Origin of the sequence: Paenibacillus sp. BIHB 4019, from assembly GCF_002741035.1 — a bacterium.
Lineage (GTDB): Bacteria > Bacillota > Bacilli > Paenibacillales > Paenibacillaceae > Pristimantibacillus.
Window position 1 is genome coordinate 5,252,248 of the sequence record NZ_CP016808.1, and the last position, 57,671, is coordinate 5,309,918.

Below are 57,671 nucleotides of genomic sequence, written 5' to 3' on the forward strand. Positions count from 1 at the left end.
TGGAAGCCCATTATGCAGGCGAGGTTGCTTCCCGCTATCGCTATCAGGATGGATCGGGGGAGATCGGTTTTATTTCCTCCGTAAGCGATGCTTTTTGCAGCACCTGCACACGGGCGCGCATATCCGCCGAAGGCAAGCTGTACACCTGCCTGTTCGCCTCGAAGGGCTACGATTTAATGGAGCTGCTGCGAGCTGAAGCAACGGATGAGTCGGTTCGTGAGTCCATCGCCCGCATTTGGACAAATCGCAATGATCGTTATTCGGAGGAACGGGCTACCCGTACCCAGTCGCCAGCTAAAATCGAGATGTCCCATATCGGCGGCTGATTTCATAAAAGCACCCAGCTAAGGCGATCCAACCACGCTTCCTTCAGAAGCGTGGTTTTTTTATGGAATATAAGCATGTATAGGTTACCCCATATAATGGGCTTATATTTCATCGCGAAACGGTGGCTTTGCCTCTATAGGACGGCGGCAGCCGTTTCACCTTGCAAAAAAACATCATAATCGTCTATCACTTTTTCTAATAGAAATCATCATAATTCTTAATTTATACAGCTAAAACAGGGTGAATGACCCCCATTTTACTCGGATTTAGCTGCATTTTGCTTCTGAAACGATAAATTGGTAAAAATTAGGATATAACGTGTGCATTGCCCGATTGCACTTAATATGTTAGTTTGAATATTAATGATGGACTAAAGTGTGTACACGCAGTTTACAAGGTGAAACGGCCGATAGCCGTCCTTTGGCAGTGCGGCGCGTTTCAGTCCGAGAAATATAGAGAAAGGATGAGCAAATCATATCCTTTCCTAAATTTTAAAAACAGTATGATTTCATGTTTATGAGAGGTGGATTTTGTTGCAACTTCAGGTGACGAACAGTCCTTTTAATCAGGAGCAGGTTGAGCTTCTTAACCGCCTTCTGCCAACTTTGACGGAATCGCAGCATATATGGTTATGCGGATATTTGTCCGCAGTTCAGCGCACAGCAGCTTTTGCCCCTATTAGTGCAGAGCCGCAATTAAGCGCGGCGCTTGCTGTAGCGGAGGAAGCGCTGTCAGCACCCGCTCAGCCGGCAGGCTCGCGCGAAGTGACGATTTTATTCGGATCACAGACAGGTAACAGCCAGCGTCTGTCCGGCAAGCTTGCAAGCAAGCTGGAGGCAAACGGCTTTCAGGTTACCTTGTCCGCCATGAACAAATTCAAGCCTAATGGCTTGAAGAAGGTTGAAAATCTCTTGATTATTGCAAGTACCCATGGAGAAGGCGAACCGCCGGATAATGCAATATCGTTCCATGAGTTCCTATATAGCAAAAGAGCGCCTCAGCTGGATGAATTGTATTTCTCCGTTCTGTCGCTCGGCGATACGTCGTATGAATTCTTTTGCCAGACGGGTAAAGATTTCGACGTTCGTCTTGAAGAACTGGGCGGCAAGCGCCTGACGCCGCGTGTGGACTGCGATCTCGATTACGATGAGCTGGCAGCAGAGTGGTTCAATTCGGTTGCTGCTGCGTTAAGCGAGCGTGTGAATGGATCGGCATCTGCTCAGCCAGCAGCTGTATCTACATCCGCCTCGATTGGCATGGCTGAATCCGAATATTCGCGTACGAATCCGTTTCAAGCGGAAGTGCTCGCGAACATTAACTTGAACGGGCGCGGTTCAGACCGCGAGACGCGCCATCTTGAGCTGTCGCTTGACGGATCAAGCTTGCAATATGAGCCCGGCGATTGCCTAGGTCTTTTCCCGGAAAATCATCCGAAGCTTGTCGATGAGCTCATTTTGGCATTAGGCTGGAGCGCGGACGAGAAGGTTCCATTTAATAAAAAAGGCGAAGAAGGCTCGCTGCGCGAAGCGCTTCTGAAGCATTATGAAATTACAGTATTGACGAAGCCGCTGCTGGAGCAGGCTGCGAAGCTTTCGGCTAACAGCGGACTGCAGGAGCTTGCAGCGCCAGGCAAAGAGAAAGAGCTGAAGGATTACATCAACGGGCGCGATTTGCTTGATCTGGTGCAGGATTTTGCGCCTTGGAACTTCACGCCAGCTGCATTCGTCGGCATGTTGCGCAAGCTGCCCGCACGTCTTTATTCCATTGCAAGCAGCTTCCAGGCTAATCCGGATGAGGTGCATTTGACGATTCGCGCTGTGCGTTACGAGGCAAATGGCCGTGAGCGTTACGGCGTATGCTCGATTCATACGGCAGAGCGTTTGGAGCCAGGTGATACGGTGCCGATCTATATTCAAAACAACCCGAATTTCAAGCTGCCGGCAAGCGCCGAGACACCGATTGTTATGATCGGTCCAGGCACAGGCGTAGCCCCTTTCCGGGCATTCATGGAGGAGCGCGAGGAAACGGGAGCGGAAGGGAAATCATGGTTGTTTTACGGTGACCGCCATTTCGTGACGGACTTCCTGTATCAAACGGACTGGCAGCGCATGCTGAAGGACGGCGTTCTGACGAAGCTGGACGTTGCATTCTCGCGCGACTCGGAAGAGAAGGTGTACGTACAGCACCGTATTTTGGAGCAAAGCAAGGAGCTGTATGAGTGGCTACAAGCCGGCGCCCATGTTTATGTATGCGGGGACGAGAAGCATATGGCACATGATGTGCATTCTGCGCTCATTACAGTTATTGAGCAGGAAGGCGGCATCAGCCGCGAGCAAGCGGAAGCTTATCTTGCCGACATGCAGCAGCAGCAGCGCTACCAGCGCGATGTGTACTAAACGGATCGAAGCGAGTGCGAGAGGAGAAAGCAGCAATGGCAAATGATCAAATCGTAAAGCCGATCGGCGGCCCGCCGAGCGACGTTGAAGTTATTAAAATAGAGAGCAATTACTTGCGGGGAGCGCTCGTAGAAACGCTTCGCAATCCGGTTACAGGAAGCTTGCCGGAGGATGACAACCGCTTGATGAAATTCCACGGCAGCTATATGCAGGATGACCGCGACCTGCGCAATGAGCGCGAGAAGCAGAAGCTGGAGGCCGCTTACCAGTTCATGCTCCGCGTCGTTGTGCCAGGCGGCGTAGCAACTGCCGAGCAATGGCTGGCAATGGACGAATTGGCCCACAAGTATGGCAACGGCACGCTTCGTCTGACGACTCGTCAGGCTTTCCAAATGCACGGCGTGCTGAAATGGAATTTGAAAAAGACGATCCGTACGATCAACGACAAGCTTATGACGACGCTTGCCGCTTGCGGCGACGTTAACCGTAATGTGATGAGCAATCCTAATCCGCATTTGTCTGAGGCTCATGAACAGGTGAATGAATGGGCGAGGCGCATCAACAATCACCTCGCGCCGCGTACGCCTGCGTATCATGAAATTTGGCTGGATGGCGAGAAGGTAGAAAGCTCGGAAGCTGCTGGCGAAGTGGAGCCGATCTACGGACCGGTTTACTTGCCGCGTAAATTCAAAATCGGGATGGCGGTTCCGCCGTCCAATGATGTAGATGTTTATTCCCAGGATCTTGGCTATATTGCGATTTTGGAAAATGGCAAGCTTGTCGGCTTCAACGTAACCGTCGGTGGCGGCATGGGCATGACGCATGGCGATACGGCGACTTACCCGCAGCTTGGCCGCGTCATTGGCTTCTGTACGCCTGAGCAAACGATTGACATTGCCGAGAAGACCGTTATGATTCAACGCGATTACGGCAATCGCTCCGTTCGTAAAAATGCCCGTTTCAAATACACGATTGACCGCCACGGTCTGGACTGGTTTGTTGACGAGCTGCATAAAAGAATGGGCTGGAAGCTGGAAGCGCCGCGCGAATTCCACTTCGACAGCAATGGCGACCGTTATGGCTGGATTAAAGGCACCAACGGCAAATGGAATCTGACGCTTTACATTCAAAGCGGACGGATTCAAGATGATGGCGACTACAAGCTGATGACGGGTCTCCGTGAAATTGCGAAGATCCATACGGGAGACTTCCGCCTTTCGCCGAACCAAAATCTTGTTATTGCCAATATTACGACGCAGAAAAAACGCAAAATCCTGGAATTGATCGAGCAATACAAGCTGACGGATGGCTTGCATTATTCGGCCTTGCGCCGCAGCTCGATTTCCTGCGTAGCGCTGCCGACCTGTGGCCTTGCGATGGCGGAAGCGGAACGGTACTTGCCGACTTTGATCGACAAGCTCGATGTCGTTATGGATGAAGCGGGTCTGCGCGACGAGTCCATCGTTATTCGGATGACGGGCTGCCCGAATGGCTGCGGACGTCCTGCGCTTGGGGAAATTTCATTTATTGGAAAATCGCCGGGCAAATACAATATGTACATGGGAGCAAGCTTCAACGGCGACCGTTTGAATAAGATGTATAAAGAAAACATTGATGAAACGGAAATCATCAGCACGCTGACGCCTATTATTAACCGTTTCGCGAAAGAGCGCGAGCAGGGCGAGCATTTCGGCGATTTCGTCATTCGCAATGGTTATGTGAAGGCGACAACGTCAGGGCTTAATTTTCACGATTAGCGGCGCCCCTGCAAGCTAAAGCAGGGCAGGATTGGGAAAGGCGAATCACGTGCTTGATAGCCGCCCTTTTTTGCACAAAACGATAGATAGGAAAATAAGGTCTGGGGCATCTGCTCCAGGCCTTATTTCGCTTATTGCCTAATGAGCGGCTGGATGTTTATAATAATTGAGTCGACGTAGAGATAGAGAGTGGAATTGAGCGTAAGCAAAGAGAGGAGCACATCATAGCGATGATGCCAGAGAAAAAAGTAACGTGGCTGGAGCTGTTTTATGATTTATTGTTTGTCGCGGCCGTTTCCAAGGCTACCCATGTGCTGCTTCATGTGGAGCACAGCAGCATTACCTGGGAGCATTTGTCCAAATTCATTTTGATTTTTGTGCCGATTTGGTGGGCATGGGTTGGACAGACGATGTACAACAATCGCTTTGGCCAGGATACGCCCAAGCATCGATTATTTATTGTCGTACAAATGTTCTTCGTCCTGATTATGACGGCAAGCTTGAATGTTGATTTTGATGCGTATTATGTGCCCTTTTTTATTGGATATATAGGGCTTAGGATTATAACGACCGTGCAATATTTGCTGACAGCGCGTTCAGAGGTGCTGCATAAGCTGCAAACCGCACGATTTTTCGGCACCTATTTTTGGCTGGGGATAGCAATATCGTCTTGTTCCTTGTTTTTTGACTCGTGGCTGCGTTACGCGATTTTGTATGCGGGCATTATTTTGGACATTATTGTTCCGTTAATTGGCCGCAAGCATCTCGTTGTCACGCCAATCCATACCCCGCATTTACTGGAGCGTTTTTCGCTGTTTACGCTAATTTTGCTCGGTGAATCGGTCGTCAGCCTGCTTTCGATTTTGGATGCCGGAGATATGAGCTTTACTTCGATTGCATTTGTTGCGCTCTCCTTTATTCTCGTCATTGCGATTTGGTGGCAGTATTTCGAGAACATGGAGAAAAACGTGGACAAAACGAAGCGAACGGCAGGGCAGACGATTATTTACGGTCATTTGTTCATCTATTTGTCGCTTTGCATGATTGCTGCGTCAATTCAGCTGGTATTTTTGGACAAACTGGAATATGGCTTTATGCTCGGGTTTGTTTTCGGCTCTGTGTTCATTTATTTTCTATCGGTTATGTGCGTGTTATACAGCTACCGCTTTGAGCATTTGCGCCCGACCGTGAAGCATATTTCGCTGCTCTTGCTGCTTTTAATTGCTTTGTTCAGCGTGAACTTGATCGTTGTAGTGTCGCCAACGGTCGTGCTGCTGGAGCTTGTGCTGTTCTTTATCGTATTTGCCAAAACAACAGCTTAGCTTTCAAAGTATGCTCGTTAAGCTAACAGGCAAGGATAGCGTGTATGAAAGAGGGCGTCTAGGCGGGCAATGTGAATGAGCCCGCCCAGACGCCCCTATGCCTAAGGTGACTATGAAGTCATATCCGGACATGCAAGGTTCCTAATACCTACGGCTGCATATCAGTCAACATATCGACATCAATGGGCTAAGGAATATATCGATCATAGAATTCCCAAAATAAATGGATATCAGCGCCAAAAGGTAATTTTCTCACTAGGCAAACGCACCGATTCATGTCCTTCTTCTTGAGCCTTGCCGATTGAAAGGATCATGACCGGAACATACCGTTCGTCGTCCAGATCAAATGTGTGAACAACCTTATCACGTTCAAAACCTGCCATAGGGTTGGTGTCATACCCATGCGCGCGGGCTACCAGCATAAGTTGCATGGCAAATAAACTTGCATCGATTTTGGCCACCTCAATCTTTACTTCTCGAGGTAGTAGAGGAAACATACTTAATATTTGTGTTACCTGCTTGTCGCGCACCTCCTTCGGCATTTTCCCTTGTTCCACAGCTGCATTATAAATCTCTTCTACATTCCGTTCACTCTGAGTATCGCCCAAAATAATTAGCATAGCGGCTGATGTATCATTTTGTTGCGTATTGAATTGTACAAGCGGCCGAAGCTTGTTTTTCCCTTCAGGGGTATGAACTACGATAACACGCCATGGTTGTAAATTTGCAGAAGAAGGCGCTAAACTTGCTTCATTAATGATATCATGCAATTCTTCCTTTGAAATTTTGACCTGCTCATCATAATGGCGTACGGAACGCCGGCCAGTAATAATGTTGACAAAATCGTTATTTTGGATATGTTCCAGCATGTAATCTCTCCTTTTGATGTGACCAGTTTTTTTGACATAAGTGATGTCACTGGTTATCATGTTTTTATTATGAACTATGAACCTTGGTTTATAGCAAATATAAATAATTCTAGTGTTCAGAAGGGAATAGGCTATGAAAGCGAGTGAAGTGTCCAAGTTGACAGGGCTGCCAGTATCCACCTTGCGATTCTATGAACGCAAACAGTTGATTCCGGAGCAGTTTATATCAAGAGATGAAAATAATTATCGCGTATATCATGAGGGGGTGATTGGTTTTCTGGAGGATGTGAAAACTTTGCTCACCGTAAGTTTTACTATCCAGGAAATAATCCTGCTCATTAACGAAAACGAAAATTTCTATATAGAAAAGAAAGCATTGGTGATGGAAAAAATTCAACAGATTCAGGAGCTAGAAGCAAAATTGCAAACATCAAAAACATTTTTAGCTGATGTGTTAGAGGGCAAGGCGAATTTTCAGACCCCATGCAGATCTATGGATACAACTGTGTAAACCCTTTTGAAGCCATCGTTTAGCCTGCAAATCGACTTACTACTAATCATTCAATTGAAACAAATGAGTTCTGTAAATCATCACTGAGCTAACAGATACCATCGTTTATTTAATAAAGTAGCGGCAGTCTGAGACCTGTCGCTGTTTTTTATGCAAACGATTCCTGCTGCTGGAACTCAGAAGCAACCGCCTAAGTGCAAAATAGATGATAACCGCTCGTCTTATCCACCTTTTGGTAGGTATATGTATGCCTAATTGCTCATACCCAAACAAATTATTGTTGCTTAAGGGTGATTATTTCCAATTCCAATCCATGTTAAAATGGTAGAATTACGAATAGAAAGGTGCGAAATACGATGGGATCTTGGGGAACAGCAGCGCTGGAAAGCGATGAAGGTCTTGATGTTCTTGATGCTTTAGGCAAATATGCAGTGGACCGCCAGTCGATTAAATTGAAAGAGCTTCTAGCTCATTATAGAGAGCTCGGATTCCTTGCGGAAGATCCGGAAGAGGTGGATTTCCTTTACGATAATACAGCGATTGCTCTAGCAGAAATTGTGTGTGTCTATATCGAAAACGGCAAGACGCAGTACGCAGAACTGAGTGGTTTGACGGAGATCGTCTGGAATAAGGAAGATCTGCTTGAGCTAAAGCAATTGGTTCAGCAGGTGTTGGATAATAAAGGCGGGGAACGCGAGCTGTATGAACTGCGGGATGGAGATTCGGACTGGATTAACCATTTGGAAAAAGTGATTCGCATTTTAACGGAGCGGCTTTAAATAGTAAAAAAATAAATACTGGCTGCAGCCGCTTTAAGCGGTTGCAGCCTATTTGGCATTCATCATAAGCTTATATTTCCTGAAAATCCAAGATCTATCCAAGTCAGTCATTGCATTTTGGCTTATGCGCACAGGTGGTTTTTGCTCTTGTAAAACATCTGCTGTTGCTGCATGTGTCGAAAAACGAAGCGGCTTTGTCATTTTTTTAATATCTTTTGTAATTTCATTAAAAAAAGCATACGCTAACGGCTGATGCTCCCGAATATCCTCATAAAAATAATACTTTCCTTGCTCATCCGCCATATTAATTTGAAAGCCTTTAGGAAAGGAAAGCATGATGCACGGCAGCACATCCTCCGCCCATTGCCCGTAATAGGGAAAGGAGATGCCTTCATTTCTCGCAAAAAAACCGGTGCTTTCATGATCAGACTTAACAGAGATGGAATAAACAAAGAAAGGGTGATAATCCATTCTTTTTTCCTCTGCTGTAAAATATTTATAAAATGCTTCATAGTTCGCATACACCTCATCGTATTTATGCTTCGTTTGGGCATAATCGGTACGATGGAACTGCGCTTGCTTTTGCTCAAAAAGCATTAAAATGCTTTTAAATTCTTCTGGTGTTATGAAAAATTTAAGTTTATAAAAGCCGCTGTTTTTTAATTTGTCCATTTCTTTTCACTCACCACCCCAGTTGACTCCACTTATATTATCACATTTTAACAAAATGAATCTAGGATCTACCCAATTTCCGCCTCCTTTTTTGTAAATTAATATAAAAAATACAAAAGAATATTCCGATACTATAAATAGAAGAGAATAACGGAAATAAATGAATAAGATAGGGGTGCGTTAAGGATGAAAATTTACAGCTCGACCCAGTACGACTTGAATTTATACACCCATTCGAAACAGCAGGCCGATAAACCGGCCTTGGTTGCAGGCACGATACCCGGGCTTTCGCATGAGACCGATACAGTGGAGATCAGCCCGGCTGCCAGACAGTTGGCGCAATCTGATATTGTGAACCATTCGGCTAAATATTTTGGAACTGTGCAAATCAATGATTCGCTGAACCGCGTTCTCAAAGATCAGCCCGCGGAGGTGAAGGAAGCGGTTTACGGCATTATCCAATCCAATATCATTACAGATGTAGCTGGAGAAGAAGAAAGAGCAGCGCTATTAGAATTGGGACTTACCCAAGCTAAGTATATCGCGGACAACTACATGAAGGATGATGAAGCGGCGGAATTTTTGAATACGATTCGTCAAATCGGCGCCATCTCCCAAACGAGAACAGTAGACCCTGAAACGAATGAATTCCATTACGAAACCCCGCCGCAAAGACCTATTGGGGCTCCAGATGATTATATTGATTTGAACTATATGATGAAGAAATTCGAGCCGAATACGCTGGACAAGCTGCAAGATGCTATAGTGAACGGAAAAGACTGGAACAGCATCTTGCAAACCTTCGCTAAGAAAGCATCGACAAATACGGATTGGCTGAAGGCATACAGAGAGGACGCTTCCAAACCGATCGGGGACATTGCCGGTGAGAACAGATTCGACAAGGCCTCTACTGCCAGCTTGACTGCGTTCGTCAAAGATATCAAGGACATCACTGCCAATGCCGGATTTGATAATACGGGGTTTATTAAAGACAATATAGAGGCTTTTATGCGAACGTTGGAAAGTTCAAGGTCCTCACAATCCTAATTGTATCGAGTAAAAAATACCCGACTGCTTACTGCTTGGATGAACTCCAGACAGCGCAGGCGGGTATTTATATGCAAAGCCTTATGGATGAGGCTCGATTAAAACTCTTCGTCGGATTGGTTGATGAGCCATTGAATGCCGAATTTATCCTTCAGGCTGCCGTAGCCTTTAGACCAGAAGGTTTCTGCGAGTTCCATCTCGACAGTGCCGCCTTCTTTGAGCTTGTTGAAGACTGACTGCAGTTCTTCAAGGTCTTTGCTGACGACGGAGAGGCTGATGTTCGTGCCTTCAACGTAAGGCGAGTCCGGAAATACATCGGAAAACATAATCGTGCTGCCCATAATTTTCAGACGCGTATGCATAACCAATGGTTTCACTGCTTCCGGCATCTCAAACTCCGGATTTGGCGGCGAATCCCCGAATGTCATAATTTCAGGCTTGTCCGTTCCGAAAACCTCTGCATAAAACAATACCGCTTCACGACAGTTGCCATTAAAATTCAAATACGCCTGAACAGCCACTTACGTCACTCCTTCGTAGGTTTGAGTTGGGGTTAAGCTAGATCCATTACGCTCCTATTGTATCATTAAACCGCGCTTGTTCAAACTTGAAATCTGTGCAGCTAAGCTAAGGGCTTCTTTACCAGCAATTAGGGGAAAACCGTCCATAAGACTTATTGTTCCCGACATCTGCCGCAGATAAAATAAGAGGACAAGCTTCGGTTGCAGTTGACGCTGAAAGCATGCACCTGAAGATAGTCATAGCTGTGCTTAAAAGCCGGGTACCCGCAGCGGGTGCCCTTTCATTTTTTTTCAAAGCGGGCTGTTCAGGTTTAATGAAATCGGGTATTTAATGGATGGGATACATAACGGTTATTGCTTTAACATCAAATATGGAAAGTGGAAGGTGAACAGTTGGATGGAAGCAGCACAACGCGCGGCAATAGATGAAATGAAACGAGAAATTCACCAGTGGTTCGACCAATTGGAGAAGCAGGATGCAGCGGATACTGTCAAACGCACGAAGCTGCAAGTAGGCGTCTTTGATTACGCGTTAATAGACTGTACGGCGGAGCCTATACAAATTGTAGATCACGATCTGGGATTTGGTTGGCCGGATGAAAAGGATGAGCAGCCTGATTCGCATGCGCTGTTTACGATAGAGCAGATCCAGACGCTTATTAAGCCTCAGCTTGCGGAAGTAATTGGGGAGCGCTTGGACTTGCTGGCGTCTTCACCTGTTACGGATTACCGCTTTACTTTTTGCGGGAAGTTCCGGGCTGTGGAAAGCGTCATTGAGCTCGCGCTCGTACAATACGTGAATGAGGCGAAAAAGCAGGAGCTGCTGGGACATATTCAAACTTATGTGGCGCAAAAGCTGGATGCCGGCAATTTTCCGACGAAGCCGCTGGATACTTTTTTTCTGGTGCGGCATCTGCTGAGTGGGCAGCTTTTCCCGCAGCTGGACGGCGATTGGATCATTGCCAAATTCGAGAAAATTTTAGAACTCAATAAATCCCGTAAAGAAGCGCTCCAAGAACATCGCAGCTACATCATTATGATGCTGAAAGCATGGGTGGAAAACCAATTGCTGCCTATGTATTTCGCCATAGAGGAGGGCGAGGATGGACGGAAGCAGTACATATTGAAGTCTGAGGCTGCTGCCGACCCTGTACAGCCTGGGCAGATTACGCTGCTGCTTTATGCGGCTGTCGCTATTCTGCGCTTCGAGCCAAGCTATAGCAAGTCAAGAGGGCTCAGCTTTATCGATTGCGCTCGGCAGCTAGGAAGCGGCAAAGCAACACAGCTCCTTGAAGAAGGCAGCGGCGCCTATCCGAAGGAAGATAGCGATTATAGTGATGCGTTTGTACATTGTAAAGCTAATGATGTATTTTCAACGATTACGATCGTCATCAAGCAGGAGGAAGAGCAAAGCTACGGACGAGCGGTGTCGTTCATCATTCGATTGCTGCAGCAGGGCTTCCCCAAAAGTTATAAGATCAAGCTAAAATCAAGCGAAAAGCACTATTTGCCGCTGAAAGGGCTGGCCAAATCGGATACGCACCGTTTCTTTGCAAATGCACTCGCCTTTGAGGAGCTGCATCCTCAACTGGAGCAATATGCGCGCGAGGCAATGGAGGAGTTCGAATGGTACGGCGATGCGGAGGATGAGAAAAGCTGCATGCCGGGTAGCTATGCTGCTTTCGGCTTGGGCCTAGCCGATCCTCGGTATTTTTCGCTAGTCGAGCAGTATATGAAGCTGGTTGATGTAGAGCATCAATCCGTGCAAAATAAATTTGCCGCCGAGTTCGCGGCCCGCTACGGTGTTAATGCCGATTCGATCGCAACGCTCGTTGTTTGCATGCTACATAGCACGGAGGAGCTCAAGCTCAAAATCAAGCCAGCATTCGAAGAGGAAGCCAATTTGGAGCTGCTGCTGGAGCGAGTGGCGGGGCTGCATAATTATGAAGTGGAGCATCTCATTTATTTGATCTGGGGCGGGACCGACAAGCTGAAGGCAGCAGCTCGCAAAACGAAGGACACGCGCCAGCCGCTCATGGAGCAGCTGCTGCAAGCCTCCTATTAATGCAACGCGAGCAGCGCTTGCAGGAGCGGGAGCAAAAGTGCAAAAGAGCAAAAGAGCAATGAGTAATGAACAATGAGCTGAATGAAGCGTTTTTTATAAAAGGAGGCCTGCCCATGTACATCGTATCGCCTAATGGTTCACCTGTATCGGCAGCGAGGCTGCATCAGCTGGAACAGGAGCGGCAGTTGAAGCTGCCTGAAGCCTATGTGCGCTTTTTGGCTCTTAACGGGCCCGGCACTTATCGCGGCTGGTTTAATATTGAAGTGCCGGATTCTGGCGTGCTGGAGCCGTTTGCAGAGGAGGAGTTTTGGGAGCATGATGATGCCTGCCCGATTACGCAGCAGCAAATTGCCGAATGCGTGTCGATTGGCACGACCATTGATGGCGATTTTCTCGCGGTGCATTCCGGTGTAAAGGGCATCCTCTGGCTGCCGCGGCATTCGGAAATCATTGAGCTGTATGCTGAGGTTGCGAATGAGCATGCCGACTATACGGAGCTTCTGGATCGGATTTATAGCGAGAAACTGGCTCAGGCAGCGGCAGCTCCGGCTTATTTTGAGCCGTGGACTCAAACGCGCCAGCATCAATTTTTTCATTTTGCCCCGGATAAGGCCGGATATGAGTTGCCGGAATTGGCACGTGAGTGCAAGGAAAGCTTCAAGCCGGATTTTCTGATTGAAAATGCCTATACATGCACCTTGTTTTTACAGCGTTTGGGCGGATATATTCGGTTTAATTATGCTTACAGGCTGGAGGTTGCCGTTTTCTATGAGGAGGGGCAGGAGCCGCTCTTGCAACAAATAACCGCTTTTTTGGCAGCTCATAATTGCAAATTGTTAACTTAATGGAAAAGGTGGGCGTACAATGGAAACGTTAAATCGATCGGTCTGGAACGGACTGCCGAGCCAGGAGAAGGAAATCGTCCTGAAAATGCTGCTGGAAAAGCTTCCGGAAGGCTTTGAATATAAAGGATTGGAAACGTTTGAACGTTATGGCAGCCGTATGGAAACGGGAGTCTATGATTATAAGGGCTATAAGTTCGTTTATGTGCCAGGAGATAAGGCGACGCTGGGCTGGGATTGCTGGGAGCAGGGCCTGGATGCTGCAACAGCTGAAGATTTTCAAGCGACGCTGGATGAATTTGGCGTTGAGGATCGGGATGCCTTTATTCGTGATCAAATGTCGCCAGTCCGCGAGGCGGAAATGGGCGCTTTGCTCGTCGAATGCGAGACGCATTCGCTAGGCTGGTACGAGGTGGAGCTTGATGACGAGGATTTGGCGGAGGATGAGGATTTTCAGGAGGAATTGAAAAAATTCAAGCTGAGCACCTATTCCGAATATGAGCGTCACCAGAATTTTCGGTTCGTACGCGATGGAGAGGACATTATCGCTTATTTGTTCAACGATGAGCTGGACGCGGATATCGTCGCTGAGCAAATCGAGCAATCCGGCTTTAGCCTGCCTACGGAGGATGAGTGGGAATATCTTTACGGCGGCGGCTGCCGGACGTTGTATCCATGGGGCGACAGCTTTGACTATGGGATGAAGCTCAGGCATTTTGAGGAGCTCGCCGAAGGCGAGAGCAGGCCTTATGATTTGGAGCTGCCGAATGCTTTCGGCATTTGCTTCTCAGGTGATCCTTATCAATATGAAATGACGATGAAGGATGCGGAGTTTTTTCCAAAGGGCGGAGATGGCGGCAGCTTGGTATGCGGCGGAACAGGCCCGGTTGTCGGTTATTTGCCTGCGGCAGCGGTCTATTATCGCGATCCTAATGTGTTTGAGCTAGACTTCGAGGATATTGTCGGCAATTTGCGTTTTAGACGTATTATCCGTTTGTAATAGGGAGGGCGAGCAGCGTGGGATGGTTCGGATTCGGATTTGCGCGAAAAAAAGGATTAAAGCAGCAAAGGCTGGAGCAAGCCTCTCCGGCTGAAAAGGATGACCCGCAGCTTCGCAACACAGCGCTGCTGGAGCTGAGCAGACGGCTTGCCTTCGGGCAGTCGCAGATCGTGGAAGAAGTGACTGAGGCTATGCTGCATGAAGAGGACTATTTTGTGCGCTGGTTTGATCGGCTGGATGAGCGGGGAATTAGCTGCCCGATTCCTGAGCTTCCGTGGTTTGCGCTCGTTGATTCCTTGCAAGCGGAAGGACTTGCCGGAGAAATCGACTGGAAGGAGGACAGCGATGAGGTGGCTAGCGTCATTGAAGATTTGCTTGCAAGAAAGCAGCTGCTGCCTGAAGAGGAGTGGAATTGGGAAAATGAAGTGGAAGAAATGATCCCAACCTACGATTTTTTAGTGAAAATGTTCAAGCTGCTCCAAGCGCATTCCATCACGCTTGCCTGCATGGATATCAATAGTGACTGCTACGTGCTGATTACCGTCCGTTCCGAGGAGATTAGCAAGCTTCAAGCGCTCGCCGCGCGTGCAGGCTATCGAATTCATGAATTTGAATAGGGATAGCAATTGTTTGAGCATAGCCGTAAGCAGCTCCTGCCAGTTCGCTGGCGGGAGTTTTTTTCGTGAAAGGGGTTGACGATCAAAGAGATTCAATATAATATCTGATATATCAGATATCAAATATAAAGTTGCAGAGGTGAAGCGATTGGTAACCATGTCTACGCATACCGCTTTCAATTACATTGGGGGAGAGTGGGTATCTTCCTCGTCCGGCGAAGTAGAAGCGAGCTTGAATCCTTCAGCCAAAGGCGAAATTGTCGGCTGGGTGCAAAGCTCCGGCACCGATGATTTGAATGCAGCAGTGCTGGCCGCGAAAGAAGCCCAGCCCATATGGCGCAAGCTGGCCGCTCCGGCAAGAGGCGAATATTTGTTTAAGGCAGCAGCGGCGCTTGAGCGAAGGCTCGATGAAGTTGCTGAAACGATGGCACGCGAGATGGGAAAGACGCTGCCAGAGGCAAAGGGCGAGACGGCAAGAGGCGTGGCAATATTGCGGTATTACGCTGGCGAGGGCATGCGCAAGACAGGCGATGTCATTCCGTCAACGGATAGCGAAGCGCTTATGCTGACAACCCGTGTTCCGCTTGGCGTCGTCGGCGTCATTACGCCGTGGAACTTCCCAATAGCTATTCCACTTTGGAAGCTGGCTCCCGCCCTTATTTATGGCAATACGGTTGTGCTTAAGCCTGCTACGGAAACTGCTGTAACCGCTATCAAACTGATGGAGTGCTTGGCAGAAGCGGGTTTTCCAGCCGGGACGGTCAATCTCGTAACGGGCAAAGGCTCCGTCGTTGGTCAGGCGATGGCTGAGCATCCGTTCATCCAAGGAATTACGTTCACTGGCTCGAACCAGACGGGAAAACGGATTGGCATGGCGGCGCTCGCCCGGGGAGCGAAATATCAGCTGGAGATGGGCGGCAAAAATCCGCTAATCGTCGCTGCTGACGCTGATCTCGATCAGGCGGTAGAAGCGGCTGTAAACGGCGGTTTCCGCTCAACCGGTCAGAAATGCACGGCTACGAGCCGGGTTATTATCGCAAATGATATCTTCGAGCCGTTTGTGGCGAAGCTGCTGGCCCGAACGAAGGAGCTTAAAGTCGGCAGCGCGCTGGCGTCCGATACATGGATGGGGCCTTGCGCCAGCGAGCAGCAATTTAATAATGTCGCTTCTTATATTCGCCAAGGCGTAGAGGAAGGCGCGGTGCTGCTGCATGGCGGGGGGCGGCCTGAAGGGCTTGATCAGGAAGGCTATTACATGGAGCCAGCGATTTTTGATCAGGTCAATGCGGGTATGGCGATTGCGCGTGAGGAAATTTTTGGCCCGGTGCTGGCGCTTATGCGATTTGATACGATAGAGGAAGCGTTAGCGATTGCAAATGATACGGAATTTGGCTTAAGCGCTTCCATATTTACGCAAAATATCGCTCATATGCTATCCTTTATTCAGGACATGGATGCGGGCCTTATTCGAATTAATTCGGAGAGTGCGGGTGTGGAGCTGCAAGCGCCGTTTGGCGGCATGAAGCAGTCCAGCTCGCATTCGCGGGAACAAGGGCAGGCAGCGATAGAATTTTTCACCTCTATCAAAACCGTATTTATTAAATCCTGAGAAACAGGCGCGAGGCCTGCTGCAAAATTAGGGGGCGGTAATGATGAGCATACATGGTCAAGAGGAAGATATAGCTTTGCAGACGCGCTCGATTCGCGACGTCATATACGAGAAGCTGAAGGAAGCGATTTTGTCCGAGCAATATAAGGCGGGCCATCATTTGAAGGAACGGGAGCTGGCGAAGCAGTTCGGCATCAGCACAACGCCGCTGAAGGAAGCGCTGCGAAGGCTGGAGCAGGAGGGGCTTGTTACGACAAGCGCCAGACGGGGAACGTTCGTCTCCAGCGACATTATGAACTCGGTTGAGGAAATCAACTGGGCGCGATCGGCGCTGGAGGGTGTAGCTGCAAGGCTCGCGGCGCTCAAAATTACGGATGAGGAAGCCGGCGTGCTAACGGACACAACGGAGCAAATGCGCATTTATACCGAAGCGAAAGATACGGAGCAACTGATCGCGCTTAATGGGCATTTTCACAAATTGATCCGAACGTATGCGAAAAATAATTATATTTTTCAACAGATTGAAGCGATTCATTCCTTTGACCGTTCCTTCCGCAAAAAGGCGCTGTCGCATGAGGATGAGCTGGAGCGGGGCTTTCAGGAGCATTATGCCATCTATCAGGCGATTGTGGCGAAAGATGCCGATCTTGCCGAGAAGCTGATGATCGGGCATATTCGCCGGACGATTGAGTTTGTGAAGGAAAGCAAGGCGGCGGCGAAAGCGAAGAGCTAGCATGCTGGAAGTAGACGGGACAGGCATCAAGCATTAGCAACAGCAGCTTCGGCAGCGGGCGGGATGAAACGACGGCTGACCTTCATTCCGCAGGCAAACCGCTGGAGCAAACAAGCGTAGATTAAGAGAAAGGAGATGCTGAGACGATGCATGAAGGCATGAAAGCTAAACTAAGAGGCATCAATGCGATTAATGTGACACCGTTTGATGGACAGCTCGGCATTGATTGGACATCGCTGCAAGGCAACATTCGCTATTTGCTTGACCAAGGCATTAAAGCGATTTATCCATGCGGCAACACAGGCGAGTTTTATGCGCTGAGCGTGGAGGAGGCTAAGGAGGTTACGCGGTTTGTGACAGACACCGTTAACCATGAAAGTTTGGTCATTGCCGGGGTGGGCTATGATGCGAGAACAGCTTCCGAGCTAGCCGTTCATGCGGAAAAATGCGGTGCCGACGGCATTATGGTGCATCAGCCGGTTCATCCCTATTTGCTGGCGCAGGGCGTAGTCGATTATTACAAGCAAATCGCGGCTGCAACCTCGCTGCCCATGGTGCTTTATATTCGCAGTGAGCAAATTACGCATGAGGCGATTGTACAGGCTGCTGCCATACCGAATGTAGTGGGCATCAAATATGCGATTAATCATCCGCCATCCTTTAGCCGCGCAGTACAAGCTGTGGAGGACGACATTGTGTGGATATGCGGAACGGCTGAAATGTGGGCACCGACGTTTTATGCGGCGGGGGCGAAGGGCTTTACGTCGGGAATGGTCAATGTGGATACCCAAAGGTCGTTTGCGATGCTGGAGGCGCTGAATGAAGGAAACTATGACCGGGCGATGGAAATTTGGCGCGAGGTGCTTCCATTCGAGCAGCTGCGGGAAAGCCATCGAAACGGCAATAATGTAAGCGTAGTCAAGGAAGCGATGTACCAGCTGGGGCTGATAGCAACGAGAGCGGTGCGTCCGCCTATCAGCACATTAACGAGCAAGGAATGTGAAGAGGTAGCAGGCATGCTGAGGGAATGGGGCTTGCTGCAGCCCGTATAAGGGCAATTCCTTTTATAAAAATAGAGGGAGTATATGATTTTCCCATCGCCTCTCTATATTTCTCGGAATGAAACGCGCCGCCAAAAAACGGCGACAGCTATTTTACCTTTTGTAAGCGCATTAAATGGATTTTAATCAAAAAGGAGGAAAATGAATGGCGGGGAAAAACAGATCAGAACGGCAATTGCTGCTAAGTCGAACCGCTGAGCGGACGCTGGCGCTGAGCCATACCTTTTCGGATGAACCCGGAGGCATTCGCTGGCGGCGCTGGGATTGGAGCATCGGGGTTGCCTTCTATGGGGTAGTGAAGGCAGGAGAGGCAGCGGGAGATGCACCCTATGACCTGATGCTGAAAGGCTGGATTGATGGGCGAATCAAAGCGCATTTTGAGAAAGTATGCGTAAACTCCAACTCGCTGCTGCTGACGATGCTGCATTTGCGGGATCAGGACGATGAGGGCCAATATGCGAGTTTTTTTCAGACATTTGACGATTATTTGCTGAATAGCGGGCCGCGCACCGATTCTGGAGCTCTGGAGCATACGGTGCTGGACAATGACTGGTCGGATCAGGTATGGGCCGATACGCTGTTTATGAGCCTGCTTTATATGGCGCAGCGGGGGACGCTCCTCCATGATGAGCGGTTCAGGCTGGAAGCCGGAAGACAGCTTGCTCTGCATTGTAAGCTGCTGTTCGACCCTGAAGAGAAGCTATTTTATCATGGGTGGAACGATAAGCAGCGGAAGTGGATCGGCGTTCATTGGGGCCGAGGCAACGCGTGGATGACGGCGGGCATCGTTGATATTTTGGAGCTGCTGCCGTCCGAGTTTGCGGAGCGGGAGGCAATTTTGGAAACGCTCCATGCACAAGTAAAGAGGCTAGCTGAGCTGCAAGAGGCTTCAGGGCAGTGGAGAACAGTGTTGAACCGGAAGGACACATATACGGAAACGTCTGCTACCGCGGGCATTGCTTATGGCTTGCTGAAAGGGATCAGGCTCGGCCTCATTTCGGAGCAATACCGCGAGGTGGCGGAGCGTGCGCTTGATGCAGTAGTGGCAAGCATTGATGAAGAAGGTTATGTAACAGGCGGCTCGTCAGGTACCCCGGTGAAGGCGGATGCCGAAGCCTATAACCAAATCCCGTATGAAATTACGCCGTTTACGCAAGGCCTGGCATTGCTTGCCCTTCAAGAAGGACTACAGCCTAACAAAAAAGGGAGTGTTTCGATTCATGAAGCTGTCTGATTTGCGCTTAACTGTCGTTGGCGTGCCGCGTTCTACCGGCTTTGTCAGCAAGCATGTCATAGTGGAGCTAATGACCGATGAAGGCTTGACGGGCATCGGCGAAATGTCGGATTTTTCCCATCTTCCTTATTATTCGATTGATTTAAATGATCTGGCGACGGTGCTCAAGGGCATTCTGATTGGGCAAAATCCCTTCCAGCTATCGCGCATCAATATGGAGCTGAAAAGCCATTTTCCCGAAGCCAACTTTTATTATGAGAAAGGCAATTTTATCCGCAATGGCATTGATGCCGCGCTGCATGATTTGTGCGCGAAGGCACTGAATATGCCGGTGTCTGAATTTATGGGCGGGGCTATTCAGCACAAAATTAAAGTATGCTTTCCGATCTTCCGACACCGGTTTATGGAGGAGGTTGAGGAAAATATCGCTGTCGTTCGCGAGCGGCTGGCACAGGGGTTTGACGTATTCCGGCTGTATGTCGGCAAAAACCTTGATGCGGATGAGGCGTTTCTGGACGGGGTGCAGCGCGAGTTCGGATCACGGGTGAAAATTAAATCGCTCGACTTCAGCCATTTGCTGGACTGGAAGGCATCGCTTAAGGCGATACGCCGCTTATCTGCTTATGACTTTGAAATGGTCGAAAGTCCCGCTCCGCAAAATGATTTCGAAGGGCTGCGGCAAGTTCGCATGAAATCGGATTATCCCGTGAGCGAGCATGTGTGGAGCTTCCGCCAGCAGCATGAGATGCTGCGGCAGGACAGCGTAGATATTTTCAATATTTCGCCGATATTTATTGGCGGTCTGACCTCTGCCCGGAAGGCGGCAGCAGCTGCGGAAGTCGCTGGCAAAGGCTGTCTGCTGGGCACGACGCAGGAGCTGTCGATCGGCACAGCCGCCATGGCGCATCTCGGCAGCACGCTCGTCAATCTGAATTATACGTCGGACCCGACGGGACCGGAGCTATATGTCGGCGACGTGGTCAAGGAGCCGGTTCGTTATGAGGAAGGTTACCTGATTGTGCCAGGGGCTGACAAGCCAGGTCTTGGGATGGAGCTGGACCCGGATAAAATCGAGCAGTACCGTGTGCCGGATTTAAGCTGGGGAGCGGTATCCGTCCATCAGCTGCAGGACCGGACATCACAAACGAAGCAGTAAAAGGTTGTAAAGAGCAGCAGAGAACAGCAGAGGCAAGCTATGGCAAGCATTCCTATAAAAAGGGGAGACGAATCATGACAAGCAAGCCGATTCAGCCTTTAGCAAGCAGCAGCAAGCGGTGGGTGAACCTCATCTGCTCCGGCGTATTGACGCTGGGGCTCGCGGCGGGCTGTGCGGGAACAGGAGAGAAAGCAGGCAGCAGCGGGGAAAATTCTGGAGAAAACGCAGGTGCGGGCAAGCCATATAAGCTGTCGATTGCGCTGCGCCAGGTGGGCGATATTCCAGCGAAGGGCAATGAGGTGGAGCAGGCGATTGAAAAGTATACGAATACGGAGCTTGCGATTCAGTGGATTCCGCAAGCAGCGTTCGATGATAAAATCAACGTCATGATTGCTTCCAATGAGCTTCCGCAAATTTTAAAGGTCAACTATGTGCCCAATGTAATGAATGCAGCGCGCAACGGCTTGTTTTGGGAGCTGGGGCCATATTTGAAGGATTATCCGAATTTGGCGGCGCAGGATCAGCGCTACTATGACAATATAAAAATTGACGGAAAGCTGTTCGGCATCCCGAACTACCGCGACATTGGGCGGGCAGCCGTCGTCTACCGCAAAGATTGGTTTGATAAAGCCGGGCTCACACTACCCGCAACGATGGATGATTGGTATAACGTTATGAAAGCGTTTTCTGAAAGTGATCCAGATGGCAATGGCAAGCAGGATTCTTACGGCACGATGCTGTTCAAAAATTACAACGCCGGAACGCAGCCCGTCATTACGAGGCTGGCGGTCAGCATTGGCGGCGTTAATCGCTGGGGAGAGGACAATGGAAAATTCACGCCGGAGTTCAAGACACAGCCATATATGGATGTGCTCAAGCTGTTCCGCAGGCTGTATGCAGACAAGCTGATTAATCAGGATTTTGCCGTCTACGATGTAACGGAACTGGATAAGGCGATGTATGACGGCAGGGTCGGCATGCGGTTGAATGTGTCGGCGCAAAATGTACAGAGCTACTCTGTCGCCATGAAGGATACGATTCCGGCGGCAGAATGGGATATTGCCCCGTTTGCTGGGCCGGATGGTCCGCGCATCGCGGGCGAGCCGGGCAACTTTGGATTTTTGGCGATTCCCAAATCGGCAGTCAAGGATGAGGCAGAGCTAAAGCGCGTGCTGGCCTTCCTCGACAAGCTGATGGATGAGCCGATGTCCACGCTGCAAATGCGCGGCATTGAAGGCAAGCATTATGAGGTAGTGGATGGCACTAAAACGAAGTTTACGGATTTTGCCTTGTTCCAGCGAGAGGTCAAGCCATATCGTGACGGACTGCTTAACATTGAAGGCTACAATGTTCCGGAAATTGATGACACGCCAATTGCTCTGAAAGGGACAAAAATGGCAAGGGATAACGTTCAATATGCGGTGCCGAATCCCGCGCTGACGCTCAATTCGCCAACGTATAATGAACGTGGAGTAGAGCTTGATCTCATTATTCGCGATGCGGAAACGAAATATATTATGGGCCAAATTGACGATGCAGGCTTTCAGGCGGAAGTAGACAAATGGGCGAAGGCTGGCGGCGATGCAGTCGTGAAGGAATATGAGTCGTCCTTCGTAGAGCTTGGAGGCTAACAAGGGAGGGACGCGCATGAACGCACAAATCCGCACGACGGGCAGCAGCAGTAGCAGGCCAGGCGGATCAACGCTTGGCAAGGAGCGGGTCAGCAGGCGCAGCGAGTGGCTGCGGGAGCTGATTAAGGATAAATGGATGTATGCGATGCTGCTTCCAGGCGTGTTTTTTTTCATCATTTTCAAATATGTCCCGATGTACGGCGTCATTATCGCTTTTCAGGATTATCAACCCTTTCAGGGCGTGCTGGGGAGCAGCTGGGCGGGACTTAAGCATTTCGAGCGATTTTTCTCGGAGCCGCAGTTTTGGCAGCTGTTTCGCAATACGCTGCTGCTGGCGATTTACAACATCGTCTTTTTCTTCCCGCTGCCGATTGTGCTTGCTTTAATGCTGAATGAAGTACGGGTCGAGCGCTTCAAGCGGTTCGTGCAGACGATGATCTATATTCCCCATTTCGTCTCCTGGGTCGTCGTCGTCGGGGTATTCTACATTATACTGACGACGGAAGGAGGCATTATCAATGAAATGCTGTTTGCGCTGACCGGGCATAAAATCGCCTTTTTGCTGGAGCCGAGCTGGTTCCGAACGATTATTATGTCGCAGTCGATCTGGAAGGAAGTAGGCTGGGGCACGATTATTTTTCTCGCAGCGCTGTCGGGCGTTGATGTGCAGCTGTATGAAGCAGCGCGAATGGACGGAGCCAATCGGCTAAGACAGCTGTGGCATATTACACTGCCAGCTATTCGCAGCACAATCGTCATTTTGCTTATTTTGCGGCTTGGCACGTTTCTCGATTCCGGGTTCGAGCACATCTTCCTCATGCTTGCTCCAACCAATCGCGACGTCGGCGAAGTATTCGACACATATGTGTACGTGAAAGGCTTGACGCAGGCCCAGTACAGCTACAGCGCGGCAGTTGGCTTGTTCAAATCCTTTATCGGCCTCATTCTGGTGCTGGGAGCGAACTGGATGGCCAAGAAGTTTGGGCAGGAAGGGGTTTACTAGCGCCATTATGAGAGCAGGAGGAGAGGACAATGAGCCAGGATCAGTCTTATGTTCGAGTTGACAATACGCTGGGCAATAAATTGTTTGACGGCGCCAATATCATCGTGCTGACGATTATTGCTTTGGTGACGGTACTGCCGTTCATTTATATTTTGGCTGTATCTTTTACGAGTCCAGAGGAGGCGGCAAAAGGGGGCTTTATTCTATTTCCGAAGTCGTTCTCGCTGTCGGCTTATCAATATATTTTCTCGACCGATACGCTGATGCGCAGCCTGCTCGTCTCGATTTATGTGACGACGCTCGGCACGGCCATCAATCTGCTGTTGACCTGCCTGATGGCCTATCCGCTTGCAAAGCAGACGCTGCGCGGACGGCAGCCGATTTTAATGGCGGTGCTGTTCACGATGCTGTTCAGCGGCGGGCTCATTCCGACTTATTTTGTCGTAAGCGGCATGGGGCTGACGAATACGCTGTGGTCGCTGATGATCCCGAATGCCATAAGCGCGTTTAATCTGATTGTGCTGAAAAACTTTTTTCAGCAAATCCCTGATGGACTGGAGGACTCCGCACGAATTGACGGCTGTACCGACGTCGGTGTGCTGTTCCGCATTGTTATCCCGTTATCGATGCCTGCTATTGCAACGTTCGGCATGTTTTATGCGGTATCGCATTGGAACCAGTTTTTCAGCGCCATCATTTATATTAACGACAGCGATAAGTGGCCGGTACAGGTGCTGCTGCGGGAAATTGTCATTTTGGCGCAAAGCCGCATTGGCGATACCGGCTTCGATGAAACGGCGATTCAGCCGCAAACGATTCGGATGGCGGTCATCGTATTTGCCACGATTCCGATTTTGCTCGTGTATCCGTTTTTGCAAAAGCATTTCGCCAAGGGCGTTATGCTCGGATCGGTTAAAGGATAAGGACAGGAAGTCAACAGCTAAAGCAGCGGCAAGGCAGCCGCATCTTCGTCCCGCCGAATGGGATAAGGTGCGCAGCCTTGCCGCTGTTTGCATAATCGGGCAAAGGAACGCTTATAAACGCAATTGGTTGAAAAAATGAAAGTATTGCTTCTGAATCTTTATTGTAATTATTAAGATTGTATATAGAATAGGACGTGTAAATGAAAACAGCTAGAAACATCCCGTTGATATTGCTATAGAAAAGCTATTGAAATGAAGGGGGATGGAAGATGTTGAACGTTTTAGTAGTGGATGATGAACCAAAGCACAGAAGAGGATTATCCCGGATGCTTAAACATTTAAGGCCGGAATATACCATTTATGATGCGATGGATGGGGCGGAGGCGCTGCAAAGCATGAACGTTCATCCCATTGATTTGGTGTTCACAGATATTCAGATGCCGATTATGGATGGCCTCGAATTTATGGAGCATCTCATCGAACGCGGGGGAAGCGAATGCATTATTATAATGAGCGCTTATTCGGACTTCGAATACGCGCAGCGTGCTCTGCAATTAGGGGCTAGCGATTATTTGCTGAAGCCGGTTGAGGAACAAAAAATCGTCCAGCTGCTCGCGAAAACCGAAAATAAAATGCACGCCATACGCCTCGCCTCTGTAGAGCCTTCCCTTGCCGAATTGTTTGAAGGCTTGCCGGATAAGGACGATTATCAGCGGCTTGAAAGAGCCTTTCCCGCTATAAAGCAGGGTATGGTTATGGCCGCAGTGCTACACTCGAAAATCGGGACTGGCGATCGCAAATGGATGCTGAGTGAGCTCAAAGCGAGGCTGGAAGCAGCCTTGAAGGCGCAAGGATTTTCCTTCGCTTTCTACCAGTCTGATAAGGTGCTTCACACCATGATTATTAGCATGGAAAACGCACCAATCGTCACTCCCGAATGGGAAGACAGGCTGCGAATGCTCATTCGCCATTTCTCGGCCCAGCATGCTGCTGAATTAACGTTTGGCTTGGGGAGCAGCTTCGCCAGATGGGAGCATGAAGCCAGGGAATCTTTTAAACAAGCTAATCTCGCCTTGCAAACGCGATTTTACAAGGGCGGAGGCGTACTGCTCGAAGCCGAGCAAATGAATGACAGCAGCCATCGGGCGCTGCTGAAGCTTGAGGTGCGTTTTTTGACAGACGCTGTTGTATCGGGCGATAAGCCCGGCATTCGTTCGTATTTGGATTCCATCATTAATCAGGCGACCGCAAGCGGCTTCCCCCAGCCGGAGAAGCTCGTATATGCCATCGCTGCCGCTATCCATCATTTAACCTCCTGCTTAATGGAAAAAGGGCTGCTTTCTTTCAATAGCACAGCATTGGAGGAAGCGCTGCTGCAATGCCATACCGTCGAGCAATTAAAAAATGCAGCCCAGGCATGGATTTTCGAGTTGGCTGATGGTTTGGATCATCGAACCTCTTATCGCAGCGAAGCTATCATTGATGCCTGCAAAGCTTATATTGAAAACCACTATGACGAAGAATTGTCCCTCAGTACGATCGCTGCGAAATTTCATTTTAACGCTTCTTACTTTTGTTTATTATTCAAAACGCATACCCATACGACCATTAACCAATATATTATGCAAACGAGAATGAAGGCTGCCGCCGGACAATTGCTGCAAACCACGCAAAAGGTGTACCAAATAGCTGAAAACGTCGGATACAAGGATGTAAAATATTTCATCCGGCTGTTCCGCAAGGAATATGGCAGCAGTCCAGAGGAATATCGTCATTTATCTGCTTCTCGTTAAAGGAGGGGGTTTAGTTGCGTACGCCTTATTTTTTACATCGCTTTCAAAAGTATTTTAGCTTTCGGTCAAAGCTTTTGCTCACCTATGCGCTCATCGTCACGCTGCCGCTCGTCATATTGAGCTCAAAATATTTTTATTCCAGCAGGGAATTTGTTTCGGATTTTGCCCGGCAAAACCTTTATTCGATCGTGAAGCAGAACAATGAAATCATTGATGAAGAGCTTTCGCGGGTGGAAGAAAGCAGTCTGGCCATGTTCGCCGATCAGGTGCTGTATGAGCAATACTTGCATGCGGACCCAAAGGACGAATACAGCATGGTTACGATGGAGAAAAAAGTGAATCAAGTCATCAGCAAATATTTCCTCGATTTAAATCAAATCTACTCGATTCATTTGATGACGAGTTATGCGAATATCGGCACGTCTACTTTTATTCCGTATCAGGATTTTAATAAGACCGCTTTATATCAAAGGGCATGGGCAGGAAACGGAGGGATGGCATGGGTGCCGACGTTTTCATTCGATCGGATGTTTGACCGGAAAACAAGCCAAGTGAGGCCGCCAGAATATGCCCATCTATTGTCGGGTGTACGCCTGCTCAAGTTGTTTCAGATTAATAATAGCGAAGTGATCGAGCTGCAAGGGAAGGCTGAGCTGCCGGTGCTGGTCGTGACCTATAATCCTGAGATGTACGGCGCACATTTGTCGGGAGCACTTCCTGCTGATGGCGCTTCTTATTTTATTTTGAGTGCGGAAGGCGAGCTCATATCCGGCACGGATATGTTTAAGGAAGCCCGCCTCGGCAAGCCCGCATGGCTCGATGAGATCGCAGCGATGAAAAGCGGCACGATAACCGTTATGCAGGATGGAAAGCCGCTGATCGTTTGCTTTGATACGTCTAAGGTAACGGGCTGGATATCGGGCATTACGATTTCCCCAGGCAAGCTAATGGCCTCTTTTTTGCCGGAAATTAAATCCTATACGCTCTACTTGGCAGTATTTCTGCTTATTGTATCGCTTCTGCTGGCTTATATATTCGCGAGCTCTATTACGAAACCTATACATCAGCTGCTGAATGCGATAAAAAAGACAGGAGAGGGCGAATTTGATACTAGAATTCCCGTCGAGTCCTATAATGAAATGGGCTATCTGATTCATAAATACAATCAAATGAATGTGAAAATCAATCGATTAATCGAAGAAAATTACATCGTCAAGCTAAGGGAGAAAGAAACGCAAATTATGTCGCTGAATATACAGCTTAACCCTCATTTTTTGTACAACACCTTAAACATTATGAATTGGACCGCTTTGGAAAATAATCAGAAGGAATTAAGCAGCATGATCGTCAGCTTATCTGCGATGCTGCAATACACCTCTGCAAATAGCCAGGACATAGGCGATTTTAATGATGATTTAAATTGGCTCAAGCATTATATTTTTATTACGGATCAGCGTTTTGAAGGGAAATTTGCCGTTACCTATGACATTGCTCCCGAGCTTTATACATACACGGTGCCCAAGCTTTTTTTACAGCCCTTTGTTGAAAATGCCATCGTGCATGGCTTTGCCCATATTCATCGCGGCGGGCTTATTCACATTCGCGGCTGGCTGGAGGACAAGCAGCGCTGCTTCACGGTCGAAGATAACGGCATCGGCATTCCAGAGAGCCAAATTGCTTCTTTGACCGAAACGGAAAGCAGCTCGATCGGCATTCAAAATGTCGATAAACGAATAAAGCTTATCTACGGAGATTCATATGGCGTTACCATTCATTCCCAGCGCCAACAGGGCACGGTGGTGAAAATTCATTTGCCTATATAGAAAAAGCGAAGATCCTCCACCAATACAAAAATGTTCGAATTCTTTTTATAGCGGCTCTTATTTACAATAAAACTATAAACCATTTGTAAATATGATGGAGGGCGAGCCAATGAAGAAAGCTAAACGTTTAACCGCATTAGCTTTGTCGGCAGTTTTCACCATGACAGTCATACTGACAGCCTGCTCCAGCGATGAAGGGTCTCCTGAAAATCAATCCGGCGTAAAACCACCGAAAGACGGCGAGCAGGTTACGCTTAAATTTTCCTTTTGGGGCGATACGATCGAGAAGAAGACGGTTACGGAGGCGCTCAAGCGTTTTGAGCAAGAAACGGGCATCATCGTCGAGCCTATGCATGTGCCATCGGATTATTTGACGAAGCTGACGACGATGGTAGCCGGAAATGTGGCACCCGATCTCGGTTATTTGTCTTCTGGAGCGGCGCTCACCTGGGCAGAGGACGGAAAGCTGCTTAATCTCACCCCGCTCATTGAAAGCGATCCCGATTTTAAGAAGGAAGATTATTTAGATCAAATTTGGTACGATTACGCGCCTGGCAAGACGATCGGAATGAGTACGGCAGTCGAAGGCTACGGACTCATGTACAACAAGGATATGCTGCTGGACGCGGGCGTGGAGCTGCCTCCGACAGAAGCAGGCAAGGCATGGGACTGGGATACGTTTATCGAATATTCAAAAAAATTAACGCTGGATGACACGGGGAAAAATGCGCTGGACCCTGCCTTTAATCCAAATAAAATCAAACAATACGGCTTTCAATATGATCCATACAACATGATGGCAGCGGTTGTGTCCAATGGCGGCAACTTCTTAACGGAAGATGGCAAGGGCTTTGGACTAGTGGAGCCGGAAGCGATCGAAGCGATTCAAAAGCTTGCTGACCTGATGTATGTTCACCATGTTTCACCTACCCCGCTTCAAACGAAAAGCCTTCCCGATATGGCGCTGCAGACGAAAAAAGTCGCCATGACCGTATCTGGAAACTGGGCTCTGCAAGCATTCGCCGAACAGGACTTCAATCTAGGCGTAGGCGTTCTTCCCAAATTAAAAGATAGCAATACGCTGCTGGATGGCGCACCGACGGTCATATTCAGCTCAACCAAACATCCTGCGGAAGCATGGCTGCTTTATAAATATATGGCTGATCCGGAATCGGTACTGCCGCTAATCGCAGGCGGATTGTGGATGCCGCTCAAAAAAGCGTGGTACACCGATCCAGAGCTGATCAGCAAATGGGCTTCCGGAAACAAGGCGCATCCAGAGGGTTATACGGAATCCTTTATGAAGCAAACGCTGGAGAACGGCATACGGACGCCTGGCTTTGAGGTGAAAAATCTAGCTAAAATCAATGCGCTCGTCACGCCTGCCCTTGATTTGGTATGGACGGGCAAAGAAACGGCCGAGCAAGCGTTAAAAGGGGTTGAACCTAAAGTGGAGCCGCTGATTCAGGGCTATTACGGAAGGTAGCCAGGGGGATAGCCATTCGCCCGGAGAGGAGGTTTTTTTTATCACTCGTAAACGCCGTATTGCGCTTGCTGGCATCCTGTTTGCCTTGCCCAGCATTTTGGGCCTGCTCACTTTCACCATTTTGCCGATGCTATCAAGCTTATTGCTAAGCTTCACGGATTATCGCATTGTGAATACGCCGAAATTTATCGGGTTTGACAATTATACGAGGCTTTTTGATGGCACGGATCAATATTTTTACAACTCTCTAGCGGTTACTTTTAAGTACGTGATTTTAAGAGTGCCTCTCGGGCTTATGTTTTCATTTATCGTCGCCTTTTTGCTTAATATGGAGTTTATTCGCGGCAAGTCGATTTTTCGAACGATCTTTTATTTGCCCGTGATTGTGCCTGCTGTCGCTTCTTCGATGATCTGGATTTGGTTGTTCAGTCCTGACTTGGGTCTATTCAACAGCTTTCTGGAAGCGCTGGGTCTCCCAACTTTAAACTGGCTTTATTCAGAGGAGACGGTCGTTCCTTCTATTGTTCTCATGAGCCTTTGGGGGATGGGTAGCACGATTATCATTTTTCTGGCGGGCTTGCAAGGTGTGCCGAGATCGCTGTACGAGGCGGCTATCGTCGATGGTGCAGGCGCCATGCGCAAATTTCTGCACATTACGATACCGATGATGACACCGATTATTTTCTTTAATTTGATTATGGGGTCAATTGGCGCCTTTCAGGTGTTCACCGAAGCGCTCATTATGACACAGGGCGGACCAAACAATGCGAGCTTGTTCTATAACTATTACATTTATCGGGAGGCGTTTTTATTTGGGGAAATGGGGCATGCTTCGGCGATTGCCTGGATTCTCTTTATCATCATCCTCATCGTGACGGCGATTTTTTTCCGGACTTCGAAATCATGGGTATTTTATGAAAGCGAGGTGTAGCCCCTATGCAGAGAAGCCGTCGAATTTCGCAAATAACCGTCTATTTTTTCCTGCTCATAGGAGCCGCTTTCTGCTTGCTGCCGCTGTTCTGGCTCATACGCAGCTCGCTCATGACGTCGCTGCAAATTTTTGAAATGCCGCCCAAGTGGATTCCTGCCCCGTTTCAATTTCAAAACTATGTGGAGGCGCTGACATCGATCGATTTCTTCCGCTTTTTCCGAAATACGCTGACCATTACGGTTAGCTGCTTGGCAGGAGCGCTGATTAGCAGCTCTCTTGGCGCGTATAGCTATGCCAGGCTGAGCTGGCCGGGAAGAAATATTTTTTTCTCCTTGCTGTTAGCCAGCATGATGCTGCCTAGTGCAGTCACCTTGATTCCTACCTTTATTGGCTGGCGATTGGTAGATCTCATCAATACGTATTTCCCGCTTATTATGCCGGTCTGGTTTGGCTCAGCGTTTGACATTTTTCTGCTCAGACAGTTTTATTCGAGCATTCCAAAAGATTTGGATGAAGCGGCGTATGTCGATGGAGCGGGCCCCTGGACTATTTTTTACCGTATCATTATCCCTTTGTCTAAGCCGGCTTTAATCGTCATTGGACTGTTTTCGTTTATGAATTCCTGGAATGACTTTATGGGGCCGCTCGTTTATTTAAACGAGGAAAGCAAATTTACGATGGCGCTCGGCCTCCAAATGTTTCAGTCGCTTCACAGTGCGCAGTGGCATTTGCTAATGGCCGCTTCCACCTTTGTCATTATGCCTGTCATCATCGTGTTTTTTATAGGGCAGCGTTATTTTATTGAAGGCATTACGTTAACCGGTATGAAAGGGTGATAACCAAATGAAAGCAAGCATGAGAATTAAACAAGCAGCTCAAGCTTTCGCCTTAGGCGAGGTTAAGCTGCTGGAGGGGCCATTTAAGCATGCGATGGAAACGAATCGCCGTTATCTTCTGGAGCTTGAGCCAGACCGGCTGCTGGCCAGATTTAGAGAATATGCAGGACTAGAGCCGCGGGCGCCGCAATATGGGGGCTGGGAAGCCGAGAGCTTGTCGGGACATACGTTAGGGCATTATTTATCCGCGTGCTCGATGTTGTATAGCTCTTTGGCAGAGGCGGAATTCAAGGAAAGAGTCGATTATATTACGGATGAGCTTGAGCTTTGCCAAAATAAGCACGGGGATGGTTATGTTTCGGGCATCCCGCGCGGCAAGGAAGTTTTCCATGAAGTTGCTTCTGGAAATATTCAATCCAAGGGATTTGACTTGAATGGAGCATGGGCACCCTTGTATACGCTGCATAAGTTATTTGCAGGATTGAGGGATGCTTACCGGCTAACCGGCAATGAGAAAGCGCTCGTTGTGGAGAGGAAGCTTGCCGACTGGGTTGAAGGCATTATTGCCCCGCTGTCTACGGAGCAAATGGAAGAAATGATGATTTGCGAGTATGGCGGCATGAACGAGGTTTTAGCTGATCTCTATGCCGATACGAATGAGTACAAATATTTAACGTTAGCCGAGAAATTTTGGCATAAGCTTGTCCTTGATCCGCTCGCTGAGCATGTGGACTGCCTGCCCGGAAAGCATGCGAATACCCAAATTCCGAAGCTGATTGGCTTGGCGAAGGAATATGAATGGACGAACGACGAGAAGCGCCGGGATACAGCAGAGTTTTTCTGGAATAGCGTCGTTCATCACCATTCTTATGCGAATGGCGGCAATAGCTTTGGCGAATATTTTGGCGATGCGGATTCGTTTAATGACAGGCTGGGGCCGCAAACGACGGAAACGTGCAATACCTACAATATGCTGAAGCTGACGAAGCATCTGTTTGAGTGGAAAGCGTCGGCTGCGGAAGCCGACTATTATGAACGGGCGCTGTTTAATCATATACTCGCGTCCCAGCATCCGGAGTCTGGCGGCATGACGTATTTTTTGTCGCTGGCAATGGGCGGGCATAAAATTTTTGATGACAAATTCGACGATTTCACCTGCTGTATCGGCACAGGGATGGAAAGCCAGGCCAGCTACGGCAGCGCGATTTATTTTAAAGGGGAAGACCAACTGTTTGTGAACCAGTTTATCCATTCCGAGCTGGCGTGGGCGGACAAGGGCGTTACGCTGCTGCAGGAGACGGAATATCCGTTGGACGATGTGATAGGGCTCAAGCTATCGTGCGCGAAGCCTGTGCAGTTCAGCCTCAACATTCGCTATCCGGGCTGGGCGGAGCAAGGGGTTTCCGTTGAAATTAATGGAGAACCGATAGCGGTTGACCAATCCCCCGGCTCCTTTATTGCGATCAACCGTCTATGGATCGACGGGGACTTGATTCGGGTTGTTATTCCGATGTCGCTAAGGCTGGAGGCTATGGCAGACAATGCCGATCGCGCAGCGATTTTTTATGGTCCTGTGCTGCTTGCTGGTGATCTGGGGAGCCATGATGATCCCCATGCTTCCGAGTATCTTTATGCGCCTGTTTTGCTGGCAAAAGGGAAGCCGCTGGATACATGGCTGGAAGCTGTGCCAGGCAAAAGCTTGGCTTTCCAAAGCAAAATGGTCGGTTACCCCCGCAATGTGGAGCTCGCGCCATTTTATCAAATGGTTGACCGTTCCTATACCGTTTATTGGGACTTGTTCACGCCGGATGGCTGGGCAGTAGCGGAAGCGGACTATAGAAAAGTGATGGAAAAGATGCAAAGGCTGGAGCAATGCACAATTGATTATGCGCAGCCAGGAGAAATGCAGCCGGAGCGTGACCATGATTTTAAAGGCGACAGTTCAACTCGCGTCGGCATGCTGAACCGCAGGGCATTCCGCATGGCGGGCCAAGGCGGGTGGTTCTCGTTCGATTTGAAGGTGCAGCCCGAAAGCGAAATGATGCTGGTCGTGACTTATACATCGGCACAAGAGATGCCGAATTGCGAGTTTGATGTCTGTTTGAATGGCGAGCTGTTGACAGAGGTGGAGGAAGGTTTTACGGAAGAGGATAAGTTCTTTAATGTGAACTTCCCGCTCCCGGCTGCAGCACTTGCTGGCGCCGAGAAGGCAACCGTTACTTTCCAAGGCAAAGAAGGAAAACGCATTCGCCGCGTATTCGGCCTTAGAATAGTGGATCGCGAGCAATATAAGCAGCTAGGCGTGCAAAGCGACTCTATTTAAAAGCATGGTGAACAGGCGAAACGGAATGTAAGCTTGGACTGGAGGGAGCGTGAAGCAAATGGAAGCCCAGCGGCTCAAGAGGATTAGGGAACAGCTGGAACGCGAGCAGCTAGACGGGATATTGATTGCAAGTCCATACAATCGCAAATATTTGACCGGATTTACAGGCACAGCGGGATTCGTGGCGATTACGAAGGATCAGGCACTGCTAATCACTGATTTTCGCTATACGCGTCAAGCGGCGCAGCAGGCGGTGGAATACGAGGTTATCCAATATGCAGGCAAGCCATTTGAGCATATTCGGGAAAAGCTGGACGAGGCGGGAGCCCGCAAGCTCGGGTTTGAGAAAAATCATGTGACTTTGGCAGGCTATGAAGCCTACGAGGAAGCTTTTAGCGGATTCGAGCTTGTCCCGACCCAAAATATCGTTGAAAAGCTGCGCGGCATTAAAGATGAGCGCGAGCAAGGGCATATACGCAAGGCGATCGACATTACGGAAAAAGCGTTTGACCATATTTTAGGCGTCATGAAGCCGGGCCTATCTGAGAAGGACGTTTCTGCCGAGCTCGAATATTTTATGCGCAAAAATGGGGCGACCTCTTCAGCTTACGCTACGATTGTAGCCTCCGGCTTGCGCTCGGCATTGCCGCATGGGCTAGCAAGCGACAAGCTGCTGGGAATGAACGAATTCGTTACCCTTGATTTTGGAGCGAGCTATGAAGGCTATTGCTCCGACTTGACCAGGACGGTGTTTATCGGCAAGCCAGAGCAGCGGCATAAAGAAATTTATAAGATTGTATTGGAAGCGAACGAGACCACCTTAAATGGACTAAAGCCAGGCATGACGGGCAAAGAAGGCGATTCGCTGGGACGGGACTGCATTGCTGGCTACGGGTACGGGGAGTATTTTGGCCATGGGCTCGGTCATGCGTTTGGCTTGGAAATCCATGAATGGATGGGCTTTTCCCAGAAGTCGGACGATATTTTGCAGCCGGGGATGATTTTGACAGTTGAGCCTGGCATTTATATTCCTGATTTTGGAGGCGTCCGTATCGAGGATGATATTTTGATGACAGACACAGGCATTGAAGTGCTGACGAAGTCGAATAAGGAATTAATCGTTTTGTAATACAGAAGGAGGTGGCCTCGTCCATGCATGCAGAATCTGCGGAAGTCGTCATCATTGGCGGAGGCATCATTGGGATGGCCATCGCCTATTATACGGCCAAATTAGGGATGGACGTTCTCGTTGTCGAGCGCGGGGAAATTGCAGGGGGAACCTCCTCCAAATGCGACGGCAATATTTTAGCCATTGATAAAGACCCCGGCTTCGACAGCCAAATGTCCTTGAAATCCCAGCAATTAGTCGCTGAACTGGTGCGGGAGCTTGATGAGGAGTTCGAGTATCGGGCACCCGGAAGTATTCTCGTCTGCGAGACGGAGGAAGAGATGATCGCTGCTGAGCGCTGGGTTTCCCGGCAAAAGCAGGCAGGGCTCCCCTTTCGGATGCTCGATCAGAAGGACCTCAGAGAGGAATGGCCTTATATGGCCGAGGATTTATTAGGCGGTTTAGAGTGTGCGACGGATTCTACGGTTAACCCCGTATTGTTAACCTACTCCTTGGCCGCAACTGCTCGCCGTCATGGCGCCCGTTTTCGAACGCATACGGCGGTGACTGCGATTTTGCTCGATGAGCAGCGGCGAATTCGGGGAGTAGAGACAGCGGCAGGCACGATTAAAGCGAAAATCGTCATTAATGCGGCAGGCGTTTGGTCGAAGCTTATTGGACAAATGGTAGATATCGATATTCCGATTGAGCCGCGTAAAGGCCATATCCTCGTCGCTGCCCGCTCAGCCAACATTGGAAAGCGGAAGGTGATGGAATTCGGCTATTTGATTAGCAAGTTTGGCGGGAAGCGGCAAGTAGATCCCAAGTTCGAAGCGTATGGCATCGCCCTCGTATTCGAACCAACCGCTTCCCAAAACTTTTTAATCGGATCAAGCCGCCAATTTGCCGGTATGGATACCCGCGTGGACCAAGAGGTCATTCGGCTTATTGCGCAGAGAGCGATCCGCTTCTTTCCGGTCATGGAGCATATTCCGATGCTTCGAACGTACGCTGGCTTAAGGCCATGGACAGCCGATCATTTGCCTATTGTGTCACCAATCGACGAAATACCGGGTTTTTATGTAGCAGCCGGTCATGAAGGGGATGGAATCAGCCTCGCTGCGGTTACGGGGAAGGTCATTAGCGAAATGCTAAGCGGAGCCGAGCCCTGCATTCCGGCCCAGCCGCTTCGCTATGACCGATTCCGTCGTGGCGACGTTAATCAGGAGGTAGTCCTATGAAGCTTTCCAAGCTGGTGACCACCATCGACACCCATACGGGAGGCAATCCGACCCGAACCGTTACGAGCGGAGCGCCGGAGCTGATTGGAAGCACGATGACCGAGAAGATGGTTTACATGTCCGAGCATTTTGACCATTTTCGCAAAGCGTTGATGTTTGAGCCCCGGGGACATGAAGTGATGTCCGGCTGTATTTTGACTCCACCGTGTAATAAAACGGCCGATATCGGCGTCGTTTTTATTGAGACGGGCGGCTATTTGCCGATGTGCGGGCATGATACGATTGGCCTTTGCACGGCGCTGATTGAGGGCGGAATCTACCCTGAGAGCAAAAACGTCATTCGGCTGGATACGCCAGCGGGGCTTGTGGAAGCCCGGCTTGACATTGTGCAGGGAAAAGTTAAAGAAGTGACGTTCACGAATATAGCTTCTTTCTTGTACAAAAAGGATGTCCGGCTCCAAGTTGAAGGCATTGGAGAAATTTCCGTTGATATTGCGTATGGCGGCAATTTTTACGGCTTGGTTGATGCGCGACCGCTGCAGCTGCCCTTAGTGCCAAATCGGGCTTCGGAAATCGTTCGCTTGGCGATCAAAATTCGGGAGGCGATAAATGAAAGCGTCGAAGTGGTGCATCCCGAAATCCCAGTCATTCGCGGACTGACCCATATTGAGTTTTACAGCGATCCCGTATCGCCTGCTGCCCATTGCCGCAATACGGTCGTCGTGCCTCCGGGAGGCATCGACCGTTCGCCATGCGGGACAGGAACCTCGGCGAAGGTAGCCGTGCTGCATGCCAAGGGCGAGCTTTCCAAGGAGCAGGAATTTGTTCATGAAAGCATTGTAGGCTCCGTGTTCCGGGCTAAAATTTTGGAGGAGACAACGGTAGGCGGCTTGCCGGCCGTCATCCCGCAAATATCAGGGTCAGCCTGGGTAACAGGCTTTCACCAGTTTGTTTTTCATGAGCAAGATGAGCTGGATAGCGGTTTTTTCTTGCTTTAATGCTACTCTGAATTTGCTCTAACGCTGGTTTGATGGAGGCTTGGATATGAAAATCAACAAATGGCATGCAGCAATTGATATGCATTCCGGCGGGGAGCCTCTTCGCATCCTGACAGGCGGCCTGCCGCAAATGGCGGGCGCCTCTCAGCAAGCCAAGTCGGTATTTTTCAAGCAGCATCATGATTCCATAAGGAAACTGCTTATGGCTGAACCCCGAGGGCATTACGGCATGACAGGGGCCATCGTTACAGCTCCCGTATCGGGGGAAGCCCAGTTCGGCTTGTTGTTTTTGAATCAGGAAGGATTTGCTGCTATAAGCGGGCATGGAATCTTCGCAGTCGTAACAGCATGGGTTGCGACGGGGCAGCTGGATGCGGCTATTGCCGCCGAAGGTATATTAATTGACTGCCCAGCGGGAAAGGTAAAAGCTATCGCTAGCTGCGAAGGGCAGGAAGTACGAACGGTATCCTTCCACAATGTTCCGAGTTTCGTCTATGCGCAGTCTCTTGCATTGACGATCCAAGACATTGAACTACATGTCGATATTGCTTTCAGCGGGGAGTTTTATGCGGTTGTCGATGCTGCCGGACTTGGCGATAAACGATCAATCCCCGAGCTTCAAGCATGCGGAGGGTTAATCCGCAAAGCCATTGAAGCGCAGCTGGAGGTTAAGCATCTCGTGCTGGAAGGGATTAATGGCATTCATGGCGTGTTTTTTTACGAAAAGGCTGAGGAAGATTCGGAAAATCCGGTCTATCGCAGCTGGTCCATATTTGCTGGGGAACAGCTTGATCGCTCTCCCGGAGGAGCGGCGGCCTGCGCCCATATGACGGTTCTGAACCATAAAGGGCTGCTGAAGCGCGGGCAGCAGGTTGTTTATGAAGGCAGCGCTGGAACGCGTGCAGTTGGCAGCGTGGTGGAGGAAATATGTGCGTTTGGGCAAAAAGCCGTCATTCCACAGCTAACAGGAAGCGCTTATGTGCTGGGCTTTATGAATTTTGTACTCGATTCTAGCGATCCGCTGGCTGATGGATTTGTGCTGTACTAGAATGTGTATGAAAAAGGGGTCCATTGCTGCTGCTCCTTGCTTTGTGCCTATTCAAGGCTTAAGGAACCACAGTATACGATTGTGGCATAGAACACAGTTGCAGAGTGCAATGCGGCTCAGAATACGCCGTTTTGGAAGTTCATTCCTTTTTTCGCAGACTGAGGTTCCGCTATTCTGGATTTTAATCCCATTTTAGGACTTAAGCGGACAGGAGATCCGCTATTGCTTTCATATATCCTCTGAAAATGACGATGGGCAGCACATTAGCGGCACCTGAGTCCGCAGACTATGCCAAAGCCAGTGATTCGGTTGAAATAACGGCTGCTGTGTCCTCCAAGCTGTGTACACAAAGTCTATCTATGTGTCTTCGTGCAGGGAGCAACCACCCGAAACAAGCAGCTTGAAGCTGCTTGTTTCATATAGGGCTTAGAATGCCAAAAATCTAAACGATTAACATTCGAGAGGAGCAATTTTGAAATGGCAAAATTCGAAGGTGTTTATGTGGCAATCGTTACTCCTTTTACGGCTTCCTATGAAGTCGACTATAAGCGATTGACGGAGCATTGCAATTGGCTTATTGCAAATGGCATAAGCGGGCTTGTTCCTACTGGATCTCTTGGCGAATATGCAACGATGAGCAATGAGGAACGGGCAAGGGTAGTGGAGACGGTCATAGAAGCCGCAGCAGGGCGGGTGCCCGTCGTTGTTGGTTCGGCCGCGCCTTCTACGAAGCAGGCGGTCGCATGGGTTCAGCATGCTAAAGATTCAGGTGCGGCAGGGGTTATGGCGCTGCCTCCTATTAATTACAAGCCGCTTGAGCATGAAGTTGTCGCTCATTACGAAGCACTGAATGAGGTAGGCCTTCCCATTGTAGCGTACAACAATCCTCATGATTATAAAGTAGATTTGACGCCGCAGTTTCTTGCAAAGCTTTCCAAATTTGATCATGTCGTTGCGGTAAAAGAGTTTTCCGGCGACATCCGCCGCGTGCATGATATTTTGGCCCAAACCAATCTTGAAGTCATGATCGGCGTAGATGATTTGGCGATGGAAGGCCCGCTGTTTGGCGCAACAGGCTGGATTTCCGGTGTGCCCAATGCGCTGCCGAAGGAAGGCGTAGAGCTGTTTAACCTTGCCAGACAAGGGAAACTGCAAGAGGCAAGCGCGCTTTATCGCCGTCTGCTGCCTTTGTTCCATATGGATGCCAGCCCTCAGCTCGTTCAATCGATCAAATATATGATGGAGCTGGCGGGATTCCCGGTCGGTCCTACACGTCCGCCGCGCCTGCCTTTGCCAGAAGCGGATTACCAGCTCATTAGAGAAGCTTTTGAATACGCGGTTAGACCTAATCAGCCAGCAAACTAAAGAAACAGTGAGATTATAGTAGCCTAGTCCGAACAGGAGGAATCGCAAAATGACGAGCAGTCGAAATTGGATCGGAGGCGAGTGGATTACGCCGGCAGCAGGCGAGTCTATCGTTAAAAATCCATCGAACATCAAAGAGGAGGTAGGCATTCTTCATCTTTCTGACCAGTCGCATGTTATACAGGCAGAGCAGGCAGCGCGTAAAGCGTTTGAAGTTTGGTCTCGTTTAACAGGTGCTGCCCGAGCAGAGCATTTGTATAAGCTTGCCGCCGCACTGGAATCCAAGCTGGCTGAGGTAGCGAATCTCGCAAGCTTGGAGATGGGCAAGCCGATTACGGAAATGCGCGGCGAAGTGATGCGCGGAGTAAATTTGCTCCGTTATTACGCGGCGGAAGGGGTACGTGCCAATGGGGTTGTCATACCTTCAAGCGAGCCAAACGTTTTGCAGCATACGAAAAAGGTTCCTTTGGGCGTCGTCGGCATTATTACCCCATGGAATTTCCCCGTTGCCATACCTATTTGGAAAATCGCGCCTGCGCTTATTTGCGGCAACACCGTTATATGGAAGCCTGCGGAATTTGCCTCCTTAACGGCAACGAAGCTTATTGAGATTTTTGCAGAGGCAGGACTTCCTGCAGGCGCCATTAATCTCGTTATTGGCAAGGGCAGCAAAATCGGAGACGTATTACTAGAGCAAATTTCGCTCGACGCGGTAAGCTTTACCGGCTCCACATCAACGGGCACTCATATTGCCCAGCTTTGCGCCAAGCGAAATATTAAATACCAGACCGAAATGGGCGGGAAAAATGCCGCTGTTGTTTTAAAAGACGCTGATCTTGAAAAGACGATTCCGCTCATTGTCAACGGAGCCTTCCGTTCGGCAGGGCAGAAATGTACAGCAACGAGCCGAATTATCGTCGAAACAGGCATTTATGCCTCGTTTACGAAAGCGCTCGGTACAGCGGTATCGCAGCTCAAGCTGGCACCTGCTCTCGATCCTGCCGCTTATTTAGGCCCCGTTGCTTCCGCAAGCCAGTATGAAACGGTCATGTCTTATGTCCATATGGCCCAGCAGCAGGCGGAGATTGTTGCCCAAGGTCCAGCTGTAGCGGCAGTTGAACAAAACGAGGGGTACTACATCCAGCCGATCGTGGCAGCAGGCTTGGATGCGGGGCATCCTCTCATCCAGGAAGAGGTTTTTGGGCCAGTTGCAGCGCTGCTTCAGGCATCCGATTTTGAAGAGGCTATCGCGTTATGCAATCAATCGATTTTTGGTCTGAGCGCTTCGCTGTTTACGCAAAGCTTGTCCTACGCTCACCGGTTTTTGGATGAAGCGCAGGCGGGCATGGTTCGCGTGAATCAGGAAACAGCGGGTGTGGAATATCAGTCCCCATTCGGTGGAATGAAGCTTTCCAGCTCGCATTCGCGCGAGCAAGGGCAAGCGGCTTTGGATTTCTATACCGAATTAAAAACATGCGCCATCCGTTATTTTTAAAATATATAAAAAATATTAGAATTTTGATTCTTTCTTACTATTTCTCGGACTGAAACGCGCTGCGCCGCCAAAGGAAGGCGGCAGCCGTTTCACCTTGAAAGATAGGAAAGGATATCCTAGTGTCATCCTTTCTCTATATTTCATCGCGAAACGGTGCTTTGCCGCCAGAGGACGTCGAAAGCCGTTTACGCTTGGGGGGCTTTTGTGATGAAGCATCCATCCTTAGTCGTTTGCCGCTGCGAAGAAGTGACCATGGAGCAATTGGAAGAAGCTTATGCGTCTGGTAGCTGCACTTCACGCCAATTGAAGATGAAAACAAGGGCTACGATGGGCGCTTGCCAGGGACGGGTTTGCCGAGCCCTTGTAGAAACATGGATTCATGTGAAAAATCCAGATGGACCTCGCGACGCTGAATTATTATCGTACCGTCCGCCTATTCGGCCTATAACGTTTGGCCAGCTAGCAAAGGATGAAGCGTAATGGAAAGGATTGAGAACCATCCGCTACTCGGTCTTTGGCAGACGCCGCGTGAATGTGTTGCCTTTTCCTTTAATGGGAAGCCAATGACAGGGCTCAAGGGAGAGCCAATAGCGGCGGCACTGCTCGCAGCAGGTATTCGCACGCTGCGCAGGCATGAGGAATCGGGGCATGCTCGCGGGCTTTATTGTGCCATTGGCCATTGCATGGAATGCCGGCTGAGCGTAGCAGGAAAAGGAGTGGTACGTTCCTGCCTTACTCCGCTTGAAGAAGGAATGTGCATAGCTGAAGGGCTGCAGCTTCCAAACGAAATAACGGGGAGGAAGCTGCTATGACGAAGGAGAGCCAGCCTGATCTCATTATTGTTGGTGCTGGGCCAGCTGGCTTGTCGGCAGCTGTTGTTGCTGCCGAACACGGCCTAGCCGTCACCATATTGGATGAATTTCCCGAACCTGGCGGACGCATGCTTGGCCAGTTTCATGAAGAGAAGGGCCACTGGTGGGTAGGGAAGCAGGTCGCCCATCATCTCATCGAGCAGTGCTGCGCATTAGGTGTTCGTATCCGCTGCGGCGTATCGGTTCACGGCATGTGGAAAAACGATCAGCATTGGGTGATTAGAACGTCAGATGGTTCCATCACGGCAGCTAACGTATTGTTGGCAACGGGCGGTGCCGAAATTCCGCAGCCGTCTTCCGGGTGGACACTGCCTGGCGTCATGTCCATTGGCGCGGCGCAGGTTATGGCTAACGTACATTTCGTTAAACCCGGACGTCGCGGCCTTATTATCGGGGTTAACGTGCTAGCGATGGCAATCGCTCGGGAGCTGTCGATAAGCGGGGTATCCATCGCAGCCATCGTGCTGCCTTCGCAAAGCCCGCTTTCTGGAACAGACGCTTTGCCTAAAGAAAATGCAGAAAAGCTGCTCAGCTTGTCCCATTTAGCCCCATCCGCGTTTATGAGAATGGGAGGCAGAGCTGCCCATTCGCTCAAAATGGCGGGGGTAGTATCCCATTTTTTTCCGCGAAGAGGGATCAAGCTGTGGGATATTCCCTTAAAGCTGCGGACAGCGGCTGTAGCTATCAACGGCAAAGATCAGGTGGAATCTGTGACGCTTGCCGACGTAAATGGACGCGGCGAAACGATTGCCGGAAGCGAGCGGGAGGAAGCGGTTGATTTCGTCGCTCTTGCGGGCGGATTATATCCATTAGCTGAGCTAGCCTCGGTAGCGGGTTGTCCATTTGTTTATATGAAAGAGCTCGGCGGCCATATTCCGCTTCATAGCGAAGCGATGCAGACTTCAATGGCTGGGCTGTATGTAGCCGGCAATATAACCGGTGTCGAAAGCGCGCTTGTAGCGATGGCACAGGGACAGCTTGCAGCCACGTCCATTTGCAAAGAGGTTGGGCTGCTTGGCGAGCAAAGCGATACCAAACTAGCGGAGGCGAAGCAGAAGGTTCAGCAAGTGCGGGCTTCCGCTTTAATTCAATTTCATCCGGGCATTCCAAAGGCGAGAGAGCAAGTCTACAAAATGTGGGCGAAAGGCTGTGGCAACGTTGAAAATAACTGAAAACACAGAAAAATGGCGAAAGGTTTCATATAAGTCGGTCAAAATTCACGATCCCTTTTGGTCCCATTATAGAAGCCTCGTGCGTGATGAGGTCATTCCCTATCAATGGGAGGCTATTAATGACCGTGTTGAGGGCGCTTCTCCCAGCCATGCGCTGCAAAATTACCGCATAGCGGCTGGCGAAGCGGAAGGAGCGTTTTACGGTTATGTTTTTCAAGATAGCGATGTAACCAAATGGCTAGAGGCTGTCGCTTACAGCTTGCAAGCCGATCCAAACGCGGAGCTGGAAAAGCTTGCGGATGAAACGATTGAGCTGCTAGCGAAAGCCCAGCAGCCAGACGGCTATCTGAATACTTATTTTACAATTCAAAATCAGGACCAGCGCTGGACGAATGAACGCGATAATCATGAAACCTACTGCGCGGGCCATCTGATAGAAGCAGCCGTTGCTTATTATGAGACGACAGGCAAGAGAAAGCTGCTGGATATCGCCTGCAAGCTGGCGGATCATATCGATTCGGTGTATGGCGAAGAGCAGGGCAAGCTGCGAGGTTATCCCGGGCATCAGGAAATAGAGCTTGCTCTAATGAAGCTTTATGACGCAACGGGGCAGGAGCGATATTTGAAGCTATGCCGGTTTTTTATTGACGAGCGCGGCAAGGAGCCCCATTATTTCAAGCTTGAAGCAGAGAAGCGGGCCGAGAAACGGGGACGGGAAGCGCTGCTGCGTGAAGGCTACTATTCGTTATACAAAAACAATTATGAGTACAATCAAGCCCACCTGCCTGTTCGGGAGCAGCTGGTGGCGACGGGGCACGCTGTGCGGGCGGTATATATGTATACCGGCATGGCGGATTTGGCTGGCGCGACGAAAGATACAGAGCTGCTCGAAAGCTGCAAGAGGTTATGGGAAAACGTGACGCAAAAGCAGATGTATGTAACGGGAGGCATTGGCTCAAATCATGACGGGGAAGCTTTTTCATTCGACTATGATTTGCCTAACGATACCGCTTACACCGAGACTTGCGCTTCTATCGGCCTTGTTTTCTGGGCGCAGAGCATGCTCCATCTTGATCCAGACAGCAAATATGCAGACGTCATTGAGCGTGCCTTGTATAACGGAACCATTAGCGGCATGGGGCTGGATGGCAAAAGCTTTTTCTACGTCAATCCGCTGGAGGTGTGGCCAGCCGCCTGCAAACGTCCAGATAAACGGCATGTAAAGACCGCCCGGCAAAAATGGTTCGGCTGTGCCTGCTGCCCGCCCAATCTGGCCCGTCTTATCGCCTCGCTCGGCTCTTATATTTATTCCCAAAACGAGCATGCGGTTTATGTCCATCAATATATCGGCAGCGAGACTACGCTAAAGGTTGCCGGGCAAAACGTAAGCCTTTCCCTGCAAGCTAATTTTCCCTGGGAAGAGACGGTCGCCATTAACGTGACGCCTGAGCGTGACGAAGCGTTTACGATCGCCGTTCGCATCCCGGATTGGTGCGATGGGGCAGAATTGAATGTAAATGGTCAAGCGATATCGCCAGATTCGCTGCAATTCCTCAAAGGTTATGCTGCGATAAACCGCATCTGGCAGGCAGGAGATCAAATTGCGCTGAAATTTCCGATGGCCATTAAGCGCCTATATGCGCATCCTGATGTTCGTGCGAACGCAGGCAAGGTGGCCCTGCAGCGGGGGCCTGTCGTTTATTGCTTGGAGGAGGCGGATAACGGGGCGGCCTTAGCGCATATCGCGCTGCCTCGGCAAGGAGCGCTTGCTGCGCATTTTAAGCCGGATCTGCTTGGCGGTATCGTCGTCATTGAAGGGCAGGCCGTGCGGGACGAACAGCCGGGCAGCAGCCAAAGGTTATATGAATCCCGCAAGCGAGGGGAGCATGCCTGCAGCATTCGGGCTATCCCTTATTATGCTTGGGCGAATCGCGGTGAAGGAGAAATGGCGGTGTGGATTCGGGAAAGCTAATATGCGGAAGTAGAGGGAGGCTTGTTGATGAAAAAAGGAATTTCTTTCGTCATTTGCTGTATGTTATTCGTTTCGCTTTTTGCTATGCCCGCTGCTGCGAAGCCTAAGCCTGTTCAGCCGGAACTAACGGGCGGCGAAGCGAAGCTTGAAGATATTTTTGGCAGAACCGTCAATCATTACGGCGTGGACCTGGTTGACTGGCAAGGCTATATTGCCAACCCCTATGTAAAGTTGAACGTCATTCCGCCTGCCGATGCTGCTTATCCGCTCACCATAGACATTAAAGCTAAAGGCACCTCCCGCTTGATGATGGACCGGCCAAGTACACTCAGCGCAACAGGTGCCCAAAAAACGCTGGCCTTTAATACTGCTCGCGAGCGCAAGCCATTTTTGCTGGAAATTCATCCGGATCGGATAGGCGGCAATGGCGAAATCGAGCATTATACGCTTGAGCTGACGATAACCGATGCGCTGGGAGCTGTTCGTTCGCAGACGACGCCTATTCGCGTATTGGATCAGGATGACGAGAAGGAGCCCGGGCTTCCCTTAAAATTCGATTACCGATTCGATACGATACAGCCTTATTTTAGTGATCCTGCTATCCGCGAGGCGGGCGAGCAGGCCATTAAGGATTGGTTTTATTTTTTTGATATGGAGCCATTTGATACCGTTCCTGCGAACTCCGAAGTAAGCATGCTTCCCGAAGATAACTTTGACGGCCATATTGAAGTAACGAATGATGAGCCGTTCAACGGAATGTGGATTTTTCTAAGAGGGCTAAATGGCCCTTATTCAACAGGCGCTCCGACGGACAATGGAAAATATCATAAGCGCGGCGGCATTACGATTCCGGATAAGCTTCATCGTTCATTAATGACGATTCTTGATTTTTACGATACGGCTACGCCATTTACCTCTATGGATGATGAGGAGTGGTATCTCACGGAAATGTCGAATACGTCTACCGATGTGTACGGCCTCATTATGCATGAGTTTGGCCATGCGCTCGTATTTTCCGGCAACTGGAAAGGGGTAGCTGCTTATAAGCGAAGCGGGGGGACGGCAGACAATATCGTCGCCTATCAAGGCGGGCCCGTTCCGCTCGACGGAACCTATCATATTCCGGGAGAGGAGCCTTATTGGGACCGGATTAGCGGTCAAAATGGCGGACGGACGCATCTTTTTCACAATAAGCGCTGGATGCTGACGAAGCTGACGTTGCTGATTGCGGAAAAAGCAGGTTGGAAGCTGAACGATAAGCTAACGCCTTTCCTGAGCCCATCCATTCAAAACATGCCGATTCCAAATGCGAAGCAGGGGAAAAATTACGAGCTGCAGCTGCAGGCGGAGGGCGGGGTTCCTTTTTACGATTGGACGATTGTAGATGGCTCGCTGCCTCAAGGGCTGACCTTGGACCGCTTCACCGGCAAGATCGCGGGAAAAGTGTCTGGGCAAGCAGAAGGAAGCTATTCGTTTACGGTACAGCTTCGCGATTACGATGAGCTTGGAACCCCCGTTCAAAGGACATTTACATTAAATGTGGGCCAAGGCGAGCTTTTAGGAAGCTATTTGTTTGATGAAGCAGACGGGGCGATCGCCCTAGATTATTCGGGAGCGGGGTACGATGTCTCGACCTTGCATGCAAGCAGAACAGATGGGGCGAGAGGGGGTGGGATAGCCTTAAATGGGGCTTCCAATTATGTTGAACTGCCACGTGACATGCTGAAAAAAGCAAAAGCGTTCTCGTTCTCTTCATGGGTGAATGTGACGGATAGCGTCTATTCTCCAAGCTCAGTTGGCGTGACGAATTCGGTCTATGACACGAGCTCGCGGATTTTTGATTTTGGCACATCGGATGCGAAGTATTTGGCACTATCCACAGATTCCGAAGGTGTCTTGAGCTTTAAGGTTTCGAGAAAAGGGGGCAAGGAGGAAGCAACCATCTCAGGGGGCGGCATAACCTCTGGAAAATGGCAGCATGTGGCGGTGACGGCATCGGGTAATACGGCGGTCCTTTATGTAAATGGGACGGAAGTAGCGAGGACCTCTAATTTGACCCTGGGAGCGATCGAATCCCTTTTAAAGGGCGAGCACCATTACATTGGCAAGTCTCAAAGCGATGAACGGTATTGGAATGGCATTTTGGATGAGATCAAGCTTTATAATCGCGCTTTGTCTGCCGCTGAAATTGCCAGTCTTGCAGCAGATGAGCCAGTGCCTCCAGTTGTTGATCCGCCAGAGCCCGCAAACCCTAATGTGGCGATTGAAGGAAGCATTACGACTTCCTATGTCTCGCCTTGGGAGAGCTTGGTAGGGCTCAATGACGAGTACGAACCGGAAAGCTCCGCAGACCGGGGCCATCCGGTATATGGCAACTGGGACACGCACGGAACCGAGCAATGGGTGCAATATGATTTTGACCAGCCTTTTACCCTATCATCAAGTGAAGTGTATTGGTTTGATGATAATGACGGCATTGATTTGCCGGAGTCGTTCTACATCCAATATTGGGATGGGACGAATTGGGCGCATGTTTCCAATCCGTCTGCATATGGCGTATTGCCGGACCAGTATAATGTGACCGCCTTTGATCCGGTGACGACGACGAAAATTCGGCTAACGATGAAAGCAAAGGCAGCAACCTCAACGGGCATTGAGCAGTGGAAGGTCATCCGCGTGACAGAAACAGATTAAGCTGGATTAGACACAGAAGGCAGGCAATCCACAAATAAAAGGGAGGCTTGGCGATGTTGAAAAGAGGTACGAACCGCATATCCGTGAAAAAAATGATGTCAGCAGTTGTTTGTTTGGCTTTGCTGTTAGGCGTAATAGGCACGATTCCGCAAAAACCGGTGTATGCGGCGGCCAATTTTGCCGAAGTAGTGGATATATTCGGGCGGACCGTTAATGACAACGGCATTGACTTGGTCGATTGGCAGGGATATATTGCGAATCCTTCAGTAAAGCTTACGGTTAAGCCGCCATCGAGCGCTGTTTTCCCCGTTACGATTAACCTGCGTACACAGGGAACGACCCGGCTGATGATGAATAAGCCGAGTACGCTATCGGCAACGGGCTCGGCCAAAACGCTAACGTTTACTAATGCATCCCAGCAGTTGGACTTTGAATTAGAGATTCACCCCGATCGTATTGGCGGGCCGAATGAAATCGAAAATTATACGCTGAGCATGCAGGTCATCCAAAGCAATAATACCCAGAGCACGCAGACGATTCCGATTCGGGTGCTGGATCAGGATGATAATGCAGAACCGTCGCTGCCTATTAACTTTGATTATCGTTTTGATACGATTACGGGCATTTTTGCCGATGCAGGGGTGAAGGCTGCCACAGAGCAGGGCATCAAGGACTGGTTTTATTTCTTTGATGAGACGCCTTATGACACAGTAGCTGCAGGAGCTGAAAATATTTCAATTCCGGGCGACAACTGGCTGAATCCCATTACGGCAACCAATAATGCTGCCTATAATGGCGTATGGGTTTTTCTGCGCGGCTTAAACGATCCTTACTCAACAGGTTATCCGGCAGATAACGGCAAATTCCATAAGCGGGCAGGGGTTCAAGGTCCGATTCACCGCTCCTATGGACTGATTTTGGACTTTTACTCCGGATTTACACCGTTCTCCTCTTTGAATGATGAAGAGTATTATTTGGCTCAAATGCCGGGATCTGCTTGTACCTCAAACTGCCAGACTGATGTATTAGGCTTAATCGCTCATGAATTTGGCCATGCGGTTGCCTTCCACAGCAGCTGGAATGGCATGGTGAATTACCATAGCGCCGGCGGCAGCAATGATGCGGAAGTCATCGCTTATCAAGGAAACGCGGTTCCGCTAGATTCCAGCTATCATATTTCGGATGCCAATTCCCTTTATTGGGATCGAATCAGCGGCCAAAGCGGAGGCAGAAACCACAAGTTTCCTTCCCAGCGCTGGATGATGACGAAGCTGAGCCTGTTGATCGCTGAAAATGCGGGCTGGAAGCTGAATAAAAACCTGTCGCCGTTCGTGGCGCCGTCCATCGTAACAACCTCGCTGCCAAGCGGAACGAAGGGCGCTGCTTATTCGCAGCAGCTTACTGCCAAGGGCGGTGTGCCATTCTATGATTGGAATGTAACGAGCGGTTCGCTGCCGCCAGGGCTGACGTTAGATCGCTTCAAAGGGACTTTAACTGGAACGATTGACAATAGTGCGCCGCAAAGCAGCTATACGTTCACCGTTCAGTTGAGGGATTATGATGCGCAAAGCACGCCTGTCACCAAATCGTTTACGATTAATTTAGGCGGAGGCGGGACAGTCAGCAATGTCGTTGCCCAATATTTATTCAATGAAACAAGCGGAACTTCGGCCGCTGATGCATCAGGCAATGGAAAAACAGCCACGCTGAGCGGCGGCATCACTTGGGCCGCAGGGCATGCGTCGGGCGCGGTCAATTTTAACGGTACCACTGGCTATGGCAGCTTGCCAGCCGGCATCGTAAGCAGCTTGAATGATTTTACGATTGCGACTTGGGTGAAGCTCAATTCGGTATCCGATTGGACGCGAATTTTTGATTTTGGCACGGGAACAACGGCCAACATGTTCTTAACGCCAAGTCCGGGCGGTGCAGGCTTAAGATTTGCCATTACGAATAGCGGCAGCGGAGGGGAACAGCGAATTTCAACGACGACGGCATTCCCGACTGGGGTATGGAAGCATGTCGGAGTTACCCTTTCGGGCAATACGGCAAGTCTGTATGTAGATGGCGTCCTCGTCGGCACCAATGCGAATATGACGCTTAAGCCTTCCAGTCTTGGCAATACGACGCTTAACTATTTGGGACGTTCGCAATATACGGGAGACCCGTATTTAAACGGGGGACTCGACGATTTCCGTATTTACAATCGAGCGCTCAGCGCTGCGGAGATGACGACACTATTTAACAGCTAACGTTAAACTTGGGTCACCTGTTCTCGCTGTCGCTCCTATTTAAAGATGCCCTCTGGAAGCTCATTGCAAAGCCCTTGTGGGCGTTGCAATGAATGTCCGAAGGGCATTCTTTTTGATGCGGTCAAATCGTTTTTTTGGGGGTGAGGGCTGCCAGCTGTTAAAAAATGCGGTGCTTCCAGCCATTCAGCTTGGCAATCGCTTCGACATAATAATAATCGCCATAGATGAGCGATACATCGATAAAGCTGGTACCGCTGCCCGTTCCGTGCAGCAAAATCGCCTCATGCTCCGGCTGCTCCCATGTCGCATAATTTTCCGTCAGCGAACGCAAAATCCGCTCCGCGGCATTCGCATACAAGCTCTTCTCGCCGGGTGCCACAAGCTCCGCCAGCTCCAGCAGACCAGATGCGGCGATGCTTGCCGCCGAGCTGTCCCGGAATAGGCGCTCATCGTCTCCTAAGCGGAAATCCCAATACGGTACCTGATCACCCGGCAGGCCCGCGATAAAGTAATGGGCGATCCGCTTCGCCGCATCGAGAAAACGCTCATCTCCAGTATGGCGATACGTATTCGTAAAGCCGTACAGCCCCCAAGCGGTGCCGCGGCTCCACGACGATTCCGGCGAATAGCCTTGACCGCCGAAGTTTTCGAGGTAGGCGCCAGTTTCAGCATCAAAGGAAATAATATGCTTCGTTGAGCCGTCTGGACGAATGCCATCGTGCATCGTCGTCTCCGCGTGGCTGATCGCTATATGCTTGTAGCGCGGATCTCCGGTCACCTTGCTCGCCCAGAACAAGAGGGAGATGTTGAGCATGCAGTCGATAATGACCCAGCCATATTTGTCCTCATTCCAGGCGCGAATAAATTTGCCGACTGGGTTGTAGCGGGCAGCGAGGAAGTTCGCCGCTTCGATTCCTCGGCGCAAAGCATCCTCATCGCCCGTAAGCGTATGCTTAATAACCGCAGTTGGCAAAAACTGAAAGCCAACATCATGATGCAGCTCAACCGTCGGTTTAATAAACCATTGCTCTAGTGTTTCATCCCAATGCCAAGCCGCATCCTTGTATGCTGGCTTGCCCGTCATATCATGCATAATCCACAGCAGTCCCGGCCAGAAGCCCGTCGTCCACCAGTCGGACCCAATATCGTCAAATTTCCCGTCCTTGCCAGCGAAATGCGGACATTTTGCTCCGATCTGCTGTATCATCCGTTCAGCCTTGCTATCCAGCCGATTCATTATTTCTTGCCAGTAGGTTGTAGTCATTGTTCAGGCCTCCATCATTTTTGAATATGTGGTGACCTGAGTATAGCCTGTATGAGACATAGAAAGTTGCAATTGAATATAAAGAAATGTTTATATTTTGTCATTGTGTTGCAAAGCTTTGGCGCCGCTTAGATTTACTTTGTACGGGTTGTTACTGATTTTTGCGGTATTTGAGCGGAGTGGTTCCGAGCGCCTTGCGGAATAGCTGGTTAAAATACGAGGCATTAGGAAAACCGCTGGCAATGCCAATCTGCTCGACAGACAAATTGGTCGTGCGCAGCAGCCGGCAAGCCTGCTTAATGCGCCGAGCGGTCAAATAATCGACAAGCCGGCTGCCCGTTTCCTGATGAAACAGTCTGGAAATGTAGGATTTGGATAAATGCATAGCTGCTGCAAGCTGCTCCAAATGAATTTCTTCATGGTAATGGTCCTCAATCCAGCTCATCATGCGCTCGGAATAGCGCAGCGAACGATGCTGCTCGGCAGGCAGCAGGGTGCTGTCGCCAAGCTCCAGGCAGCTCACGAGCTGAAGCAGCAGCATCGTAATATTTTCAACATTTTCACGCTGAATCAAACCGTTTGGCTGCTGGTTGCAGTCGTAAGCCTGTAGCATCCATTCCATAACCTCGGCACGCTCGCTCAGATCAAAGCCGCAGCGATCATTTGTTCCTTGCCATAACGCTGAAAAGATCGTTTTGCGATTCGGAAAACCGAGCAGCAGCTTCTCAGCAACATGGGGGTCAATGTAAAAAATCGAGCGATGAAACGGCGTTTCCGGCGATACGTCCGAATAAATGCGGTGCAGCTGATACGGCTGGAAGAAAAACAGCATGCCTCCGCGAATATCGTACATTTGCTGGTTGACGACTATATGCCCCTGGCCGCGATGGATGTACATGATTTCACAACATTGATGCCAGTGGTAATAACCTTTGTAGTGGTCGTCTGTGTACAGATTATAATTCCACACGAGCGACTGCTGATTAGGAAAAAGAACAGGTTCGAACAGATGCTTCATAAGCCCTCCGCGATGACAAAATATAAACATTTGTGTTCCATTATATTATAGCCTTATACAGAGGAAGAACGCCATGAGACGAAGTCATCTATTTTTAGCGGGGACGAGCTGACTGCGGCGCAATCGCTCTAACCGGTGCCATATTTGGCGAGATACTGCGGGTAAGCATGAAGATGGATAGCCTTGGCCTTGCGCTGAGCTTCCTCCCGATGCTCTGGCACCTGCTCAGCCTCGACATAGTCAGCCAGCACGTCAATAACGTCATCAAGAAGCTTTGCTCGAAAATACAGCTCCAGTCGTTCAAAGGCCTTGGCCCCTGCTACATGCAGCACCATTTCTCTCCATAACGGCCAAGATGGCTCATGCAATAGTGGCCAAAGCAGTACCGAGTAGTCCATCGCCGCATCGCCCTGACCGGATAGATCATCCCAATCAATTATTCTGAAGCCATGCTTGCTGGAGGCCAGTACATTGTTGCTGTTCAGGTCGTTATGAACAACATCGCTTGCAGGGAGTAGGAATGCAGGTGTGCGCAGGACGGTGTCCCTCAGTCTCCCAATCTCCTCCCCGAACCATAAAATCGTCTCGTCTGGCACGAAATCCCTGATCAGATCGCGCGAGCTTAAAATTCCGTCGAGATCCTCCGTAAAACGGGAAATGTACTCGTCCTCGAATGCCTCCGCATAAGTGCGAGTCCCAGCCTTAGGCAGCATTTCGCGAAGACGCTCGTCGCGATGGAGCGCAGCAATGGTTTCTATGACACCTGTTAGCGCAACCTCGGGATTTGGTGTTTCCATAAGCGGAATCGCATCCGCGATATATTCAAAAATTAAGCCATAGGGATATCCCGGCACGATCTCGCGGTCAATCTCATAGACCAAGCTTGGCGCGGTGTAGGACTCAGCAAGATAATCACTGACGCCAGCCCACTGGCGAAGCTGCGGGGCATTGTCAGGTGGAGCCAGCTTGACGTGAAGCTGAGTGCGGCCGTCCGTCAGAAGGATTGACAAGTTGTCGAAGCCCCCAGGATTATAGATGTATGACGCCCGAATTGGATTCGGGTCTAAGCCAATGGCAGCGGCGTTTGCCGACGCCCACTCTGCAATCATTTTTTCTATTCGTTTTACCTGCATGTTTACACCTTGCCTTCTCGCTATTTTTCGGTCAATACCTGATATTTTGGCCTATTATTGGCCTGAAATATAGTTCCCGAACAGCTGTCGCGCTTTATCCCAGTCTACGCCTAGCTCGCCCTTCCAGCCTGCCCATGGCATCTCCAAATCAGAGCGTCCTTTCGTATTGCTTAGCTGGAGACCGCCTTTCAAAACGTCCTCGATATTCGTCCGAGATTCAAGAGCGAGGGGGAGAACCGTATTGGGCAGTACGCCTACCCATGCGAGGGATTGCAAAATGCTGCGGCGCATGCCGGGCGTTCCTTTCAAAAGCTTTGCAGCGGTAAGGCGTTTCTCCAATTTGCCGGGTGTTTCATCGTCTTCCGCCTCATCTATGAAGTGCAGAAGCTGAGTGAACTTTTGAATATCCTCAGTTGTTGGAACAATCGGGCTCTGCTCAGTCAACTCAGCTAGTTCGGTTAAATGGGCATAAGCGCCAACTGTTGAATCATAGGCATTCCCCAAATGAACGGCGTACCGAATATAGGCTAGATGCTCGTACTGGTCACTGGTGAATCCGCAATATTTGCAGCATAGGAAACGCTCCGCCTGCTCATAAGGATGCTCCTGCATATGGATCATTTGTTTATAGTTGATTAAAGAGGAGATGCCTGCTGGAAAGCTTCCACCCACACCAGCAACGAAAATACCAGCAATACTGGCCCATGAAAATGCTTCGGTGGATTGAAGCGCAATGAGCTTGCGGTTCAGCTCGTCATGGGTAAGCAGCTCAATTTTATTAGCTTCCCAATGATAATGTTCAAGCAGCTCGCGCTCGCTTGGCTCCAAAATATCCGTATTATACAGGCTGATGCTGCGCTCACGATCGTATTTGGAATTGGTATACTTATACAGCTTTTTGAGCGCTTTCAGCAGTTTTTTATCCATTATGTAGACTCCTTGTCTATTAGAATTGAAGGTGAATGCTGTTCAAATACAAGCTTAATAGCAACGCATGGCCAATGCAAATCGGGGAGGAACAATTGGTAGAATCCGCTAATAGGATGGTACAATAGGAAGCATGAGCAGAGTGAGTAGGAAGCAGGAATGGTGAAAGCTAAAATGGCTTAAAAGCTAGTTATTATCGGCAAGGAGGATATGGATGATATGAATGACGAGCTAATGGGACGACTAAAGGCGTTCCTTCATCGGGAGGATAATAGTACGTTAGTCGGCATTGCTGCCAGCCAAGAGGAAATTGAAAGTGCGCAGCAGCGGCTGAAGGTGAGCTTTCATGCAGACTATATTCATTTTATCCAGGCGTTTGGCGGTGCGTATGCAGGTCTAGCTGTCCATGCGTTCTCGAATGGCTCTAGCATTGGAAAAGAAACCGTTGTTGATTTGACGCTGGCGTTTCGGGAGCAATTTGCGGGAAGTACAATTGCCGAGGTTTTGGAGAGCAGTTATGTGATAGCGATGGATGGTTCCGGCGATCCTATTATCATTAATTCGGATGGGCAGGTTCTCATCTGCTATCACGATAATGGGGAAATGAAGCCATTGGCAGACTCGTTTGAGGCGCTGATAGAGGATTGTTTTTTGGAGTGGTGAGGGAAAACGGATAGGAGAACGATACGCTCAAAGAGTGGATGAGCAGTTTTGGGAGGATGGGGACAAGCTGTCCGAGAAGGCTTATGCGCATTATCATCTTTTGTTACAGTTGATGCCTTAAACTACCCCGTCAATTTGGTGCAAAAACTGTCGGACTCCTTCGGGGCGAATTTGATACTCTACAAATGGGGAAGGGAGGGCAACTCAAGATGCTTGAGCACATGAACCGGGCATTGGCCTATATAGAGGAGCATTTGACGGAGGAGATTGATTATAAAGAGGCGGCAAGGCGGGCATTATGCTCGGAATATCATTTTAAGCGAATGTTCTCATTTCTTGCCGGGCTTACGATGTCAGAGTATATTCGCCGCAGGCGCCTAACGCTGGCTGCCTTTGAGCTGCAGCAAAGCCAGGTTAGAGTGATCGATGTTGCGATCAAATACGGCTATCAATCACCGGACGCATTTACGAAGGCGTTTCAGCTTTACCATGGGGTTACACCATCCGAAGCAAGAAGCAGCGGGCCATCGTTAAAGGTTTGCCCTCGCATGACCTTCCAGCTAATCGTTAAAGGAGGAGTCGAAATGAATTATCGCATCGAGGAAAAAGCGGGTTTTCGCATCGTCGGCATTCACAAGCGGGTGCCCATCCAGTTTAACGGGGTGAATCCGGAAATCGCGGCGATGTGGCAAAGCTTGGATGAGCAAAAGATAGCTGCGCTCAAGCAGCTGTCCAATACCGAGCCCTATGGCATGATTAGCGGCTCGGCGAATTTCTCGGAAGGCCGGATGGAGGAGAAGGGCGAGCTGGATCATTATATTGGCGTAGCCACAACGCTCGCATGTCCAGAGCCATTTTCACAATTGGAGGTTGCTGCATCATCCTGGGCTGTATTTGAAGCAGTCGGGCCATTCCCGGGTACGCTTCAAGAAATTTGGGGCCGGATTTATTCGGAGTGGTTCCCGTCTTCCAGCTATGAGCAAGTAGAGGGGCCGGAGATTTTGTGGAATGAGCATAAGGACACTGCGTCGGCGGCGTTTAAAAGCGAGATTTGGATACCAGTCAGGAAGCGAATGTAAGACTATAGCAATTGATGCAGCATGAAAAGAAAGGGAAGCCGGAAGGAACCGCGCTTCCCTTTTTACATTCATTGAAATTGCTGAATCAGGGTTATAGGGATGGCTTTCGGAAGCAAGATGATTCGGACTATTTTCATTTATGGCGGCATGAGCTATATTTGAGAGAATTAGAATGTAACGGTAAAGAGGGGTTTATCATCATTTTGAGAAAACAAATTAAGTTAAGCCATGTGATTTACTTGGTATTTTTTGTTTTGCTGCTCATTGTTGTGCGCTGGAGCTGGCAAAACCAGCTCGCCGTAGAAAACCCGCCAACGGTAAAGCAAGGCGTGCTGGATTTGCGCGGTGTAGATTTGGATGAAACCAAGCCGTTACTGCTGGACGGAGAGTGGTTATTTTATGCGGGGCAATGGGTTGGTGCATCTAATATAGAAAGCGCTGTCCAGGGACAACTGCTGCAGGTGCCGGGCAAATGGAATGCGGCCTTTGCCCATACTGATCAAGAGGCATATGGATATGGAACGTATTATGTGCGAATTTTGCTCGATCGGCCTTCGGTTGAGCCGTTTAGCGTGTGGTTTCAATCCATTTATACCGCTTCGGAGGTGGAGATTAACGGGGAACTGCTTGCGAAGTTCGGCGAGCTTGCCGAGGGGCCGGAAGGACATGTTTCCGAGAATAAGTCATTCAAGGTGAGCTATGACGGTGAAAATCAAGTGGAGCTGGATTTGTTCGTTCGAGCATCCAATTATGAAGCGCCGCTGAACGGCGGCATTACTCGTTCTGTACAGATTGGCACGGAAGCAGGGATTGACCAAATCTATACCTACTCCAGTGCTTTTCAGCTCATCGTGATTGTCATTTTCCTGCTTCATGCGTTATATGGGCTGATCATTTATTTGATTAATGTTCGGAAAACCGAATTTATTATGTTTTTTCTCATGATGATTGCATCGGCCATGACGATTGCTGTCTATCACCACGGGATTTTATTCCAGTTATTCCCTGCTGAATTTGCATGGACGTTGAAGCTGAAAGCTTATGCGTACGTATGGTTCTCCTTCTTTCTCCTCATGATGGGCAGGGCGTTTATTGGGCTTACTCGCAAAGGCCTGTTGTTTTATAGCTACGTCTGCCTCCTAGCGGCGTATACGATTTTTGTCGCAATGGGACCGCTAGAGCTGGTGCTTTATTCGATAGAATCGGGGCTATACATGCTGCTGTATTATATCCCCTTGTTCTGGACGGCCTATTATTTTATGAAAATGGTGTTGAATCATGCAGAAGGCGCCTTGTTTCTTTTATTTTCCGTCGTATGTGTCATTAACAATATTTTATGGGGAGCGGTGTATTACGCTGGAACGTCGCAATATATGTTTTATCCGGTAGATTTAATTGCTGCGATTACGAGCTTCTCGGCCCATTGGTTTAAAAGATATTATCATAATTGGCATGAAAATGTTTCTCTCAACGCCCAATTGGCGGAATCAAATCGCTTGAAGGATCGTTTTCTCGCCAATACGTCGCATGAGCTGCGTACGCCGCTGCACGGCATTATGAACATTGCTCAAAGCGTGCTGACGCGAAAAAAGCATGTGCTGGATGAACAGAGCCAGCGCGATATGGAGCTGCTTATTATGGTCAGCCGCCGAATGTCGCTCATGCTAGGGGACCTGCTCGACGTTGTCAGGCTTCAGGATAAAAGGATTCAAGTCCGCATGTCCGCGGTCAACATCCAGTCCGTTGCTGCTGGCGTGCTGGATATGCTGCGGTTTTTGACCGAGGGCACGAAGGTTAAGCTGCGGATGGATATGAAGGAAAATTTGCCGCGTGTTTATGCCGATGAAGAACGATTGGTGCAAATTATCATTAATTTGGTGCATAATGCGCTCAAGTACACCGAAGAGGGGAGCGTGGAACTGGCTGCCGAGCAGGTAAACGGATCTGTGTGGATACGGGTAACCGATACCGGAGTAGGTATGGATGAGGCGATGCAAAAGCGTGCTTTCCAGCGTTATGAGCAAGGAGCTTCTGGGGTCGGGGGCATTGGGCTCGGCTTAAGTATATGCAAGGACTTGGTCGAATTGCATGGCGGCGAGCTGT

At 49.6% G+C, this 57,671-nt stretch carries 47 protein-coding genes (2 of these 47 only partly in view); 40 read left to right on the forward strand and 7 right to left on the reverse strand.

Annotated features, from left to right (window positions below):
* The 4 genes from moaA to BBD42_RS22955 all read left to right on the forward strand — a co-directional run.
* A protein-coding gene (gene moaA / locus BBD42_RS22940) for a GTP 3',8-cyclase MoaA (RefSeq protein WP_099520024.1) crosses the window boundary here: on the forward strand, positions 1-326 show its 3' portion. 685 nt of this gene lie to the left of the window's left edge; only the last 326 of its 1,011 coding nucleotides appear in the window; its start codon lies beyond the left edge, outside the window; it ends in the stop codon at positions 324-326.
* Positions 327-860: 534 nt separating this feature from the next.
* Positions 861-2,723 (forward strand): assimilatory sulfite reductase (NADPH) flavoprotein subunit, encoded by a 1,863-nt coding sequence (locus tag BBD42_RS22945; protein ID WP_099520025.1) that lies wholly within the window; start codon positions 861-863, stop codon positions 2,721-2,723.
* A 35-nt stretch (positions 2,724-2,758) separates the two neighbouring features.
* Positions 2,759-4,480 carry an assimilatory sulfite reductase (NADPH) hemoprotein subunit gene (gene cysI / locus BBD42_RS22950; RefSeq protein ID WP_099520026.1) on the forward strand — a complete coding sequence of 574 codons (1,722 nt, stop codon included), beginning with the start codon at positions 2,759-2,761 and terminating at the stop codon, positions 4,478-4,480.
* A gap of 233 nt (positions 4,481-4,713) precedes the next feature.
* Positions 4,714-5,802 (forward strand): low temperature requirement protein A, encoded by a 1,089-nt coding sequence (locus BBD42_RS22955; protein ID WP_099521758.1) that lies wholly within the window; start codon positions 4,714-4,716, stop codon positions 5,800-5,802.
* A 230-nt stretch (positions 5,803-6,032) separates the two neighbouring features.
* Here the strand turns inward: BBD42_RS22955 and BBD42_RS22960 are convergent, their stop codons facing one another.
* Positions 6,033-6,671, reverse strand: coding sequence for a nitroreductase family protein (locus tag BBD42_RS22960; RefSeq protein WP_099520027.1), 639 nt, complete (start codon positions 6,669-6,671; stop codon positions 6,033-6,035).
* Positions 6,672-6,804: 133 nt separating this feature from the next.
* Here BBD42_RS22960 and BBD42_RS22965 point away from each other — a divergent pair, with 133 nt between their 5' ends.
* Together BBD42_RS22965 and BBD42_RS22970 are read left to right on the forward strand one after the other, a co-directional pair.
* The gene (locus BBD42_RS22965; RefSeq protein WP_099520028.1) at positions 6,805-7,182 is read left to right on the forward strand and encodes a MerR family DNA-binding transcriptional regulator; all 378 of its coding nucleotides are present in this window, start codon (positions 6,805-6,807) and stop codon (positions 7,180-7,182) included.
* A 356-nt stretch (positions 7,183-7,538) separates the two neighbouring features.
* The gene (locus BBD42_RS22970; protein WP_099520029.1) at positions 7,539-7,961 is read left to right on the forward strand and encodes a DUF4259 domain-containing protein; all 423 of its coding nucleotides are present in this window, start codon (positions 7,539-7,541) and stop codon (positions 7,959-7,961) included.
* 48 nt (positions 7,962-8,009) lie between these two features.
* Here the strand turns inward: BBD42_RS22970 and BBD42_RS22975 are convergent, their stop codons facing one another.
* Positions 8,010-8,633 (reverse strand): hypothetical protein, encoded by a 624-nt coding sequence (locus tag BBD42_RS22975; protein ID WP_099520030.1) that lies wholly within the window; start codon positions 8,631-8,633, stop codon positions 8,010-8,012.
* 186 nt (positions 8,634-8,819) lie between these two features.
* Between BBD42_RS22975 and BBD42_RS22980 the strand changes: the two genes are divergently transcribed.
* Entirely contained in the window at positions 8,820-9,680 is an 861-nt protein-coding gene (locus tag BBD42_RS22980; protein ID WP_099520031.1) for a hypothetical protein, read from the forward strand.
* Between the two features lie 98 nt (positions 9,681-9,778).
* On the opposite strand, the gene BBD42_RS22985 is transcribed toward BBD42_RS22980, so the two are convergent.
* On the reverse strand, positions 9,779-10,201 hold the full coding sequence (locus BBD42_RS22985; RefSeq protein ID WP_099520032.1) for a VOC family protein: 423 nt from the start codon (positions 10,199-10,201) through the stop codon (positions 9,779-9,781).
* Between the two features lie 397 nt (positions 10,202-10,598).
* Here BBD42_RS22985 and BBD42_RS22990 point away from each other — a divergent pair, with 397 nt between their 5' ends.
* The 30 genes from BBD42_RS22990 to BBD42_RS23145 all read left to right on the forward strand — a co-directional run bounded on the left by BBD42_RS22990 (position 10,599) and on the right by BBD42_RS23145 (position 49,484).
* Positions 10,599-12,266: a DUF6138 family protein gene (locus BBD42_RS22990; protein WP_099520033.1), complete on the forward strand. Its 1,668-nt coding sequence runs from the start codon at positions 10,599-10,601 to the stop codon at positions 12,264-12,266.
* 113 nt (positions 12,267-12,379) lie between these two features.
* Entirely contained in the window at positions 12,380-13,111 is a 732-nt protein-coding gene (locus tag BBD42_RS22995) for an SMI1/KNR4 family protein (RefSeq protein ID WP_150131591.1), read from the forward strand.
* 19 nt (positions 13,112-13,130) lie between these two features.
* Positions 13,131-14,108 (forward strand): hypothetical protein, encoded by a 978-nt coding sequence (locus tag BBD42_RS23000; protein ID WP_099520035.1) that lies wholly within the window; start codon positions 13,131-13,133, stop codon positions 14,106-14,108.
* 17 nt (positions 14,109-14,125) lie between these two features.
* Positions 14,126-14,725: a DUF6630 family protein gene (locus BBD42_RS23005; protein WP_099520036.1), complete on the forward strand. Its 600-nt coding sequence runs from the start codon at positions 14,126-14,128 to the stop codon at positions 14,723-14,725.
* Positions 14,726-14,882: 157 nt separating this feature from the next.
* Entirely contained in the window at positions 14,883-16,334 is a 1,452-nt protein-coding gene (gene gucD / locus BBD42_RS23010) for an alpha-ketoglutaric semialdehyde dehydrogenase GucD (RefSeq protein ID WP_099521759.1), read from the forward strand.
* A gap of 40 nt (positions 16,335-16,374) precedes the next feature.
* Entirely contained in the window at positions 16,375-17,067 is a 693-nt protein-coding gene (locus BBD42_RS23015) for a GntR family transcriptional regulator (protein WP_237163197.1), read from the forward strand.
* A 146-nt stretch (positions 17,068-17,213) separates the two neighbouring features.
* The gene (locus BBD42_RS23020) at positions 17,214-18,119 is read left to right on the forward strand and encodes a dihydrodipicolinate synthase family protein (protein ID WP_099520038.1); all 906 of its coding nucleotides are present in this window, start codon (positions 17,214-17,216) and stop codon (positions 18,117-18,119) included.
* Positions 18,120-18,273: 154 nt separating this feature from the next.
* Complete coding sequence (locus tag BBD42_RS23025) at positions 18,274-19,362, forward strand: glycoside hydrolase family 88/105 protein (protein ID WP_099520039.1); 1,089 nt, start codon at positions 18,274-18,276, stop codon at positions 19,360-19,362.
* On the forward strand, positions 19,349-20,518 hold the full coding sequence (locus tag BBD42_RS23030; protein ID WP_099520040.1) for a mandelate racemase/muconate lactonizing enzyme family protein: 1,170 nt from the start codon (positions 19,349-19,351) through the stop codon (positions 20,516-20,518). Before BBD42_RS23025 ends, BBD42_RS23030 begins: the two co-directional genes overlap by 14 nt.
* A gap of 74 nt (positions 20,519-20,592) precedes the next feature.
* Positions 20,593-22,149 carry an extracellular solute-binding protein gene (locus BBD42_RS23035; RefSeq protein ID WP_099520041.1) on the forward strand — a complete coding sequence of 519 codons (1,557 nt, stop codon included), beginning with the start codon at positions 20,593-20,595 and terminating at the stop codon, positions 22,147-22,149.
* A 16-nt stretch (positions 22,150-22,165) separates the two neighbouring features.
* Positions 22,166-23,152, forward strand: coding sequence for an ABC transporter permease (locus BBD42_RS23040; protein ID WP_099520042.1), 987 nt, complete (start codon positions 22,166-22,168; stop codon positions 23,150-23,152).
* Between the two features lie 29 nt (positions 23,153-23,181).
* Entirely contained in the window at positions 23,182-24,075 is an 894-nt protein-coding gene (locus tag BBD42_RS23045; RefSeq protein WP_099520043.1) for a carbohydrate ABC transporter permease, read from the forward strand.
* Between the two features lie 269 nt (positions 24,076-24,344).
* A complete protein-coding gene (locus BBD42_RS23050; protein ID WP_099520044.1) occupies positions 24,345-25,868 on the forward strand; it encodes a response regulator in 1,524 nt (507 codons plus the stop codon).
* Between the two features lie 14 nt (positions 25,869-25,882).
* The gene (locus BBD42_RS23055) at positions 25,883-27,691 is read left to right on the forward strand and encodes a sensor histidine kinase (RefSeq protein WP_099520045.1); all 1,809 of its coding nucleotides are present in this window, start codon (positions 25,883-25,885) and stop codon (positions 27,689-27,691) included.
* 109 nt (positions 27,692-27,800) lie between these two features.
* Positions 27,801-29,177, forward strand: coding sequence for an ABC transporter substrate-binding protein (locus BBD42_RS23060; RefSeq protein WP_099520046.1), 1,377 nt, complete (start codon positions 27,801-27,803; stop codon positions 29,175-29,177).
* A gap of 127 nt (positions 29,178-29,304) precedes the next feature.
* Positions 29,305-30,108, forward strand: a complete 804-nt coding sequence (locus tag BBD42_RS23065; protein WP_099521760.1) for a carbohydrate ABC transporter permease — start codon at positions 29,305-29,307, stop codon at positions 30,106-30,108.
* 5 nt (positions 30,109-30,113) lie between these two features.
* Positions 30,114-30,944, forward strand: a complete 831-nt coding sequence (locus BBD42_RS23070) for a carbohydrate ABC transporter permease (protein ID WP_099520047.1) — start codon at positions 30,114-30,116, stop codon at positions 30,942-30,944.
* A gap of 7 nt (positions 30,945-30,951) precedes the next feature.
* Positions 30,952-33,267, forward strand: coding sequence for a glycoside hydrolase family 127 protein (locus tag BBD42_RS23075; protein ID WP_172455593.1), 2,316 nt, complete (start codon positions 30,952-30,954; stop codon positions 33,265-33,267).
* Positions 33,268-33,325: 58 nt separating this feature from the next.
* Positions 33,326-34,396 (forward strand): M24 family metallopeptidase, encoded by a 1,071-nt coding sequence (locus BBD42_RS23080; RefSeq protein ID WP_099520048.1) that lies wholly within the window; start codon positions 33,326-33,328, stop codon positions 34,394-34,396.
* Positions 34,397-34,419: 23 nt separating this feature from the next.
* A complete protein-coding gene (locus BBD42_RS23085; protein WP_099520049.1) occupies positions 34,420-35,616 on the forward strand; it encodes an NAD(P)/FAD-dependent oxidoreductase in 1,197 nt (398 codons plus the stop codon).
* On the forward strand, positions 35,613-36,614 hold the full coding sequence (locus tag BBD42_RS23090) for a proline racemase family protein (RefSeq protein ID WP_099520050.1): 1,002 nt from the start codon (positions 35,613-35,615) through the stop codon (positions 36,612-36,614). Before BBD42_RS23085 ends, BBD42_RS23090 begins: the two co-directional genes overlap by 4 nt.
* 46 nt (positions 36,615-36,660) lie before the next feature.
* Positions 36,661-37,662, forward strand: coding sequence for a proline racemase family protein (locus tag BBD42_RS23095; protein WP_099520051.1), 1,002 nt, complete (start codon positions 36,661-36,663; stop codon positions 37,660-37,662).
* Positions 37,663-38,139: 477 nt separating this feature from the next.
* On the forward strand, positions 38,140-39,027 hold the full coding sequence (locus tag BBD42_RS23100) for a dihydrodipicolinate synthase family protein (RefSeq protein WP_099520052.1): 888 nt from the start codon (positions 38,140-38,142) through the stop codon (positions 39,025-39,027).
* Positions 39,028-39,076: 49 nt separating this feature from the next.
* The gene (locus BBD42_RS23105; RefSeq protein WP_099520053.1) at positions 39,077-40,522 is read left to right on the forward strand and encodes an aldehyde dehydrogenase family protein; all 1,446 of its coding nucleotides are present in this window, start codon (positions 39,077-39,079) and stop codon (positions 40,520-40,522) included.
* A 207-nt stretch (positions 40,523-40,729) separates the two neighbouring features.
* A complete protein-coding gene (locus BBD42_RS23110) occupies positions 40,730-41,002 on the forward strand; it encodes a (2Fe-2S)-binding protein (RefSeq protein WP_099520054.1) in 273 nt (90 codons plus the stop codon).
* Positions 41,002-41,334 carry a (2Fe-2S)-binding protein gene (locus tag BBD42_RS23115; protein WP_099520055.1) on the forward strand — a complete coding sequence of 111 codons (333 nt, stop codon included), beginning with the start codon at positions 41,002-41,004 and terminating at the stop codon, positions 41,332-41,334. Before BBD42_RS23110 ends, BBD42_RS23115 begins: the two co-directional genes overlap by 1 nt.
* Positions 41,331-42,566, forward strand: a complete 1,236-nt coding sequence (locus BBD42_RS23120; protein ID WP_099520056.1) for an NAD(P)/FAD-dependent oxidoreductase — start codon at positions 41,331-41,333, stop codon at positions 42,564-42,566. The genes BBD42_RS23115 and BBD42_RS23120 overlap by 4 nt, the downstream gene beginning before the upstream one ends.
* The gene (locus BBD42_RS23125) at positions 42,553-44,538 is read left to right on the forward strand and encodes a glycoside hydrolase family 127 protein (RefSeq protein ID WP_237163198.1); all 1,986 of its coding nucleotides are present in this window, start codon (positions 42,553-42,555) and stop codon (positions 44,536-44,538) included. Before BBD42_RS23120 ends, BBD42_RS23125 begins: the two co-directional genes overlap by 14 nt.
* A gap of 27 nt (positions 44,539-44,565) precedes the next feature.
* Positions 44,566-47,232: a LamG-like jellyroll fold domain-containing protein gene (locus tag BBD42_RS31595; RefSeq protein WP_150131592.1), complete on the forward strand. Its 2,667-nt coding sequence runs from the start codon at positions 44,566-44,568 to the stop codon at positions 47,230-47,232.
* Positions 47,233-47,285: 53 nt separating this feature from the next.
* Positions 47,286-49,484, forward strand: coding sequence for a LamG-like jellyroll fold domain-containing protein (locus tag BBD42_RS23145; RefSeq protein WP_172455594.1), 2,199 nt, complete (start codon positions 47,286-47,288; stop codon positions 49,482-49,484).
* A gap of 157 nt (positions 49,485-49,641) precedes the next feature.
* Here BBD42_RS23145 and BBD42_RS23150 read toward each other — a convergent pair whose 3' ends face one another.
* The 4 genes from BBD42_RS23150 to BBD42_RS23165 form a co-directional block, all read right to left on the reverse strand.
* A complete protein-coding gene (locus BBD42_RS23150) occupies positions 49,642-50,748 on the reverse strand; it encodes a glycoside hydrolase family 88 protein (protein ID WP_099520057.1) in 1,107 nt (368 codons plus the stop codon).
* 151 nt (positions 50,749-50,899) lie between these two features.
* Positions 50,900-51,766 carry an AraC family transcriptional regulator gene (locus tag BBD42_RS23155; RefSeq protein ID WP_172455595.1) on the reverse strand — a complete coding sequence of 289 codons (867 nt, stop codon included), beginning with the start codon at positions 51,764-51,766 and terminating at the stop codon, positions 50,900-50,902.
* Between the two features lie 128 nt (positions 51,767-51,894).
* A complete protein-coding gene (locus tag BBD42_RS23160; RefSeq protein ID WP_099520059.1) occupies positions 51,895-52,899 on the reverse strand; it encodes an aminoglycoside phosphotransferase family protein in 1,005 nt (334 codons plus the stop codon).
* A gap of 54 nt (positions 52,900-52,953) precedes the next feature.
* Complete coding sequence (locus BBD42_RS23165; protein WP_099520060.1) at positions 52,954-53,826, reverse strand: hypothetical protein; 873 nt, start codon at positions 53,824-53,826, stop codon at positions 52,954-52,956.
* A gap of 219 nt (positions 53,827-54,045) precedes the next feature.
* On the opposite strand from BBD42_RS23165, the gene BBD42_RS23170 reads away from it, so the two are divergent.
* From BBD42_RS23170 to BBD42_RS23180, 3 genes are all read left to right on the forward strand, one after another.
* The gene (locus BBD42_RS23170) at positions 54,046-54,489 is read left to right on the forward strand and encodes an SMI1/KNR4 family protein (RefSeq protein ID WP_099520061.1); all 444 of its coding nucleotides are present in this window, start codon (positions 54,046-54,048) and stop codon (positions 54,487-54,489) included.
* A gap of 209 nt (positions 54,490-54,698) precedes the next feature.
* A complete protein-coding gene (locus tag BBD42_RS23175) occupies positions 54,699-55,568 on the forward strand; it encodes an AraC family transcriptional regulator (protein ID WP_237163199.1) in 870 nt (289 codons plus the stop codon).
* Positions 55,569-55,771: 203 nt separating this feature from the next.
* Positions 55,772-57,671: the 5' portion of a hybrid sensor histidine kinase/response regulator gene (locus tag BBD42_RS23180; RefSeq protein ID WP_237163200.1), read on the forward strand. Its footprint extends 1,229 nt past the window's final position; the window shows 1,900 of its 3,129 coding nt (coding positions 1-1,900); its start codon is at positions 55,772-55,774; its stop codon lies beyond the right edge, outside the window.

Coding starts and splice junctions, on each gene's coding strand:
- BBD42_RS23170 (WP_099520061.1), top strand. CDS start 54,046: ATGAATGACGAGCTAATGGGACGACTAAAGGCGTTCCTTCATCGGGAG.
- BBD42_RS23025 (WP_099520039.1), top strand. CDS start 18,274: ATGGCGGGGAAAAACAGATCAGAACGGCAATTGCTGCTAAGTCGAACC.
- BBD42_RS22975 (WP_099520030.1), bottom strand. CDS start 8,633: ATGGACAAATTAAAAAACAGCGGCTTTTATAAACTTAAATTTTTCATA.
- BBD42_RS23145 (WP_172455594.1), top strand. CDS start 47,286: ATGTTGAAAAGAGGTACGAACCGCATATCCGTGAAAAAAATGATGTCA.
- BBD42_RS23050 (WP_099520044.1), top strand. CDS start 24,345: ATGTTGAACGTTTTAGTAGTGGATGATGAACCAAAGCACAGAAGAGGA.
- BBD42_RS23020 (WP_099520038.1), top strand. CDS start 17,214: ATGCATGAAGGCATGAAAGCTAAACTAAGAGGCATCAATGCGATTAAT.
- BBD42_RS23175 (WP_237163199.1), top strand. CDS start 54,699: ATGCTTGAGCACATGAACCGGGCATTGGCCTATATAGAGGAGCATTTG.
- BBD42_RS22990 (WP_099520033.1), top strand. CDS start 10,599: ATGGAAGCAGCACAACGCGCGGCAATAGATGAAATGAAACGAGAAATT.
- BBD42_RS23035 (WP_099520041.1), top strand. CDS start 20,593: ATGACAAGCAAGCCGATTCAGCCTTTAGCAAGCAGCAGCAAGCGGTGG.
- BBD42_RS23000 (WP_099520035.1), top strand. CDS start 13,131: ATGGAAACGTTAAATCGATCGGTCTGGAACGGACTGCCGAGCCAGGAG.
- BBD42_RS23105 (WP_099520053.1), top strand. CDS start 39,077: ATGACGAGCAGTCGAAATTGGATCGGAGGCGAGTGGATTACGCCGGCA.
- BBD42_RS23150 (WP_099520057.1), bottom strand. CDS start 50,748: ATGACTACAACCTACTGGCAAGAAATAATGAATCGGCTGGATAGCAAG.
- BBD42_RS23015 (WP_237163197.1), top strand. CDS start 16,375: ATGATGAGCATACATGGTCAAGAGGAAGATATAGCTTTGCAGACGCGC.
- gucD (WP_099521759.1), top strand. CDS start 14,883: ATGTCTACGCATACCGCTTTCAATTACATTGGGGGAGAGTGGGTATCT.
- BBD42_RS23095 (WP_099520051.1), top strand. CDS start 36,661: ATGAAAATCAACAAATGGCATGCAGCAATTGATATGCATTCCGGCGGG.
- BBD42_RS23030 (WP_099520040.1), top strand. CDS start 19,349: ATGAAGCTGTCTGATTTGCGCTTAACTGTCGTTGGCGTGCCGCGTTCT.
- BBD42_RS23065 (WP_099521760.1), top strand. CDS start 29,305: ATGCTATCAAGCTTATTGCTAAGCTTCACGGATTATCGCATTGTGAAT.
- BBD42_RS22960 (WP_099520027.1), bottom strand. CDS start 6,671: ATGCTGGAACATATCCAAAATAACGATTTTGTCAACATTATTACTGGC.
- BBD42_RS23045 (WP_099520043.1), top strand. CDS start 23,182: ATGAGCCAGGATCAGTCTTATGTTCGAGTTGACAATACGCTGGGCAAT.
- BBD42_RS23070 (WP_099520047.1), top strand. CDS start 30,114: ATGCAGAGAAGCCGTCGAATTTCGCAAATAACCGTCTATTTTTTCCTG.
- BBD42_RS23075 (WP_172455593.1), top strand. CDS start 30,952: ATGAAAGCAAGCATGAGAATTAAACAAGCAGCTCAAGCTTTCGCCTTA.
- BBD42_RS23120 (WP_099520056.1), top strand. CDS start 41,331: ATGACGAAGGAGAGCCAGCCTGATCTCATTATTGTTGGTGCTGGGCCA.
- BBD42_RS23080 (WP_099520048.1), top strand. CDS start 33,326: ATGGAAGCCCAGCGGCTCAAGAGGATTAGGGAACAGCTGGAACGCGAG.
- BBD42_RS23110 (WP_099520054.1), top strand. CDS start 40,730: ATGAAGCATCCATCCTTAGTCGTTTGCCGCTGCGAAGAAGTGACCATG.
- BBD42_RS23160 (WP_099520059.1), bottom strand. CDS start 52,899: ATGCAGGTAAAACGAATAGAAAAAATGATTGCAGAGTGGGCGTCGGCA.
- BBD42_RS22955 (WP_099521758.1), top strand. CDS start 4,714: ATGCCAGAGAAAAAAGTAACGTGGCTGGAGCTGTTTTATGATTTATTG.
- BBD42_RS22980 (WP_099520031.1), top strand. CDS start 8,820: ATGAAAATTTACAGCTCGACCCAGTACGACTTGAATTTATACACCCAT.
- BBD42_RS23040 (WP_099520042.1), top strand. CDS start 22,166: ATGAACGCACAAATCCGCACGACGGGCAGCAGCAGTAGCAGGCCAGGC.
- BBD42_RS22995 (WP_150131591.1), top strand. CDS start 12,380: ATGTACATCGTATCGCCTAATGGTTCACCTGTATCGGCAGCGAGGCTG.
- BBD42_RS23115 (WP_099520055.1), top strand. CDS start 41,002: ATGGAAAGGATTGAGAACCATCCGCTACTCGGTCTTTGGCAGACGCCG.
- BBD42_RS23060 (WP_099520046.1), top strand. CDS start 27,801: ATGAAGAAAGCTAAACGTTTAACCGCATTAGCTTTGTCGGCAGTTTTC.
- cysI (WP_099520026.1), top strand. CDS start 2,759: ATGGCAAATGATCAAATCGTAAAGCCGATCGGCGGCCCGCCGAGCGAC.
- BBD42_RS23155 (WP_172455595.1), bottom strand. CDS start 51,766: ATGAAGCATCTGTTCGAACCTGTTCTTTTTCCTAATCAGCAGTCGCTC.
- BBD42_RS23165 (WP_099520060.1), bottom strand. CDS start 53,826: ATGGATAAAAAACTGCTGAAAGCGCTCAAAAAGCTGTATAAGTATACC.
- BBD42_RS22965 (WP_099520028.1), top strand. CDS start 6,805: ATGAAAGCGAGTGAAGTGTCCAAGTTGACAGGGCTGCCAGTATCCACC.
- BBD42_RS23085 (WP_099520049.1), top strand. CDS start 34,420: ATGCATGCAGAATCTGCGGAAGTCGTCATCATTGGCGGAGGCATCATT.
- BBD42_RS22970 (WP_099520029.1), top strand. CDS start 7,539: ATGGGATCTTGGGGAACAGCAGCGCTGGAAAGCGATGAAGGTCTTGAT.
- BBD42_RS23090 (WP_099520050.1), top strand. CDS start 35,613: ATGAAGCTTTCCAAGCTGGTGACCACCATCGACACCCATACGGGAGGC.
- BBD42_RS23100 (WP_099520052.1), top strand. CDS start 38,140: ATGGCAAAATTCGAAGGTGTTTATGTGGCAATCGTTACTCCTTTTACG.
- BBD42_RS31595 (WP_150131592.1), top strand. CDS start 44,566: ATGAAAAAAGGAATTTCTTTCGTCATTTGCTGTATGTTATTCGTTTCG.